At 67.2% G+C, this 57671-nt stretch carries 48 protein-coding genes (2 of these 48 running past the window's edge); 31 read left to right on the forward strand and 17 right to left on the reverse strand.

All coding sequences use genetic code 11. From position 1 onward, the window contains the following. The 11 genes from AC57B5_RS27040 to AC57B5_RS27090 all read left to right on the forward strand — a co-directional run. Positions 1–326: the 3' portion of a phosphoribosyltransferase gene (locus tag AC57B5_RS27040; RefSeq protein ID WP_012206807.1), read on the forward strand. Its footprint begins 199 nt before the window's first position; 326 of the gene's 525 nt are visible here — the last part of the coding sequence; its start codon lies beyond the left edge, outside the window; it ends in the stop codon at positions 324–326. A 182-nt stretch (positions 327–508) separates the two neighbouring features. Beyond that, positions 509–1741, forward strand: coding sequence for a YncE family protein (locus AC57B5_RS27045; protein ID WP_496400663.1), 1233 nt, complete (start codon positions 509–511; stop codon positions 1739–1741). After that, the gene (locus AC57B5_RS27050) at positions 1741–2559 is read left to right on the forward strand and encodes a polysaccharide deacetylase family protein (protein ID WP_496400664.1); all 819 of its coding nucleotides are present in this window, start codon (positions 1741–1743) and stop codon (positions 2557–2559) included. Before AC57B5_RS27045 ends, AC57B5_RS27050 begins: the two co-directional genes overlap by 1 nt. Before the next feature lie 39 nt (positions 2560–2598). Further along, positions 2599–3579 carry a sterol desaturase family protein gene (locus tag AC57B5_RS27055; protein WP_012206804.1) on the forward strand — a complete coding sequence of 327 codons (981 nt, stop codon included), beginning with the start codon at positions 2599–2601 and terminating at the stop codon, positions 3577–3579. 15 nt (positions 3580–3594) lie between these two features. Further along, positions 3595–4494: an EI24 domain-containing protein gene (locus AC57B5_RS27060; protein WP_197943994.1), complete on the forward strand. Its 900-nt coding sequence runs from the start codon at positions 3595–3597 to the stop codon at positions 4492–4494. Continuing rightward, complete coding sequence (locus AC57B5_RS27065) at positions 4491–5309, forward strand: competence/damage-inducible protein A (protein ID WP_496400665.1); 819 nt, start codon at positions 4491–4493, stop codon at positions 5307–5309. The genes AC57B5_RS27060 and AC57B5_RS27065 overlap by 4 nt, the downstream gene beginning before the upstream one ends. A gap of 236 nt (positions 5310–5545) precedes the next feature. Continuing rightward, positions 5546–6961 (forward strand): type I glutamate--ammonia ligase, encoded by a 1416-nt coding sequence (gene glnA, locus AC57B5_RS27070; protein WP_012206801.1) that lies wholly within the window; start codon positions 5546–5548, stop codon positions 6959–6961. Positions 6962–7140: 179 nt separating this feature from the next. Then, positions 7141–7644, forward strand: a complete 504-nt coding sequence (locus AC57B5_RS27075; protein ID WP_013801180.1) for a hypothetical protein — start codon at positions 7141–7143, stop codon at positions 7642–7644. A 30-nt stretch (positions 7645–7674) separates the two neighbouring features. Continuing rightward, positions 7675–8751, forward strand: coding sequence for a nitrogen regulation protein NR(II) (gene glnL / locus AC57B5_RS27080; protein WP_012206799.1), 1077 nt, complete (start codon positions 7675–7677; stop codon positions 8749–8751). 45 nt (positions 8752–8796) lie between these two features. Further along, positions 8797–10368 carry a nitrogen regulation protein NR(I) gene (gene ntrC, locus AC57B5_RS27085; protein ID WP_313234749.1) on the forward strand — a complete coding sequence of 524 codons (1572 nt, stop codon included), beginning with the start codon at positions 8797–8799 and terminating at the stop codon, positions 10366–10368. A gap of 144 nt (positions 10369–10512) precedes the next feature. Continuing rightward, entirely contained in the window at positions 10513–11325 is an 813-nt protein-coding gene (locus AC57B5_RS27090) for a hypothetical protein (RefSeq protein ID WP_224986152.1), read from the forward strand. Positions 11326–11340: 15 nt separating this feature from the next. Here AC57B5_RS27090 and xth read toward each other — a convergent pair whose 3' ends face one another. Continuing rightward, positions 11341–12117: an exodeoxyribonuclease III gene (gene xth, locus AC57B5_RS27095; protein ID WP_496400666.1), complete on the reverse strand. Its 777-nt coding sequence runs from the start codon at positions 12115–12117 to the stop codon at positions 11341–11343. 132 nt (positions 12118–12249) lie between these two features. On the opposite strand from xth, the gene AC57B5_RS27100 reads away from it, so the two are divergent. The 3 genes from AC57B5_RS27100 (at position 12250) to AC57B5_RS27110 (ending at position 17811) form a co-directional block, all read left to right on the forward strand. Then, the gene (locus AC57B5_RS27100; RefSeq protein ID WP_496400667.1) at positions 12250–15099 is read left to right on the forward strand and encodes a site-2 protease family protein; all 2850 of its coding nucleotides are present in this window, start codon (positions 12250–12252) and stop codon (positions 15097–15099) included. Positions 15100–15356: 257 nt separating this feature from the next. Then, the gene (locus tag AC57B5_RS27105) at positions 15357–16439 is read left to right on the forward strand and encodes a fimbrial protein (RefSeq protein WP_496400668.1); all 1083 of its coding nucleotides are present in this window, start codon (positions 15357–15359) and stop codon (positions 16437–16439) included. A 100-nt stretch (positions 16440–16539) separates the two neighbouring features. Continuing rightward, positions 16540–17811, forward strand: coding sequence for an amidohydrolase family protein (locus tag AC57B5_RS27110; protein WP_012206794.1), 1272 nt, complete (start codon positions 16540–16542; stop codon positions 17809–17811). A 35-nt stretch (positions 17812–17846) separates the two neighbouring features. On the opposite strand, the gene AC57B5_RS27115 is transcribed toward AC57B5_RS27110, so the two are convergent. Continuing rightward, positions 17847–18566 carry a Crp/Fnr family transcriptional regulator gene (locus tag AC57B5_RS27115; RefSeq protein ID WP_496400880.1) on the reverse strand — a complete coding sequence of 240 codons (720 nt, stop codon included), beginning with the start codon at positions 18564–18566 and terminating at the stop codon, positions 17847–17849. Positions 18567–18617: 51 nt separating this feature from the next. Beyond that, positions 18618–19529, reverse strand: a complete 912-nt coding sequence (locus tag AC57B5_RS27120) for a LysR family transcriptional regulator (RefSeq protein ID WP_496400669.1) — start codon at positions 19527–19529, stop codon at positions 18618–18620. Positions 19530–19680: 151 nt separating this feature from the next. On the opposite strand from AC57B5_RS27120, the gene AC57B5_RS27125 reads away from it, so the two are divergent. Next, positions 19681–20673 carry a Bug family tripartite tricarboxylate transporter substrate binding protein gene (locus AC57B5_RS27125; protein WP_496400670.1) on the forward strand — a complete coding sequence of 331 codons (993 nt, stop codon included), beginning with the start codon at positions 19681–19683 and terminating at the stop codon, positions 20671–20673. Beyond that, positions 20670–21968, forward strand: coding sequence for a hypothetical protein (locus tag AC57B5_RS27130; RefSeq protein ID WP_496400671.1), 1299 nt, complete (start codon positions 20670–20672; stop codon positions 21966–21968). The genes AC57B5_RS27125 and AC57B5_RS27130 overlap by 4 nt, the downstream gene beginning before the upstream one ends. A 22-nt stretch (positions 21969–21990) precedes the next feature. Here the strand turns inward: AC57B5_RS27130 and AC57B5_RS27135 are convergent, their stop codons facing one another. From AC57B5_RS27135 to AC57B5_RS27150, 4 genes are read right to left on the reverse strand one after another with little or no spacing between them, the layout of a single operon-like run. Further along, positions 21991–22920 carry a dihydrodipicolinate synthase family protein gene (locus tag AC57B5_RS27135; protein WP_496400672.1) on the reverse strand — a complete coding sequence of 310 codons (930 nt, stop codon included), beginning with the start codon at positions 22918–22920 and terminating at the stop codon, positions 21991–21993. An 11-nt stretch (positions 22921–22931) separates the two neighbouring features. Beyond that, positions 22932–24104: an L-rhamnonate dehydratase gene (locus tag AC57B5_RS27140; protein ID WP_034396240.1), complete on the reverse strand. Its 1173-nt coding sequence runs from the start codon at positions 24102–24104 to the stop codon at positions 22932–22934. Positions 24105–24132: 28 nt separating this feature from the next. Further along, entirely contained in the window at positions 24133–25161 is a 1029-nt protein-coding gene (locus AC57B5_RS27145) for a 4-hydroxythreonine-4-phosphate dehydrogenase PdxA (RefSeq protein ID WP_496400673.1), read from the reverse strand. 7 nt (positions 25162–25168) lie between these two features. After that, entirely contained in the window at positions 25169–26134 is a 966-nt protein-coding gene (locus tag AC57B5_RS27150; protein ID WP_496400674.1) for a Bug family tripartite tricarboxylate transporter substrate binding protein, read from the reverse strand. 115 nt (positions 26135–26249) lie between these two features. Here AC57B5_RS27150 and AC57B5_RS27155 point away from each other — a divergent pair, with 115 nt between their 5' ends. Then, positions 26250–27206 (forward strand): LysR family transcriptional regulator, encoded by a 957-nt coding sequence (locus tag AC57B5_RS27155; protein ID WP_496400675.1) that lies wholly within the window; start codon positions 26250–26252, stop codon positions 27204–27206. Here the strand turns inward: AC57B5_RS27155 and AC57B5_RS27160 are convergent. Further along, positions 27203–28132, reverse strand: a complete 930-nt coding sequence (locus AC57B5_RS27160; protein ID WP_013801416.1) for a LysR family transcriptional regulator — start codon at positions 28130–28132, stop codon at positions 27203–27205. The genes AC57B5_RS27155 and AC57B5_RS27160 overlap by 4 nt on opposite strands. A gap of 127 nt (positions 28133–28259) precedes the next feature. Between AC57B5_RS27160 and AC57B5_RS27165 the strand changes: the two genes are divergently transcribed. The 3 genes from AC57B5_RS27165 to AC57B5_RS27175 all read left to right on the forward strand — a co-directional run bounded on the left by AC57B5_RS27165 (position 28260) and on the right by AC57B5_RS27175 (position 34324). Further along, complete coding sequence (locus tag AC57B5_RS27165; RefSeq protein WP_496400676.1) at positions 28260–29042, forward strand: putative hydro-lyase; 783 nt, start codon at positions 28260–28262, stop codon at positions 29040–29042. A gap of 233 nt (positions 29043–29275) precedes the next feature. Then, positions 29276–32908 carry a hydantoinase B/oxoprolinase family protein gene (locus tag AC57B5_RS27170; RefSeq protein WP_496400677.1) on the forward strand — a complete coding sequence of 1211 codons (3633 nt, stop codon included), beginning with the start codon at positions 29276–29278 and terminating at the stop codon, positions 32906–32908. A 126-nt stretch (positions 32909–33034) separates the two neighbouring features. Further along, positions 33035–34324 (forward strand): MFS transporter, encoded by a 1290-nt coding sequence (locus tag AC57B5_RS27175; RefSeq protein WP_496400678.1) that lies wholly within the window; start codon positions 33035–33037, stop codon positions 34322–34324. Positions 34325–34352: 28 nt separating this feature from the next. Here the strand turns inward: AC57B5_RS27175 and AC57B5_RS27180 are convergent, their stop codons facing one another. Next, on the reverse strand, positions 34353–34862 hold the full coding sequence (locus AC57B5_RS27180; RefSeq protein WP_016447516.1) for a DUF1993 domain-containing protein: 510 nt from the start codon (positions 34860–34862) through the stop codon (positions 34353–34355). Positions 34863–34978: 116 nt separating this feature from the next. Between AC57B5_RS27180 and hxpB the strand changes: the two genes are divergently transcribed. The 7 genes from hxpB to AC57B5_RS27215 all read left to right on the forward strand — a co-directional run bounded on the left by hxpB (position 34979) and on the right by AC57B5_RS27215 (position 44690). Further along, positions 34979–35674 carry a hexitol phosphatase HxpB gene (gene hxpB, locus AC57B5_RS27185; RefSeq protein ID WP_496400679.1) on the forward strand — a complete coding sequence of 232 codons (696 nt, stop codon included), beginning with the start codon at positions 34979–34981 and terminating at the stop codon, positions 35672–35674. A 162-nt stretch (positions 35675–35836) separates the two neighbouring features. Then, on the forward strand, positions 35837–36457 hold the full coding sequence (locus AC57B5_RS27190; RefSeq protein WP_099750734.1) for an RNA polymerase sigma factor: 621 nt from the start codon (positions 35837–35839) through the stop codon (positions 36455–36457). After that, entirely contained in the window at positions 36454–37488 is a 1035-nt protein-coding gene (locus tag AC57B5_RS27195; protein WP_123690840.1) for a FecR family protein, read from the forward strand. Before AC57B5_RS27190 ends, AC57B5_RS27195 begins: the two co-directional genes overlap by 4 nt. Before the next feature lie 271 nt (positions 37489–37759). Further along, positions 37760–40366 (forward strand): TonB-dependent siderophore receptor, encoded by a 2607-nt coding sequence (locus tag AC57B5_RS27200; protein WP_496400680.1) that lies wholly within the window; start codon positions 37760–37762, stop codon positions 40364–40366. A gap of 179 nt (positions 40367–40545) precedes the next feature. After that, positions 40546–41049 (forward strand): sigma-70 family RNA polymerase sigma factor, encoded by a 504-nt coding sequence (locus tag AC57B5_RS27205; protein WP_043819287.1) that lies wholly within the window; start codon positions 40546–40548, stop codon positions 41047–41049. A 10-nt stretch (positions 41050–41059) separates the two neighbouring features. After that, positions 41060–42067: a FecR domain-containing protein gene (locus AC57B5_RS27210; RefSeq protein ID WP_496400681.1), complete on the forward strand. Its 1008-nt coding sequence runs from the start codon at positions 41060–41062 to the stop codon at positions 42065–42067. Positions 42068–42200: 133 nt separating this feature from the next. Then, on the forward strand, positions 42201–44690 hold the full coding sequence (locus AC57B5_RS27215) for a TonB-dependent siderophore receptor (RefSeq protein WP_496400682.1): 2490 nt from the start codon (positions 42201–42203) through the stop codon (positions 44688–44690). 6 nt (positions 44691–44696) lie between these two features. Here the strand turns inward: AC57B5_RS27215 and AC57B5_RS27220 are convergent, their stop codons facing one another. From AC57B5_RS27220 to AC57B5_RS27230, 3 genes are all read right to left on the reverse strand, one after another. After that, positions 44697–45779: a metallophosphoesterase gene (locus tag AC57B5_RS27220; RefSeq protein WP_013801428.1), complete on the reverse strand. Its 1083-nt coding sequence runs from the start codon at positions 45777–45779 to the stop codon at positions 44697–44699. Positions 45780–45874: 95 nt separating this feature from the next. After that, positions 45875–46375 (reverse strand): dihydrofolate reductase, encoded by a 501-nt coding sequence (locus AC57B5_RS27225; protein ID WP_492802176.1) that lies wholly within the window; start codon positions 46373–46375, stop codon positions 45875–45877. 21 nt (positions 46376–46396) lie between these two features. Continuing rightward, complete coding sequence (locus AC57B5_RS27230) at positions 46397–47221, reverse strand: thymidylate synthase (RefSeq protein WP_012206769.1); 825 nt, start codon at positions 47219–47221, stop codon at positions 46397–46399. 175 nt (positions 47222–47396) lie between these two features. Between AC57B5_RS27230 and AC57B5_RS27235 the strand changes: the two genes are divergently transcribed. Next, the gene (locus tag AC57B5_RS27235; RefSeq protein ID WP_013801430.1) at positions 47397–47981 is read left to right on the forward strand and encodes an Ivy family c-type lysozyme inhibitor; all 585 of its coding nucleotides are present in this window, start codon (positions 47397–47399) and stop codon (positions 47979–47981) included. A gap of 104 nt (positions 47982–48085) precedes the next feature. On the opposite strand, the gene AC57B5_RS27240 is transcribed toward AC57B5_RS27235, so the two are convergent. Both AC57B5_RS27240 and AC57B5_RS27245 read right to left on the reverse strand, forming a co-directional pair. Then, a complete protein-coding gene (locus tag AC57B5_RS27240) occupies positions 48086–49510 on the reverse strand; it encodes an FAD-binding oxidoreductase (protein WP_496400683.1) in 1425 nt (474 codons plus the stop codon). A 43-nt stretch (positions 49511–49553) separates the two neighbouring features. Beyond that, positions 49554–49943 (reverse strand): DUF2069 domain-containing protein, encoded by a 390-nt coding sequence (locus tag AC57B5_RS27245; protein WP_496400684.1) that lies wholly within the window; start codon positions 49941–49943, stop codon positions 49554–49556. Positions 49944–50050: 107 nt separating this feature from the next. On the opposite strand from AC57B5_RS27245, the gene AC57B5_RS27250 reads away from it, so the two are divergent. Beyond that, positions 50051–51397: a YihY family inner membrane protein gene (locus AC57B5_RS27250; protein ID WP_013801433.1), complete on the forward strand. Its 1347-nt coding sequence runs from the start codon at positions 50051–50053 to the stop codon at positions 51395–51397. 14 nt (positions 51398–51411) lie between these two features. Here the strand turns inward: AC57B5_RS27250 and AC57B5_RS27255 are convergent, their stop codons facing one another. Next, positions 51412–51765: an Mpo1-like protein gene (locus AC57B5_RS27255; RefSeq protein ID WP_043819042.1), complete on the reverse strand. Its 354-nt coding sequence runs from the start codon at positions 51763–51765 to the stop codon at positions 51412–51414. A gap of 218 nt (positions 51766–51983) precedes the next feature. Between AC57B5_RS27255 and AC57B5_RS27260 the strand changes: the two genes are divergently transcribed. Then, positions 51984–52811, forward strand: a complete 828-nt coding sequence (locus AC57B5_RS27260) for an alpha/beta fold hydrolase (protein WP_034398846.1) — start codon at positions 51984–51986, stop codon at positions 52809–52811. A 13-nt stretch (positions 52812–52824) separates the two neighbouring features. On the opposite strand, the gene AC57B5_RS27265 is transcribed toward AC57B5_RS27260, so the two are convergent. Continuing rightward, a complete protein-coding gene (locus tag AC57B5_RS27265; protein ID WP_496400685.1) occupies positions 52825–55257 on the reverse strand; it encodes an acetamidase/formamidase family protein in 2433 nt (810 codons plus the stop codon). 160 nt (positions 55258–55417) lie between these two features. Between AC57B5_RS27265 and AC57B5_RS27270 the strand changes: the two genes are divergently transcribed. Then, positions 55418–56893, forward strand: coding sequence for an acetamidase/formamidase family protein (locus AC57B5_RS27270; RefSeq protein ID WP_063325305.1), 1476 nt, complete (start codon positions 55418–55420; stop codon positions 56891–56893). A gap of 36 nt (positions 56894–56929) precedes the next feature. Here the strand turns inward: AC57B5_RS27270 and AC57B5_RS27275 are convergent, their stop codons facing one another. Next, positions 56930–57671: the 3' portion of an alpha/beta fold hydrolase gene (locus AC57B5_RS27275; protein ID WP_496400686.1), read on the reverse strand. The gene runs 68 nt beyond the window's last position; the window shows 742 of its 810 coding nt (coding positions 69–810); its start codon lies off the right edge, out of view; it ends in the stop codon at positions 56930–56932.

Below are 57671 nucleotides of genomic sequence, written 5' to 3' on the forward strand. Positions count from 1 at the left end.
ACCGCGCCGAAGCCGGCACGGTGCAGGGCCATCTGGACATCGCGCGCTTCATCACCACGCCCAAGGGCGAGATCGCCGGCCGCGTGCTGCTGGTCGATGACCTGGCCGATTCGGGCCACACGCTGAATGCCGTGATCGCCATGCTCAAGACCAACTACCCGCCGATCACCGAGCTGCGCAGCGCCGTGATCTGGACCAAGGGCCTGTCGGCTTTCACGCCCGACTACTCGGTGGACTATCTGCCGACCAACCCCTGGATCCACCAGCCCTTCGAGCACTACGACACCCTGCGTCCCGAAAAGCTCATGGAGAAGTGGAAGATCTGATCGCCACTGCGCCTTGGGGCGCATGCCAGCGAAGGGAGCCTGTAGGCTCCCTTTTTCGTTGTGGCGGGTATTTCCATGCGCCGTTGTCATGCCTTGATGCAAGTCATGGATTGGCGCGCTTGCCGCGATATCTCGGGCCAACGTCGCGCAAATGTCGGTTTTTTGCACAGCAGCAAAAGCCGATGCCCCAGAGCGTCCGAGGGGCTGATTGGCGCAGCTACACTGCGCAGATTCTCAGAAGGTGGTGCTTTGTGAAACGTCTTTCCGTCGGGCGCTTGAGCGCGGCTGTGGCTTTGGTTGTGGGCGGCGGTGCGCTGGCCTGGCTGGCCGTGGCATCGCTGCCCGGATCCAAATCGGCCCGCGCGGCCTCGGCCACGTCTGCTGCCGTGCAGGCGCAAGCCGCATCGGCCCAGGCGGCCGCCGTTCCTGCCGCGCCTTCCGTTCCCTCGGCTACGGCAGCTCCTGCGGCCCCGGTCGCGCGTGTCACGTCGCCACCGCAGACTCAGGGCCCCACGCCCATCTTTGTGCTCAACTCGCTTGATGCCAACATCAGCATCGTGGACCCGGTCACCTGGCAGGAGACGGCACGCATTCCCACGGGCAAGGAGCCGCATCACCTGTACCTCACGCCGGACGAGAAATCGTTGGTCGTGGCCAATGCGCTGGGCGACACCCTGACCCTGGTCGATCCGCGCACGGGCGAGGTGCAGCGCGTGATCCGCGACATCATCGACCCCTATCACCTGCGCTTCAGCCCGGACATGAAGTGGTTCGTCACGGCGGCCAACCGCCTCAACCACATCGACATCTACCGCTGGGATGGCCAGAACCCGCAGCTGGTCAAGCGCGTGCCCACGGGCAAGACGCCCAGCCATCTCTGGATCGATGCCAAGAGCACGACCATCTATTCCACCATGCAGGACAGCGATGCCCTGGTGGCCATCGACATTGCCACCCAGACCATCAAGGCCCGCGTGCCCACCGGCCCCATGCCGGCCGATCTCTATGGCAGCCCGGACGGCACCAAGCTGTTCATCGGCCTGACCGGCAGCGATGGCGTGGAAGTGTTCGACATCACCGGCCCCGAGCCGCGCAGCGTGGCCCGCATCAAGACAGCCGCTGGCGCCCACGCCATGCGCGCGGCCGGCGACGGCCGCCACCTGTATGTGAGCAACCGCGTGGCCAACACCATCAGCAAGATCGACATGCAGACCAACCAGGTCGTGGCCAACTACCCGGCACCGGGCGGTCCCGACTGCATGGACGTCTCCGCCGACGGCCGCTACCTGCTGGTCAGCTCGCGCTGGGCGCGCAAGCTGTCGGTGATCGACACCGTGGAAAAGAAGGTGGTCCAGCAGGTCAAGGTCGGCAAGTCGCCGCACGGCGTGTGGACGCTCGCCCACGCGCAACGCTGATGGACCGCCGTCTCTTTGCGCAATCGCTGGCCGGTGCGGCGGCTTTCGGCCTGCTGCGCCCCGCCTTGCCGGCAGGGCAGGGCACAGGCTGTGCCAAGACCGTGTATCTGACCTTCGACACGGGCCACATGGGCATTGCCGACCTGGTGGCCGATGTGCTCAAGCGCCATGCGGTGCCAGTGACGTTTTTCGCGGCCAACGAGCCCACCCAGCAAGGCGATGGCAGCCTGGGCGAGACCTGGGCGCCCTGGTGGCGCGCACGCGCTGCCGAAGGCCATGAATTCGCCTCGCACACCTACGACCACATGTACTGGCGCGGTGATCTGCGCGCCTCGAAGAACGGGCCGGTCACGGGTTTTCGCGTGCGCCCCTCGGCAGGGCCGCGCGCCAACGAGAACTTCACGGTCGATGCGGCAGGCTATTGCGACGAGATCCGCCGATCCGCACAGCGGCTGCAGCAGATCACGGGGCGCAAGCCCCTGCCACTGTTCCGTGCGCCCGGCGGCAAGACCTCGCCCGCGCTGCTGGATGCCGCGCGGCAGGGCGGCTACATGCATGTGGGCTGGGCCAGCGCGGGTTTCCTGGGCGATGAGCTGCCCAGTGACCGCTACCCGAATGCGCAGCTGCTGGCCCAGGCGCTCAAGAACATCCGCAGCGGAGACATCCTGCTGGCCCATCTGGGCATCTGGTCACGCAAGGACCCCTGGGCACCTGCCGTGCTGGAACCTTTGGTCACGGGCCTGCTCAAGCAGGGGTTCTGCTTCCGCACGCTGCGGGAGCATCCCGACTATCGGGATTGGGTAGCAAAATTCGCATAGTGTCCGCGCGCGCAGCGCGGCGGGCGATGGGAGCGTGGTGTGGACTGGTGGATTCAGTGGTTCGGTAATGCGCAGCAGCGCCTGTTCGAGGGCGTTGTCCAGCCCCTGCTGTTCGGCCTGGGGCAGGCCAGCCTGCTGGAGGACGCCTATGGCGCCACGGGCTGGCTGCTGGTGGGCCTGCTGCAGATCTTCATCATGGTGGCCGTGATCGCGCCGCTGCAGTACTGGCGGCCGGTCGAGCCCGTCACCGACCGGCGCGCCATCCACGTGGACATCATCTACACCGTGGTCCACCGGCTGGGCCTGTTCCGGCTGGCCCTGTTCTTCACGCTGGACCCGCTGTGGGACGAGCTCATGGGCCGCCTGCATGTCTGGGGGCTGCCGAGCTTTCACCTCGACGGCGTGTGGCCCGGCGTCACCGACCTGGCCTGGGTCAGCCTGATCATCTACCTGCTGGCCTTCGACTTCCTGGACTACTGGATACACCGCGGCCAGCACAGCATCGGCTGGTGGTGGAAGCTGCATGCGCTGCACCACTCGCAGCGCCAGATGACGGTGTGGAGCGACAACCGCAACCACCTGCTCGACGATGTGATCCGCGACACCATCATCGTGCTCGTGGCCCAGCTCATCGGCGTGGCTCCAGGCCAGTTCGTGGCCATCGTGGCCTTCACCCAGCTCAGCGAGAGCTTCCAGCATGCCAACCTGCGCGTCTGGTTCGGCACCATAGGCGAGCGGCTGTGGATCAGCCCGCGCTTTCACCGCCGCCACCACGCCATCGGCATAGGCCACGAGCCCATGGCGCCAGTGCGCAACAAGAAGGCGCATGGCAACAACTTCGGCGTGCTGCTGCCCTGGTGGGACATGCTGTTCGGCACCGCCAACTTCGAGCTGCGCTTCGATCCCACCGGCGTGCGCGACCAGGTCCAGCCCAATGCCCAGGGCCAGCTGCGCGACTACGGCCAGGGCTTTTGGGCCCAGCAATGGCGTGGGTTCCTAAGGTTGATGGGTCGCGCTTGAGGCTGGGCTCGGGGTATGCTTGCCGGCATGGGCTTGCTACTCGATTCCTTCTGGCGTGCGACGGCGTATTGCCTGCATAAGCGGGTGATTGCATGGTCGCTTTTTCCCTTGTTGTTCATGGCCATCACGGCCTGGCTGCTGGGCTATTTCTTCTGGGCCGATGCCGTCGTCTGGACGGAAGGGGTCCTGCAGGGCGTGGGCTGGCTGCACACCGTCTGGTCCTGGATGGGCGTGCAATCGCTGCCCGAGCTGGTGGCGCCGGTGCTGGTCGTGCTCTCGGTCACGCCGGTGCTGGTCGTGGTCTCGCTGCTGCTGGTGGCGCTGTTCATGACGCCGGCCCTGGTCGAGCTGGTGGCCCAGCGGCGTTTTCCCGCGCTGGAGCGCAGGCAGGGCGCCACCCTGGTCGGCAGCCTGGTGTGGTCCGCAGGCTCTTCGCTGATTGCCTTGATCGCGCTGCTGGTGTCGGTGCCGCTGTGGTTCGTGCCGCCCCTGGTGGTGGTGATCCCGCCGCTGATCTGGGGCTGGCTGACCTACCGCGTCATGGCCTTTGACGCGCTCTCTGCCCACGCCAGCAAGCCCGAGCGCCGCAGCCTGTTCCTGCGCCACCGCCTGGCGCTGATGCTCATGGGCGTGGTCTGCGGCTATCTGGGCGCGGCGCCGGCCATTGTCTGGGCCTCCGGCGTGGTCTTTATCGCGGCCTTCTGGATACTGATTCCGGTGGCCATCTGGATCTATGCGCTGATCTTCGCTTTCTCCTCGCTGTGGTTTGCCCACTTCTGCCTGGCCGCGCTGCAGCGCATGCGCGAGGAGGAACCGGCGCTGCCCGACACCCCCATCGTGCCCTACGCTCCCGACGCGCCGCTCGGAGCCGGCGCGGACTCTCCCCCCTCCACCCCGCAAGAAAAGACCTCATGACCCTTCAAGTAGGCGCACTCATCATCGGAGACGAAATCCTGTCGGGCAAGCGTGCCGACAAGCACCTTCCCAAGCTGATCGAGCTGCTGGGCGCGCGTGGCCTGTCCCTGGCCCATGCCGAGTACGTGGGCGACGACAGGGCGCGCATCACCGACGCCCTGCGCCGCGCCTTCGCATCGCAGGCCGTGGTCTTCAGCTTTGGCGGCATAGGCGCCACCCCCGACGACCACACGCGCCAATGCGCGGCCGAGGCCCTGGGCGTGCCGCTGGCACTGCACCCGGAAGCCGTGGCCCTGATCCGCGAGCGCATGCGCGATGTGGCCACCGAAGAAGGCAAGCCCTACGAACCCCAGCGCGCCGACAACCTGCACCGGCTGCAGATGGGCAACTTCCCCGAAGGCGCGCGCATCATCCCCAACGTCTACAACAAGATCCCGGGCTTTTCCTGCTCGGGCGCAATGGGCACCGTGCACTTCGTGCCCGGTTTCCCTATCATGGCCTGGCCCATGGTCGAGTGGGTGCTGGAGCAGCGCTACGCCAAGCATTTCCACAGCACGGTGCAGCGGGAGCATTCGGTCATCGTCTACGGCGGCATGGAGGCCACGCTGACGCCGCTGATGGTGGCCATAGAGCGCGACCACCCGGGCGTCAAGGTGTTCAGCCTGCCCAGCGTGGATGATTCCAAGCACGGCCGGCACATAGAACTTGGTGTCAAGGGCGAAGCTGGTGCCGTCACAAAGGCCTGGCCCACGCTGCTGGAAGGTTTGCACTCATTTGGTGCAAGTCTTGGCCCTGAATTGGTGCGCAATATCTGATTTACGGGCCGGCCCCTGAATCTGCACCGATTTGGTGAAGATGCCGGGCGGTGGATCGAATGCCGACAGAGGCCTCAATGTCATCCACAAGCCCTTCCCAAGGCGGCAGAATCACGGGGCTGGCGCGCCAAGCAGGTGCCAGTCTGCAGGCATGCACTCAATGGATGCAGCCTGGCACGCAAACTGCTTAAGAGTATTTATCTTTTTTGATCAGCCAGATTGGCAGGAGAGATCTGATGGCAAAGACCGTTGCAGACGTGTTGAACATGGTGAAGGAGAACGAGGTCAAATTCGTGGACCTTCGTTTTACGGACACCCGTGGCAAGGAGCAGCACGTCACGGTGCCGGTGTCGCACTTCGACGAAGACAAGTTCACCTCGGGCCACGCCTTCGACGGCTCGTCGGTGGCAGGCTGGAAGGGCATTGAAGCATCTGACATGCAGCTGATGCCCGATCCCGCTACCGCGAACATCGACCCCTTCTTTGAAGAGACCACGCTGTTCCTGCAGTGCGATGTGATCGAACCCGGTGATGGCAAGGCCTACGACCGCGATCCCCGCTCCGTGGCCAAGCGCGCCGAAGCCTATCTGAAGGCATCGGGCCTGGGCGACACCGCCTACTTCGGACCCGAACCCGAATTCTTCATCTTCGACGGCGTGCGCTGGAACACCGAACCCGGCAGCACCTTCTACGAAATCGAAGAGTACGAAGCACCCTGGAATTCGGGCGCCAAGTTCGAATCCGGCAACCGCGGCCACCGTCCGCGCAACAAGGGCGGCTACTTCCCCGTGCCCCCCGTGGACAGCACCCAGGATCTGCGCGCCGAAATGGTGCTGCTGCTCGAGCAACTGGGCATTCCCGTCGAAGTGTTCCACCATGAAGTGGCTGGCGCCGGCCAGAACGAGATCGGCACCCGCTTCAGCACCCTGGTGGAGCGCGCCGACTGGACACAGGTCATGAAGTACGTGATCTGGAACGTGGCCAACACCTACGGCAAGACCGCCACCTTCATGCCCAAGCCCTATCCGGGCGACAACGGCTCGGGCATGCACGTGCACCAGTCCGTCTGGAAGGATGGCAAGAACCTGTTCGCAGGTGACGGCTACGCCGGCCTGTCCGACTTCGCGCTGTACTACATCGGCGGCATCATCAAGCACGCCCGTGCCCTGAACGCCATCACCAACCCCGGCACCAACAGCTACAAGCGTCTGGTGCCCGGCTTCGAGGCTCCGGTCAAGCTGGCCTACTCGGCCAAGAACCGTTCGGCATCGATCCGCATCCCCTACGTGGCCAACCCCAAGGGCCGCCGCGTCGAGGCACGCTTCCCCGATCCGCTGATGAACCCCTACCTGGGCTTCTCGGCCCTGCTGATGGCAGGTCTGGACGGCGTGGAAAACAAGATCCATCCCGGCGAAGCCGCGACCAAGGATCTGTACCACCTGCCCCCGGAAGAGGACAAGCTGGTGCCCACGGTCTGCCACAGCCTGGACCAGGCCCTGGAAGCGCTGGACGCGGACCGCTCGTTCCTGACCAAGGGCGGCGTGTTCTCGGACAGCATGCTCGATGCCTACATCGAGCTGAAGATGGGCGAAGTGACCCGTTACCGTCAGGCCGTGCATCCGGTCGAGTACGACATGTACTTCTCGCTGTAAGGCGAGTCGGCAAAAAGGCGGCGCAAGCCGCCTTTTTTGCTTTCGGCCAGGACCTGGGTATGCTGGGCGCGGAACCAAAAGGGGTTGGCCCGCTCAAGAATGATGTCCAGCCCGGAAGATGGAGCGATACTTGCCCGGATAAGCCGGGCCCTTCCGATCTGGCTACCCGAGGGAATGGAATGAAGAAACTGTTTGTGTCACTGCTGCTGCCCCTGCTGTCGGTGGGAGCCTGGTCCCAGGACGTGATCTACCGCTGCGGCAACGAGTACACCAACAACGTCAGCCAGGCCAAGGCCAAGGACTGCAAGCCGGTGGATGGCGGGCATGTGACGGTGATCCATGGCGGCAGCAAGCCGGCGGCCTCGGGCGGCAGCCAGGCACCGCGCACCTCCGCCGCTCCGGCCGCAGGATCGCCCGCTCCGGCCAAGGTCAACAGCAGCGCCCAGAAGGCCCGCGACTCCGACGCGCGGACCATTCTGGAAAGCGAGCTGGCCCGCGCCCAGGAGAAGCTGACACAGCTGCGTCAGGAGTACAACGATGGCAATCCCCAGCGCACCGCATTGGAGTTGCGCAATCCCCAGGGCTATCTGGAACGTGTCGAGCAGCTCAAGAGCAGCATCTCGCGGCAGGAAGGCGATGTCGCCGGCATCCGCCGTGAGCTGGATCGACTTCCCAAGAACTGACGGGCCCGCGCGGCCCACCGGAGCCCGGCCATGATCCAGGACGACCGGCCGGCGCCCCCGGCCTCCTATCAGGCGCTTGACCTGCTGTGCACGCTGATGACCGTGCTCGACGAGCAGGGTGCCGTGCTTTTCGCCAACGCCGCCCTTGAAAACGCACTGGGCCTGTCGCGCCGCATGCTCGAAGGCAGCGAGCTGGCGGCCTGCTTCACCGAGCCGGCCTTGCTGGACAAGGCCTTGCGTGGCGCCCAGGACAACGACTTCGCGGCCCTGCGCTTCGAGGCCAGCCTGCACCGCGTGGGCGGCGATGCGCTGCCCGTGCACGTCACGGTCTCGCTGGCCGAGCGGCCCGGCCATGTGCTGGTCGAGTTCTGGCCGCTGGAGCAGCAGGCCCGCCAGGACCGCGAGGAGCGGCTGCGCGAGCAGGCCCAGGCGCACAAGGAGCTGATCCGCAACCTGGCCCACGAGATCAAGAACCCGCTGGGCGGCATCCGTGGCGCAGCCCAGCTGCTGCAGATGGATCTGGACGCCCCCGAGCTGCGCGAGTACACCGAAGTCATCATCCACGAGGCCGACCGGCTGCAGGCGCTGGTGGACCGGCTGCTGGCGCCGCACCGCCATCCGCATGAGGTTGGTGACGTCAACATCCACGAAGTCTGCGAGCGCGTGCGCTCGCTGGTGCTGGTCGAGCATCCTGCCGGGCTGACCATCACGCGCGACTACGACATCTCCATCCCGGAGTTCCGGGGCGACAGCGCCCAGCTGATCCAGGCTGTGCTCAACATCGTCCAGAACGCGGCGCAGGCGCTGCAGGAGCGCATCGCCGCCGGTGATGCCGAGATCATTTTGCGAACGCGCGTGGCCCGGCAGGTAACTTTTGGTCGCCAGCGCTATCGGTTGGCATTGGAATTGCATGTGATCGACAACGGGCCAGGCGTTCCCGATGCCATCAAGGAGCGGATCTTCTATCCGCTGGTATCGGGAAGGGATGGCGGTTCGGGACTGGGGCTGACGCTGGCGCAGACCTTCGTGCAGCGCCACCAGGGGCTGATCGAATGTGAAAGCCAGCCGGGCCGCACGGATTTCCGCATCCTCATTCCCCTGCCTTGAGGCCCACGGAAGTCAACACTGCAACAAGGGAAGGAAGCACCACCAATGAAACCGATCTGGATCGTGGATGATGACCCTTCCATCCGCTTCGTGCTGGAAAAGGCACTGGGCCGGGAAGGCTGGGCAACGCGCAGCTTCATCCAGGCGCGCGATGTGCTCACGGCACTGTCCGATGTCGATGCCGGAGACCCGGCGCGCCAGCCACCCCAGGTGCTGGTGAGCGATATCCGCATGCCCGGCGGCTCGGGGCTGGAGCTGCTCGAGCAGATCCGCGCCCAGCAGCCGGGCCTGCCCGTCATCATCATGACCGCGTACTCCGACCTGGACAGTGCCGTCTCGGCCTTCCAGCGCGGAGCCTTCGAATACCTGCCCAAACCCTTCGACCTGCCCAAGGCCGTGGAACTCATCCGGCGCGCGGTCGAGGAAAGCCTGCGCGAGGATGTGGCGGAGGCCCAGGCCCCGCTGCAGGCCGAGATGCTGGGCCAGGCGCCTGCCATGCAGGACGTGTTCCGCGCCATCGGCCGGCTCAGCCAGAGCCAGGTCACGGTGCTGATCACGGGCGAGTCGGGCTCGGGCAAGGAGCTGGTGGCGCGCGCGCTGCACAAGCACTCGCCCGTGGCAGGTGGCCCCTTCGTGGCCATCAACACCGCCGCCATCCCCAAGGACCTGCTGGAGTCCGAACTGTTCGGTCACGAGCGCGGCGCCTTCACGGGCGCCCAGACGCAACGGCGCGGACGCTTCGAGCAGGCCGAGGGCGGCACGCTCTTTCTCGATGAAATCGGCGACATGCCCTTCGACCTGCAGACGCGCCTGCTGCGTGTGCTGTCGGACGGGCACTTCTACCGCGTGGGCGGCCACCAGGCCGTCAAGGCCCATGTGCGCGTCATCGCCGCCACCCACCAGGACCTGGAGCAGCGCGTGCGCAACGGCGGCTTCCGCGAGGATCTGTTCCACCGCCTCAACGTCATCCGCCTGCGCCTGCCCGCGCTGCGCGAGCGCAATGAAGACGTGCCCATGCTGGCTCGCCACTTCCTGCAGCAAAGCGCACGGCAACTGGGCGTGGAGCCCAAGCGCATGGGGGTCGATGCCATGCAGCGGCTGCAGACCTTCGCCTTCCCCGGCAACGTGCGACAGCTGGAGAACATCTGCCATTGGCTGACCGTCATGGCCCCTGCCCAGGTCATCTCGGTCAAGGACCTGCCCCCCGAGGTGCTGGGCGAAGCCGCCCCGCCCGTGGGCGGGGGCAACGGCGGCGTGCCTGCACCGGCCACGCCGCCGCATGCGCCGGCACCGCTGGCGGACGAGGGCCTTGGCCGACTGGCCGTGCCCGTGTCCGCGCTGGCCCCGCCGCATGACACCGCCCTGGCCGCTTCCGACCTGGACTGGGTCCATCTGCTGGGGCAACAGGCGCGCCAGCTGCTGGAGCACACCCACGCCCAGGGGCATGGTGAAGTCTGGGACCAGCTGTCCCGACGCTTCGAGGCGCAGCTGATCCGCTCGGCCCTGGCCGTCACCCACGGCCGCCGGGTCGAGGCCGCCCAGCGCCTGGGCATCGGCCGCAACACCATCACCCGCAAGCTGCAGGAGCTGGGCATGGACGAGGACGCCTTCGAGTAAGGCAAGCCGGCGAGGCGGCCGGGCCCTTGCCTTGGCAAGGGTCCGGCTCCTACAGGCCGGCGCCCGGGGTGCTGACGGGCCGGGCCGCCCGGGCTTGGGACAATGGAGTCCTCTTCGCTGGAACGGCCTACGTCCCGACCTATCGTGCCCACAGTCCTCTCCAACCTCTGGCAAAAAGCCAAGCCCGCTCGTCCGGGCCTGATGTACCCATCGACACCGCGCACGCTTGGCGAGCCGGTCGATGCGTACTGGCATGACCGCTACTTCCTGGAGCCTTACTTCGTTGCGGGGCGTGGTTACGACCAATACCGTCCCGCCTACGCACTGGGCTGGAAAGCGTCACTTGAACCCGAGCACGCGCAGCAGGATTTCGACGATGTCGAATTCGAGCTCGAAGAGCGCTGGGAGCAGGTTCGGGGCAGCAGCCTGCTGCGCTGGAGCCAGGTGCGCGAGGCCGTCGAGGCCTCATGGCTGCAGGCGCGCCAGCGCACGCCCACACAGCCAGTGGCCACCACGCTGGAATTGCAGAGCACGGCCCTGCTCAATGCCGTGCTGGCCCTGGGCCGCCAGGCCCATGCACGCCTGGGTGAATGCATGAATCCCATGCCCCAGGGGCTGATCGGACAGGTGCTGGCGCGGCACTTCAATGCCAGCCAGATCCTGGTCGAGGACCTGGAACGTGCCATCGGCTCCAGCGGCGGCGTGGTCCTGCCCGTGCGCGACAGCCGTGCCGCACTGCGTCGCAACGCCTTCTGGGACGGGCTGCTGGGCAGGGAAGAGGGCGCGGACTACGTGCTGGACCAGGCCGAGTCCTGCCAGCAGCAATGGCTGAGCGCCTATGAGGCTGCCGAGCAGGTACGTCTGCCCAGGGCGCTCAGCGAGATTCTTCACCGCCAGTCCCTGATGCTGCGCGGCCATATCGAGGCCATCCACTGGCTGCGCCGGTACATGCTGTAGCCGGCTGGCTGGAATTCAGCCCAAGGTCACAACCACGGGCGCATGGTCGCTGGGCTGCGGGTTCTTGCGCGGCGCACGGTCCACGCTGCAGGCGGTGACGCTGGGGCGCAATGCCTCGCTGACCAGGATATGGTCGATGCGCAGGCCCCGGTTCTTCTGGAAACCCAACATCCGGTAGTCCCACCACGAATAGCTTTTCTCGGGCTGGTCGAACATGCGGAAGGCATCGGTCAGGCCCAGCTGCAGCAGCGCCTGGAAATGCGTGCGCTCTTCCATCGTGTGGTGGATCGTGTCCTTCAGGCCGATGGGATCGTAGGAGTCGCGGTCCTCGGGCGCCACGTTGAAGTCGCCCACGAGCACCAGGCGCGGGTGGGTCGCCATTTCGCTTTTCACCCAGTCCTGCAGCGCCTGCAGCCAGCGCATCTTGTAGGCGAACTTGTCGGTGCCCGGCGCCTGCCCATTGACGAAGTAGCCATTGATCAGGCGCACCGGGCCGCCTTCGGCATCGAGGGTGGCGGCAATGATGCGGGCCTGCTCGTCATCCAGGCCCGGAATATTGCGCACCACGTCGCGCACCGGCGTGCGCGTCAGCCAGGCCACGCCGTTGTAGGTCTTCTGCCCATGGCTGACTGCGTGGTAGCCGGCCTCCTGCAGCGCCTGCAGCGGAAACTTGTCGTCGGTGAGCTTGAGTTCCTGCAGCGCCAGCGCATCGACAGGGTTGGCCTGCAGCCAGGCCAGCACCTGCGGCAGGCGCACGGACAGGGAATTGACGTTCCAAGTGGCGATTTTCATTTGAAGAATGGTCCTTTGATTTGATTGTCGCATCACGGGTGGCAAGGCTACGATCCCGATGCTGATCTGCCTGGAGGAGCTTTTGGGAGGGCACATCAGAACCGTCACACTCCATCGACAAGACTATTCAAGATGATGAACTGGCTCTCACAAGCCGCGCCCTGGCTGGCGCTGCTGGGCGCGATTCCCTTGCTGTATGCGCTCTCGCTGCTGCTGGCCACTTTGAACTGCATGCGCCTGCGCCTGCGTGCTGCGCCCATGGCCGTGGTGGAGCGCCAGGCGCTGGAGCCCGAATCACGGGCGGTGCTGGATGCCATGCAGCCGGAGTTGCAAGCCTTGGGCTTCACCTGGTGTGCCAGCCTGCAGGGCACGCATCCGCAGGCCATGGATCCCGACCTGCCTCTGGAGGTGGACTTGTTCGTCCATGCCGACGGACGGGCCTGGGCGATGGTCCAGGCCGAACAGGCGGGAAGCGCCAGGCATGGCCGCACCGTGGGCTCCGTGACCTGGCTCACATTCTTTGCCGACGGGCGCAATTGGATGGGCTTCAATGGCCTACCTCAGACAAGCCTGCCTGCGCCGCCCGGCTGGACCTACCTGGACGATGCCCAGCCTGATACCGCATCGGCCTGGGCCGCCTACGCCGAGCGCCTGTCCGGCGACCGGGCTCCCGTGGTCCAGGGCCTTGACCAGGCGGTACAGCGCCTGGATGAGTGGGGCCGGAGCCAGGTCCCTGCACTGGTGGCCCAGGGCCGTGCGCTGCCTGCCGGGCCAGGGTTCTGGCGGCTCAGCTGGCGCGAGTCGCTGCGGCTGGCCTGGCGCGCCTTGCGCCAGGTGCGCAAGGAAGACAGGCCGGTGCCCGCCAGCCCATCTGCCGGCGCATGCCTTCATGGGCCGCAGGTCCGGCAAGTGTCCGAGGCGCTGCGCTTTCGCTACCAGAAAGCCGTGCAGCGCGGGCTGGGCATGGCGCACAACCGCCACCGCAGTTTCTGGATCACGGCGGCGCTGTTCCTGGCAGCAGGCGCCGTGCTGTTTTCATGGGACATGGCGTGGATGCTTCTGGTGGTGATCGCCGTGCATGAAGGAGGGCATTGGCTGGCCATGCGCTGGGCGGGCTACCAGCGTCAATCCGTCTTCTTCATTCCTGGCCTGGGCGGCATGGCCACCGGAGAAAAGGCGGACGCCACGCCGCTGCAAAAAGTGGGCGTCTATCTGGCCGGTCCCATGCCTGGGCTGTTGCTGGCTGTGGGAGCGCTGGCTGCCGTAGGCTGGGGCCTGGTCCCGCAGCCACCCGCCTGGACCATGCAATTGCTGCTGCTGACCCTGGTCGTCAACGCCTTCAACCTGTTGCCCCTCACGCCGTTGGATGGCGGCCGCGTGGTGGAGAGCCTGCTGTTCGCCCGCCTGCCCGCAATGCGGCTGGTGTTTGCACTGGCGGGCATGGCCGCGCTGGGTGGGCTGGCCTGGTTCAGCCGGGACCCCCTGATCTCCATCCTCACCGGCGTGCTGCTGATGGGGCTGCCTTGGCAATGGCGGGTGATGCAACTGGAGCGGGCCGTGCATCGCACCCTGCACACGCTTCCTCAACAGGAGGCATGCCAGGCCCCGGTCAGTGAGGCCGATGCCGTACACCGCGCATTCGGCGTGCTGCAGCAACCCGCTTTTGCGCGCTGGCCCTTTGTCCGGCGCGCGGCCGTTGCAGGCGCGCTGCTGCCTGCCTTGCAATCGCGTGCGCCCGGTTGGGCCGAAGGCGCAGCGGGCCTGGCAATCTACCTGGCCTGCCTGCTGCTGCCGGTGGCCATGGTCATGGGCATTCATCAAGCTGCGCCGCAGGGGCGGCAGGTTCTTGCTGCGCTGTGGGATGTGGAGCTGTCTGCCCGCCGTGATTACGTACCGGAGCAGCACCTGGCCGAGATCGAGGCCCGCCTGGCCCAGGCCGATCAACTGCCCCCGTCTGCCCAAGAGCAACGGGTGGAGATCTACCTGGAGGCCGCCCGGGAACTGCAACTCATGGACGACCATCCTCCGGCCGAGGCGCGCGCCAAAGCGCTTTACCAATCGGCCTGGGCGATGACGCAGTCCCGGGCACAGAGTGATCTGCAGCGTGCCCATGCATTGAAAGGCATGGCCGACACGGCGGATACCGCCGAGCAGGCAACGAATTTGCGCCAGCAACTGGTGGCCGACCTGCAGGACGTGCAAGGCCCTGCACGCCGGGTGCTGGCCAGCGTGCAGGAAGTTCTTGCGTTCTGGGGACCGCCTGATCAGACCGTGGCGCAAAGGCTTGATCGGATGGTGCAGGCCGTGGAGATCCGCCGCGCCGACGCCGATGCGCCGGACGATTTCCTGCTGCTGCACGCGCGCATCAAGCTCGCCCGGTTGCTGGATGCCAGCGGCCACCCCGAAGCGGCGCAAGCCCAGTTGCAGGCCAATGTGATCGCGCTCCAGGCTGCGCTTCAGGCAGCGCCGCAAGCTGCGCATGCCGTGACTGCGGATTCGGCTCAGCGCCGTGAATGGAAAATCTTCTCATTGATGCAGGCCGAAACCCTGCATGCCCGGTTCATGGCCGAGCACGGCCAGACTGGCGCTGCCGTGGCACTGGCCCGCCAAAGCGTGGAGCGCACCCCGCCGAAGAAGGCCGGCCACTACGCCGCCCAGGACAGCTGGATCGCCTGGCTCTGGATTGCCATAGGCATGGGTGATGCCGCTGAAGTGCGCCAGGCCCTGGCGCAACAGCTGCCTGCACCCCGTGCATATGCCGAAATCGGAATCGCCCAGGCCCGGCTGGCCGCCGCGCAACTGCTGAACGACGATGCTCTGCGCCTGCAGGCACTGGCCGCGTTGCAACCGCTGTCCCAGGCGCGCCACGTTGCGCTTTGCAGGAGCCCGCGCGTGGCGCGCGACCTTCATAGCGACTGGCAAAACCTGGAGCGCAGGCTCCAGCACGAGTCTGCGCAGGCCGCAGGACTGTGCCCCCGATAGGTATCGTCGGGGAGGGCGCGCGCATGCCGGCAGCGCAGGGCCAGCTATCCGCAGGCCCTGATGAAACCCCACCGAAAGAGAGAGCGCCGGGCCCTGCCCGCAGCATACGCAAATGCTTGATCTACTCGTCATTCACGCCACGCTGCCCGATGGCCGCCAGGACATGTCCATCGCCTGCCTCGCCACGACCTTCATGGCACCGGGCAGACCTTGAATCAGATTGATCTGATTTCATCTCGGATGAAAGATGTCTACGATTGAAAATTTTCCAAGGAAATGCGGCCTTGGAATTTTTTCATTATCCGGGGGTATTCAAAATGCATATATTCATAGGCGTTTTTTGCAGAATAAACAAGGCTGTCATGATATTTATTTTGGCAATGATGGCCACCTCCGCATGGTCCGCATGCGCAATTGAAAATACAACTGATGGGTCAGGCTATTACAAGTATGTGTTCAGTAATTTCAATCCTCCAGAATTCAATTCCAATGTGGCCAAGAATACGGTGATTTACTCAAAAACCGCTGTAGCGGTAATAAGTAATGGGCTTGGCGCTAGATTGATGAATTGTGTTCCATCGGTCACGGGCTATATTTTAGGTAAATCTACACCAGTCAATAATATATATCCGACGACAGTCGAGGGTATTGGCATGAGGGTTTCGACTAGATATGGTGCTGCGCCTGTAAGTGGTTTGGGGTATTCCAATCACAACGGATCTTTTGCATATCCACTTATCGATGTCACAGTTGAGTTGATCAAGACCGCAGATGGCGATATCACTGCAGGTGGCGTGCTGGACAGCGATTTCCTGTACGAACGCGCGAATGATGCATTTGGCCAGCTTCTCGCTCAATACAACTTTTCCTCGCCCGTCGTCCTCCGGCCCAAGGTGCCCACTTGTACCCCACAGGCGTCGGAGCCCGTGCGCATGGCCCAGACTGTCACTCAAAAACTCACCTCAATCGGCTCAACCGGTGCTCCCCGCTCCTTCCTCATCTCGTTGTTGTGCAAGGGCGGCATCCCAGGTTCGTTGACCAACGCCTATGTCACGCTGACGGATGTGGCAAATCCTGGAAATATCGGCAATGCTCTGACCCTGTCGAAAACCTCGGTGGCAAAAGGTGTGGGTGTGCAGATCCGCAAGGATGACCAGATACTGGGCTTTGGCCCGGACTCCAATGCCGCCGGCAACAGGAATCAATGGTTTGCAGGGTCTGTTGCCTACGGGCAGGAGCGGTTGGATATCCCGCTGACGGCGCGCTATGTCAAGACCGAAGAGAACGTGACCATAGGCAGTGCCAATGCGGCGGCGACCTTCACCATCAGCTACCAGTAGTTCCCCCTGATCCCTTGCGCTTTCGGTCTGACCGCTGGCAGGCCATTCAGCGTGGTCAAGCAAGTCTGCGGGTGCGCGGCCATGCCCGCAGAATACGCAGATGCTTGATCTACTCGTCATTCACGCCACGCTGCCCGACGGCCGCCAGGACATGTCCATCGCCGTGCAGGGCGGGCGCATCGTCGAGGTCGCAGCGGGCCTTTCAGCGCCTGCCCACCAGGTGGTCGATGCACAGCACCAGCTGGTGTCGCCGCCCTTCGTCGATCCGCATTTCCACATGGATGCCACGCTGAGCCACGGTCTGCCGCGCGTCAACCGCAGCGGCACGCTGCTGGAGGGCATTGCACTTTGGGGTGAGCTCAAGCCGCTGCTCACGGCCGAGGCGCTGATCTCGCGCGCGCTGGAGTATTGCGACTGGGCGGCGGCCAAGGGGCTGCAGGCCATCCGCAGCCACGTGGATACCAGCGATGCCCGCCTGCTGGCCGTCGATGCGTTGCTGGAGGTCAAGCGCCAGGTGGCTCCCTATATCGACCTGCAGCTGGTGGCGTTTCCGCAGGACGGCGTGCTGCGCTCGCCCGGCGGCGTCGCCAACCTGCGGCGGGCGCTGGACAAGGGCGTGGACGTGGTGGGCGGCATTCCCCACTTCGAGCGCACCATGGCCGAGGGTGCCGACAGCGTCAGGCTGCTGTGCGAGCTGGCGGCCGAGCGCGGCCTGCTGGTGGACATGCACTGCGACGAGTCCGACGACCCGCTGTCGCGTCACATCGAAACCCTGGCCTTCGAGGCGCAGCGCCTGGGACTGCAGGGCCGCGTGACGGGCTCGCACTGCACCTCCATGCACAGCATGGACAACTACTACGTGAGCAAGCTGCTGCCGCTGATCGCCGAAAGCGGCGTGGCCGTGATTGCCAATCCGCTGATCAACATCACGCTGCAGGGCCGCCAGGACAGCTATCCCAAGCGCCGCGGCATGACGCGCGTGCCCGAGCTGCTGGCCGCAGGCGTCAACGTGGCCTTCGGCCATGACTGCGTGATGGACCCGTGGTATGGCATGGGCTCGGGCGACATGCTGGAGGTCGCCCACATGGGCCTGCATGTGGCGCAGATGACCAGCCAGGACGGCATGCGCGACTGCTTCGACGCCGTGACCACGCGCGCGGCGCGTGTGATGCACCTGGACGGCTACGGCATCGAGGCAGGCTGCGATGCCAGCTTCGTGCTGCTGCAGGCGCGCGATGCGGCCGAGGCGATACGGCTGCGCGCCACGCGCCTGAAGGTGTTCCGCAAGGGCCGGTTGCTGGCCGAGGCGCCTGCTGCAACGGCTGCGCTGCATCTGCCGGGCCGCCCGGCAAGAATCGACTGGCGTCGCTGAACCGGCGCTGAACTGCCGCTGCGCTGGCGCCGGCCTCAGGCGCCGGCCAGGCTGGCCTCGCGCACGATGGTCTGCAGGGCCACCAGGTCCCTGACCACCAGGCCCTGGGCTTCCACGCGAATGCAGTTGTCGCGCTCCATGCGCTTGAGTTCCTGGTTCACGCGCTGGCGCGAGGCGCCCAGCAACTGGGCCAGCTCCTCCTGCACCAGTTGCAGGCCTATGCGCAGCTCGCGCGGGTCGTCCAGCACCTGTGTGCCGTAGCTGCGCGACAGGTGCAGCAACTGCTTGACCAGGCGTGCGCGCAGGGGCAGGGTGTTGAGGTCTTCCACCAGCCCGTAGGTCTGGCGTATGCGGTGGGCCTGCAGGCGCAGCAGGGCGTCGTAGAACTCCACATGCGTGGCCAGGATGGCGTGAAAGCTCTCCTTGTCCACGCACAGCAGCGTGGTGTCGCCATGGGCATAGGCATCGCGCGTGCGGGGCTCGTCAAGAAAGGTGGACATGGCACCGAACCAGGCACCCGGCTCCACATAGGCCAGCGTGGTCTGCCGACCCGACAGGCTGGTCGAGCTCATGCGCACGGCGCCCTGCGCACAGGCATACCACCTGTGCGGCACATCGCCGCGTGCATAGATCAGTGCCCCGTCCTTGAGCCGCCGGACCGTGGTCTGGCGCAGGATGTCATGGCGCAGCGAGGGCGAAAGGCTGCAGAACCACTGGCCGGAATTGATGGCCTCGCGCTCGGCGGGGGTGAGCATGGGCTCGTGGGTACTCGTTTGCAAACCGCTTGTCTCCAATCGGCCGCAATTTTAGGGTGTGCGGGCCTGCGGATAGGCGTGCAATTGCTCGCGCAGCAACTGCACGAAGCAGTCAGCCCTTTCGGTGGGCGCGTATTGGGGCGGCAGGGCCAGCACCACCTCCACCGCGCAGGCTGGAAGCAGTGGCAGCACACGCAGGTCGCGCGCGAACACCGAGGCCACGTAGGGGTTGACCACGCCCAGCCCCAGCCCCTGTGCAGCCAGGCTGCAGATGGTGGAGGAGTAGGTGGTCTCCATGGTGGAGCCGGCCTCTATGCCCTGCTCCTGCATGGTGCTGCGCAGTTGCAGGTAGATGTCGTCATCGGCGTTGAGCGTCAGCAGCAGCTGGCCCTGCAGGTCGCGCACATGCAGCCGCGTGCGCGTGGCCAGCGCATGGTCCGGGTGCATGACGCAGACGGCGCGGCTGCGGTGCAGCACGGTGGCATCCAGCTCGGGCGTGCTCAGCGCCATGGTGCTGACCACCAGGTCGAAGTGGCCATGCAGCAGGCCCTCGCGCAAGGGCGTGGAGCCCAGGGTCTGCAGGCTGATGTGGGTGCCCGGGTAGCGCTGCGCGAAGCTGCGCACCACGGCCGGGATCACGCTCAGGCCCAGGGCCGGCGTGCAGCCTATGCGCAGCGTGCCGGTGCCGGACTGGCGCAGTGCGGCCAGGTCGCGCTCTATGCGCTCGCGCCCCAGGAAATGCTGCTGCACGGTGGCGAACAGTTCCACGGCCTCGGCCGTGGGGCGCAGGCGGCCCTTGTGCATGTCGAACAGCTTGAGCCCTGCGGCCGCCTGCATCTGGGCCAGCAGCCGGCTGACCGAAGGCTGCGTGGTGTGCAGCAGCCGCGCGGCGGCCGTGGTGGTGCCGGTCTGCATGACGGCACGGAAGGCCTCGATCTCTCGGGAGCTCAGGGGTCTGGACATGGCGATTCGGTCCTGCTCGGGGTGGCTGGCAATGTATATCTTTTTTGTATAGAGGCCACGGAAAAATGCATTTTTCCAAAGATGACAGGCTTTCTACACTGCCTCCATTGCATCGATTGCCCAGGCGCGGCAGCGCCGTCGAAAGGATTCCATGAACAAGACAACAGCACGCCGCACGGCCGCCGCAGTAATCGCCGCCGCCGTGGCGGGCATGGTGCCGGCAGCCGCCCAGGCACAGGACGGCTTTCCCCAGCCCGGCCGGCAGATGCGCATCATCGTGCCTTTCACTGCAGGCGGCAGCTCCGACGTGCAGGCACGCATGCTGGCCGACCGCCTGAGCCGGCTCTGGGGCCAGCCGGTGGTGGTGGAAAACAAGCCCGGCGCGGGCGGTCATCTGGGAGGCCGATATGTGGCCGATCAGCCGGCCGACGGCTACACGCTGATGGTGGGCTCCATCGGCCTGCATGCCGCCTATGGCGTGTACAGCAAGCTGGCCTATGACCCCGCAAAGGATCTGCGCGTGGTGACCGTGCTGGCCGAGATGCCGCATGTGGTGGTGGCCACGCCCAGCCTTGCCGCCAGCAACCTGGCCGAGCTGACGGCGCTGGCCAAAAAGGCGCCTGGCACGGTCAACTTCGGCTCGGCCGGCGTGGGCTCGTCCGTGCACATGATGGGCGAGCTGTACAAGCTGCAGGCGGGCGCGCCCATCGTGCACGTGCCTTATCGCGGCAGCTCGGCCGCGCTCAACGACCTGTTGGGCGGCCAGATCCAGCTCATGTTCGAGAACCCGCCCACGGTGCTGTCGCACATACGCGGCGGCAAGCTCAAGGCGTTGGCCGTCACGGGCAGCCAGCGCCTGGCGGCCCTGCCGGACGTGCCCACGGCGGCCGAGTCCGGGCTCAAGGACTATGTGGCCACCTCCTGGACCACGGTGGCCGTCTCCTCCAAGGTGCCCGAGGCCATCGTCAAAAAGCTCAATGACGACATCCGAAAGGTCGTGGCCACGCCCGAGTTCCGCAAGGGCCTGCAAGAGCAGGGCATGAGCGCCGTCGCCAACAGCCTGCCTGAGGCGCAATCCTTCGTTGCCCGCGAAAAGCAGCGCTGGGACCGCGTGATCGCCGAAGGCCACATCTCCGCCCAATGAAACGCTCCATGACTTCGAACACCCCCGCATCCTTCGTCCCCTGCCGCCGCCTGGGCGATGGCCGCCAGCACCACTTTTTCGGCTACTACAACAAGTCCAGCTGGGACCGCAGCAATCGCCTGGTGCTGGCGCAGCAAACGCCGTGGATGGACCAGTACCTCACGCCCCAGGCGCGGGCGTCCATCGGCTACTTCGATACCGAAAACGGCGACCGCTTCCACGCCGTGGGCGAGACCGGCGCCTGGAACTGGCAGATGGGCAGCCAGCTGCAGTGGCTTGACGGGCTGGCGGGCCGCCAACTGATCCACAACGACAGGACGGCAGAATCCGGGGGGCGCTATCCGGGGTTCGGCTCCGTGGTCATCGATGTGGACAGCGGCGAGCGGCGCACCCTGCCCATGCCCGTCTATGTGGTGGCGCCCAGCAGCGCCTGGGCGCTGTGCGTGGACTACCGTCGTCTGTACGTCACGCACGAAACCATTGGCTATAGCGAAGAGGGTGGTCCCTTCGCGTTGCCCTTGGCGCCCGAGGACGACGGCATCTGGCGCATGGAGGTCGCGACGGGCGAGGCCAGGCTGCTGGCCAGCTATGCGCGGCTCAAGGACTTCCACCACCGCGCATCGATGGACAAGGCCATCCACTGGGTCAGCCATATCGAGGTCAACCCCTCGTCATCGCGCATCCTGTTCCTGCACCGCTGGACCGAACGCGTCAAGGACGAAACCTGCTTTCTGCACCGCCTGATCACCATGGCGCCCGACGGCTCCGACATGCGCCTGCTCGAATGCTCGGACCATCCGCTGCCCCAGCTGGCCGACGACTTCGACCCGATGGCCGTGGGCACGTTCGACTACGAAAAGTCCGAATACCAGATCTCGCATCCGCTATGGCAGGACGACAGCCACATCATTGTGTGGGGCCCGCATGCCGGGGAGATCCACTATCACCTCTATGACGATGTGGAGGGCGGTGACGTGCAAGTGGTGGGCGCAGGCGTGCTGGTAGAGAACGGCCACATGAGCTTCTCGCCCGTGGACACGCGCTGGCTGCTCAGCGATACCTACCCCGACGACCGAACGCACGAGCGCTTCCTGTTCCTGTACGACATGCACACGGGCGAGCGCCACGACCTGGGCAGCTTCTACGCCTCGCCCGATCTCAGCAAGGAAAACCGCTGCGACCTGCACCCGCGCTGGAGCCGTGACGGGCGCCGGGTCTGCATCGACTCCGTGCACGAGCACCAGCGGCAGATGTATGTGCTGGATGTGTCGGGGATCGTGGAGGCCCCGAGATAGCTATTTGCGGGGCCTTGGAACCTCAGCGCCCCCAGCGCAGCACCAGCGGATCCAGCCGCCGCGCAATGTCCAGCAACTGGCGGCGCACCTCGGGGTGCATGGGCGGCCAGGGCGCGCGCGGCGCGTCGCAGGCGATCACGCCGCCGGCCTTCATCAGCGCCTTGGCGGCCAGGAAGCCGGCCTGGCGGTTTTCGTGGTTGATCAGCGGCAGCCAGCGCTGGTAGAGGGCGAATGCGGTGTCGGGGTCGCCGTTTCTGTGCGCTTCGATGATGGGGCGTATGCCGTCGGCAAAGCCGCCGCCCGTCATGGAGCCCGTGGCGCCGGCCTGCAGGTCGGCCAGCAGGGTGATGGCTTCCTCGCCGTCCCAGGGGCCTTCGATGGCGTCGCCACCCAGCGCGATGAGCTCGCGCAGCTTGCCGGCGGCGCCTGCGGTTTCCATCTTGAAGTAGCAGACCTGCTCGATCTCGCGGGCCATGCGCGCGAGGAAGGCGGGGGACAGCGGCGTGCCTGCGGCCGGCGCGTCCTGGACCATGATGGGAATGGCGATGGCATCGGACACGGCCTGGAAGAAGCCCTGGATCTGGGGCTCGCCGAAGCGGAAGGTGGCGCCATGGTAGGGCGGCATGACCATCACCATGGCCGCGCCCATGTCCTGCGCACGGCGGCTGCGGTCGGCGCAGATGCGTGAGGAGGTGTGCGTGGTGGTGACGATCACGGGCACGCGGCCCGCCACATGCTCCAGCGCCGTGCGCGTGAGGACCTCGCGCTCGTCATCGGCCAGCAGGAACTGCTCGGAGAAGTTGGCCAGGATGCACAGGCCGTCCACGCCCGAGTCGATCATGAAGTCCAGGCAGCGCTTCTGGCTGGCCAGGTCCAGCGTGCCGTCCTCGTGAAAGGTGGTGGGTACCACGGGGAAGATGCCGCTGTAGCGCGGCCGAGAAATTCCGGGCATGGCGTGCTCCCTCATTCGACGATGCGGAACTGGTCCAGGTACTCGGTCTTGAGCGTGAGGCCCAGGCCCGGCACATCGTCCCTGAGCTGCAGGAAGCCGTTCTCGGCCACGGGCTCGCCGTCGAAGATGTACCAGAACAGCTCGTTGCCCACCTCCACGTCGAAGATGGGGAAATACTCGGCCATGGGCGAGGCCAGCGTGCTCATGGTCAGGTGGTAGTTGTGCATCTGGCCCGCATGCGGGATCACGGGCACGCTGAACGCCTCGCACAGCGCATTGATCTTGTGCGCCGCCGTGATGCCGCCCACGCGGTTGGTGTCGTACTGCACGACGCTGACGGCCTTTTTGTCCAGCAGCTGCTTGAAGCCGTAGAGGCTGAACTCGTGCTCGCCGCCTGAGATCGGAATGCTGGTGAGCCGGCTGAGTTCGGCATAGCCGTCGATGTCGTCGGCGATCACGGGCTCCTCCAGCCAGCGCGGCTCGAACTTCTCCAGCTTGGGGAGCATGCGCCTGGCGTACTCCAGGTTCCAGCCCATGTAGCACTCCAGCATCAGGTCGCAGTCGTAGCCTATGACCTCGCGCACGGCCTCGACCGAGCGCAGGTTCTCGCGCACGCCTTCCTGCAGATGGGCCGGGCCGTAGCCGAAGCGCATCTTGAAGGCCTTGAAGCCCTGGTCCAGGAATTTCTGCGCCTCTTCCTGCATGGCCTTGAGGTCGGTGCGGTAGAGCTTGCTGTAGTAGCAGGGAATCCTTTCCTTGGTGCGCCCGCCCAGCAGCTTGAACACAGGCTTGTTCACGCTCTTGCCCAGGATGTCCCAGATGGCCAGGTCCACGGCGGAGATGGCGGCCATGGTCACGCCCTTGCGGCCCCAGGCGTGCGTGGCGCGGTACATGCGCTGCCACAGGTATTCGTAGTCCCACGGGTCGTGGCCGATGACCAGGGGCGCCAGGTACTCGTCGATGATGGCCTTGGCGATGCGCGGCGCCAGCGCCACGTTGCCCAGGCCGACGATGCCGTCATCGGTCTCGATCTCCACCACCGTCCAGGAATGGAAGCGGAAGGTGGACATGGTCTCCTGCGGCGCATAGAGCAGGTCCATGGCGTTGGAGCAGAAGTTGCCCTGGGGCGGCACGGTCTTGCCTTGCCATTCGTAGACGCGGGCGCGGACGGATTTGATTTTCATGATGGTGATGGCGAGGGAGTGAAGTCAGTCAGCACAGGCGCGCGGCGCCCATGCGGCAGGCGATCAGAAAGGCCTGCCAGGTGGCCTCCACGCTGGCCCGGCCCTGGCCCGCGATGTCATAGGCCGTGCCGTGGGCCGGCGTGGTGATGGGGATCGGCAGGCCGCCCTGCACGGTCACGCCGCGCGAGAAGCCCAGCAGCTTGATGGCGATCTGGCCCTGGTCGTGGTACATGGTCACGATGGCCTGGTACTCGCCCGCCTGGGCCTTCAGGAAGATGGTGTCGGCCGGGAAGGGGCCGTGGAACGGATCGGGCGTGGGCCAGTCGCGGGCCTGCAGCGCGCGCACGGCCGGCGCGATGATGTCGATCTCCTCGCGCCCGCAGGTGCCGCCATCGCCGTTGTGCGGGTTGAAGCCCGCCACCGCCACCTTGGGGGCCGCCATGCCGCTGGCCAGCAGCGCGCGGTAGATCAGCTCGGCCGCCTGCGCGATGCGCTCCTGGCTCAGATAGCCGGCCACGTCCCTGAGCGGCACATGCGACGAAATGCGCGAGGTCCACAGATCGCCCAGCGTATTGAATTCGCAGAAATAGCCGGTCACGCCCAGGTGCTCGGCAAAGTGGTGCAGCTCGTCCTCATGGCGCAGGCCGCCCAGCTTCATGGCCTGCTTGTTGAGCGGCGCAAAGCAGATGGCGTCGATCTGGCCGGCCTGGGCCGCGTCCATGCACCGGTCAAGCACCTGCAGCACCGAGCGCCCGCCTGCGGCTTCGGCACGGCCCCGGTGCACGGCATCGGGGGCTACCGTGTCCAGGGCCAGGAAGGCGGGCAGGGCGGTATCGGTGCGGCCCCGTGCATGGGCCATGCTGGCGATGGGCGCGGTGGCCACCTGCAGGCCCGCGATGCGCTGGCCCTGCTGCCACAGCCAGGGGTCGCCGGCCAGCACGATGTTGGCCTTTTGCATGGCCTCGGGCCGCGCCAGCAGGCGTGCGATCAGTTCGGCGCCTATGCCGGCGGGATCGCCCAGGGTCAGGGCGACGACGGGAAGTTCGGATGCGGGCATGTGCGGCTCAGTCGATCTTGATGTGGTTCTTGCGGATGATTTCGCCAAAGCGCTGGTACTCGGCGTTGTGCAAGGCGATGAACTCCGCCTGGCTCATGGGCTGCAGCTCGGCGCCCACGGCCTCCAGGCGCGTGCGCGTCTCGGGCATGGCCAGCACCTTGTTGACCTCGTCGTGCACCCGGGCCTGCACGGCGCGGGGTGTGGCCGCTGGCATGTAGATGCCGTACCAGGCGCCTATCTCCACGCCGGGCAGGCCGGCCTCGGCCAGCGTGGGCACCTGGGGCAGCTGGGCGTTGCGCCGGTGCGATGTCACGCCCAGGGCGCGCAGCTTGCCGGCCTTGATCTGGCCGATCACCGAAGGCATGGTGTCGAAGCTCATCTGCACCTGGCCGCTGACCAGGTCCACCAGGGCGGCGGCGCTGCCCTTGTAGGGCACGTGGGTCAGTTCGATGCCGGCCGCGTCCTTGAACATCTCGGCCGCGATGTGCTGGGTGCTGCCCGTGCCGCTGCTGGCGAAGTTGATCCTGCCGGGCTCCTTGCGGGCCAGGGCAACCAGTTCCTGCACCGAGTTGGCGGGCAGGTTGTTGCCCACCACCAGCACATTGGGCACTGCGCCCACATAGGCCACGGGCACCAGGTCGCGGTTGCTGTCGTAGCCCAGCTTGAGCAGGTGCGGGGCAATGGCATGGGCCGTGACGACGCCCATCACCATGGTGTGCCCGTCCGTGGACTTGGCCGTCATGTCAACGGCCAGGGTGTTGGAGACGCCGGGGCGGTTTTCCACGATCACCGGCTGGCGCAGCAGCGGCGCCAGCCGGTCGGCCACGGCGCGGGCCATGGCATCCGTGCCGCCGCCCGGGGCCGAGCCCACAAGCATGCGCACGGGCCGCGTGGGCCAGTCCGGCGGGGTTTGGGCCAGGGCGATGGCGGGCAGCAGGGCAGCTGCGGCCAGCAGCAGGGGGCGGCGTTGCATGTCTTGTCTCCGGTGCTTTTGTTGTGAACCCATGCTAGGCAGATGATTGATTGCCGTAAACTGAAAGTTGCTGATGAATCAATAACCTTGGGTAATCAATTCACGGGATATTGCTATGGGCTCCATCGACCGCAGGGACAGCACGCCGCAACTGCTCAACCGCCTGCGCATGCGGCAGGTGGCGCTGATGCTGGCCATCGACCAGAAGGGCACGCTGCGCGGCGCCGCAGCCGAGCTGGGACTGAGCCAGCCGGCCGCCACCAAGATGCTGCATGAGCTGGAAAGCGCGCTGGGCCTGACCCTGTTCGACCGCGTTGGGCGCGGCCTGCAGCTGAACGCGGCGGGCGAGCGCGTGACGGGCTACTTCCGCCACCTGCGCGGCGGCATGGAGGCACTGAACCGCGAGCTGCAGGAACTGCGCGAAGGCAGCGCGGGGCGGCTGGCCGTGGGCAGCATCATGGCGGCCTCGCCGGGGCGGCTGACACAGGCGCTGCTGGCGCTCAAGCGCCAGTGGCCGCTGCTGGTCATCGAGGTGGCCGTGGACACCAGCGACCGGCTGCTGGCGCAGTTGCAGGACGGCGTGCTGGAGGTGGTGGTGGGCCGGCAGACCGGGCAGGCCGATGCCGCCCATCTGTTCCGCACCATAGATGACGAGGCCCTGTCCATCATCGTGGGCTGCAACCATCCGCTGGCGCGTGCCCGCAGCGTGGGCTTTGCCCAACTGCAGGCCCATGGCTGGGTGCTGCAGCCGCCCGGCAGTCCCATGCGCGCACTGATCGACCAGGAGTTCCAGGCCCATGGCCTGCCGCTGCCGCGCGGCCTGATCGAGACGGGCTCCATCCTCACCACCATGAACCTGGTGCGCAACTCCGACCTGATCGCCGTGATTCCGCAGGCCGTGGCCCGGGACAGCGCCGCGCACGGCATGGTCCGCATCCTTCCCTATCGCATGCGCCGCAACCTGCAGGCCTACGGCAGCCTGGTGCGCCGCGACCGGCCGCTGAGCCAGGCGGCCGCCAGCTTTCTGGCGCTGTTGCACGGGCAGGAGCCGCCGCCGGCATCCGCGCCCTAGCCGATGTACCGCGCCAGATGCGGGCTGACCCGCTTGCAGTAGCTCTTGCAGACGCGGCGCAGCACCTGGGCAGTGTCGGTGACGCCGGGCGGCGGGCTCTTGGGGTACCAGGTGGTGATGCGAAAGGAAGGCGGCGTGGGCAGCTCCAGCTCCACCAGCTCCCCGCTTTCGAGCTGCGGCGCCACCAGCATGCCGTGCATGATGGCGACGCCCAGGCCCTCGCGCACCAGCGAGACCAGGGCCGCCAGCGAGGGCGATCCCGAGATGCGCAGGTCGCTGGAGACCATGCCGCTTTGCACGGCCAGCTGCTGTGCCATGGCCACGGCCTGCTCGTAGGGGCCGGTGCCGCGCATCTGGGTCAGCAATTGCTTGCCCAGCGCCTTGTGCAGACCATCCTTCCTGGGCACCAGGCCCCGCCTGGCAATCCAGTGCACGGGCACTTCCAGCAGGTTCTCGACCACGGCGAACTGGGGGTCCACGCCGCTGCCGGTGCGCACGATCAGGTCCAGGTCGCGCCGCATCATCTGCTCCGACAGGTGGGTGCTCAGATCGACGGTCAGGTCCAGCTCGATGTGCGGCAGGCTGGCGCCCATCGCCTTGACGAATTCGGGCAGGAAGGTGTGTACCGCCGTCTCCAGCACGCCGACCCGCAGGCGGCAGCCGATGGCGTCGTCGGACCTGGCGGCACGCTCCAGGGTGCGTGTGGCTTCGATGACGGCTTCCGCATGCCGCAGCAAGCGGGCGCCGGCATCGGTGATCTGCAGCGTCTTGCGGTCCCAGTGGAACAGGGTCACGCCCAGGTCCGACTCCAGCCCGCGGATGCGCATGGAGACGGCGCCGGGGCTGGCGTGCACCAGTTCGGCCACGCGGCGCACGCTGCCGATGCGTGCCAGCAGCACAAAGGTTTCCAGAAAGCGGATGTTCATGGCGAGGCTGCGCGGGCTGCAGTGGCTGTTCAGTTTTCCTGGGGGAGGCTGCGCACAATTCCTGAGTGGACCGGTGGCCTGCTGCTTTTTACATTGGGGGGCATCTCCATTCAATAGAGGCTCCCCCATGACGCATTGGACCCATCCGACCGAATTCCGCCAGGAGGTGCGCGCCGGACGCTTTCGCGGGCAGACGGCCGGGCAGTGCCCCGGCTACACCCAGGGCAACCTGGCGATACTGCCGCGCGAGTGCAGCGAGGAGTTCCTGCGCTTTGCCCGGCTGAATCTCAAGTCCTGCCCGCTGATCGGCGTGACCGAGCCCGGCAGCAGCCGCGTGCCCGAGCTCGGCGATATCGATCTGAAGACCGATCTGCCCTCGTACTGGGTGTTTCGCGATGGTCACAGGGCCGAGCAGGTGAATGACCTCACGGACCTGTGGCGCGACGACCTGGTGGGCTTCGTCATCGGCTGCTCCTATTCCTTCGAGGACGCGCTGCGCGATGCGGGCGTGCCCGTGCGCCATATCGACGAGGGCCGGGGCGCGCCCATGTTCATCACCGACATTGCCAACGGCCAGGCGGGCCGGTTCGGAGGCCGGATGGTGGTCAGCATGCGGCCCATGACGGCCGCCCAGGCCATCCGCGCGATCCAGGTGACTTCGCGCTTTCCCAGCGTCCATGGGGCGCCCGTGCACCTGGGCGACCCCGCGCAGATCGGCATTGCCGATATCGAGCGGCCGGACTTCGGCGAGCCCATGGCGCTCAAACCCGGGGAGATCCCCGTGTTCTGGGCCTGCGGCGTGACGCCCCAGCAGGCCATACGCTCGGCGGCCCTGCCATTCGCCATCACGCACGAGCCGGGCCACATGCTGGTGACGGAGTTGCGCAACAGCCATCTGGCCGCGTTCTGACGGCCTGCCTGCCTGGCACGGGGCCCGCTTCGGCGGGCCTTTTTCTTTGCGTTGCTGGCCCGCAATGGGTCGCTCCTGTTCAGTTTTCGTGAACAGAGGGGGCGAAAACTTCTCGATGGACGCGGTCCAGGGTCACTTTTAGATTGGACGCCAGTGGTGGGCACCGGCGGAGGGCCGTGCTCCAGGCCACGGTTTTCCTGACTTCAACTTCGAGACAAACGGGTTCCGACACCATGCAAGAACGCTCCACTTCCCATGACAGGCGCTGGCAATTCTGGATAGACCGCGGCGGCACATTCACCGACATCGTGGGCAAGCGGCCCGATGGCAGCCTGGCCACGCACAAGCTGCTGTCGGAAAACCCCGAGCAGTACCGTGACGCGGCCGTGGCCGGCATCCGCCACCTGCTGGGCCTCAAGCCCGGCGAGCCGGTCACGCCGGACCTTGTGGAGTGCGTGAAGATGGGCACCACGGTGGCCACCAATGCGCTGCTGGAGCGCAAGGGCGAGCCCACGCTGCTGGTGACCACGCGGGGCTTTCGTGATGCGCTGCGCATTGCCTACCAGAACCGCCCGCGCCTGTTCGACCGGCATATCCAGCTGCCCGAGCTGCTGTACAGCGAGGTGGTGGAGGCGCTTGAGCGCGTGGATGCCCGTGGGGAAGTGCAGCAGGAACTGGACGTGCTGCACCTGCACACCGCGCTGCTGCAGGCCCATGCCCGGGGCCTGCGCAGCGTGGCCATCGTCTTCATGCATGGCTACCGCTACATGCGGCACGAGCAGATTGCGGCGCGCATTGCGCGGCAGGCGGGATTCACGCAGATCAGCACCTCGCACGAGACCAGCCCGCTGATGAAGTTCGTGAGCCGGGGCGACACCACGGTGGTCGATGCCTACCTCTCGCCCATCTTGCGCCGCTATGTACAGCAGGTCGCTGGCGAGATGCCGGGCGTGCGGCTGTTTTTCATGCAGTCCTCCGGCGGGCTGGCCGATGCGGGCAGCTTCCAGGGCAAGGATGCCATCCTGAGCGGGCCGGCCGGCGGCATCGTGGGCATGGCCCGCACGGCAGGGCTGGCCGGGCACGACAAGGTCATCGGCTTCGACATGGGAGGCACCTCCACCGATGTCAGCCACTACGCTGGCGCCTTCGAGCGCGAGTTCGAGACCCAGGTGGCCGGTGTGCGCATGCGCGCGCCGATGATGAGCATCCACACGGTGGCCGCCGGTGGCGGCTCGGTACTGGCCTATGACGGCTCGCGCTTTCGCGTGGGACCGGAGAGCGCGGGTGCCAACCCCGGCCCCGTGAGCTACCGCCGTGGCGGGCCCCTGGCCGTGACCGATGCGAACGTGATGGTGGGCAAGGTCCAGCCCCGCTACTTCCCCAGCGTGTTCGGCCCGGCCGCCAACGAGCGGCTCGATGGCGAGGCCGTGCGGGCACGCTTCGATGAGCTGGCGGTGCAGACGGGGCGCAGGCCCGAGGAAGTGGCCGAAGGCTTCATCCGCATCGCCGTGCAGCAGATGGCCAACGCCATCAAGAAGATCAGCGTGGCGCGCGGCTATGACGTGACGCGCTACACGCTGCAGTGCTTTGGCGGCGCGGGCGGCCAGCATGCCTGCCTGGTGGCCGATGCCCTGGGCATGACCCGTGTGTTCGTGCATCCGCTGGCCGGCGTGCTCAGCGCCTACGGCATGGGCCTGGCGGACCAGACGGTCATCCGTGAGCAGGCGATGGAGGTGGCGCTGTCTGCGGCGGCCTTGCCGCTGATCGCGGAGTCGCTGGATTCGCTGGGCGACGCGGCCAAGGCCGAGCTTGAGCGCCAGCAGGTCGGTGCCAGCCCCGTGCAGGTACGCTACAACGTGCATGTGCGCTATGAGGGCACGGATTCCGCCCTGGCCGTGCCCTTCGGCGGGCTGGACGACATCCAGGCGGCCTTCGAGTCGGCCTATCGCCAGCGGTTCGCCTTCCTGATGGCGGGCAAGGGCCTGGTGGTGGAAGCCGTTTCCGTCGAAGCCGTGATTGCGGGCGATGCGCCCAGCGAGCCGGTGCTGCAGGAGCATCCGCCGCGCGAGCATCCGCGCCGCGAAACCGTGCGCATGTACTCCGACGGTGCCTGGCATGACGCGGCCCTGGTGGTGCGCGAGGACCTGCGGCCCGGCGACGCCATCCCCGGCCCGGCCATCATCGCCGAGCGCAATGCCACCACGGTGGTCGAGCCCGGCTGGCTGGCGCGGCTCACGGCGCTGGACCATCTGGTGCTGGACCGCGTGGTCGCGCGCAAGGCCGAGTACGCGGCCGGCACCTCGGTGGACCCGGTGCTGCTGGAGGTCTTCAACAACCTGTTCATGAACATCGCCGAGCAGATGGGCCTGCAGCTGCAGAACACGGCCTACTCGGTGAACATCAAGGAACGGCTGGACTTCAGCTGCGCGCTGTTCGACGCCGAGGGCCACCTCATCGCCAATGCGCCGCACATGCCCGTGCACCTGGGCTCCATGGGCGAGAGCATCCAGACGGTGATCCGCAAGAATGCCGGACGCATGGCCCAGGGCGATGTCTATGTGCTCAACGACCCCTACCAGGGCGGCACCCACCTGCCCGATATCACGGTCATCACGCCCGTGTACGTGGCCGACGAGGCCTCCCCCACCTTCTACGTGGGCAGCCGGGGCCACCATGCCGACGTGGGCGGCATCACGCCCGGTTCCATGCCGCCGTTTTCCACGCGCATCGAGGAAGAGGGCGTGCAGATCGACAACTTCAAGCTGGTCGATCGCGGCGTGCTGCGCGGCCAGGAGATGGTCGAGCTGCTGCAAAGCGGCGAGTACCCGAGCCGCAACCCGCACCAGAACCTGGCCGACCTGAAGGCCCAGATCGCGGCCAATGAAAAAGGCGTGCAGGAGCTGCGCAAGATGGTGGCCCAGTTCGGCCTGCCCGTGGTGCAGGCCTACATGGGCCATGTGCAGGACAACGCCGAGGAGTCGGTGCGCCGCGTCATCACGCGGCTCAGGAACGGGCAGTTCACGCTGCCGCTGGACAACGGCGCGCAGATCCGCGTGGCCGTCACCGTGGATACGGCGGGCCGCAGCGCGGTCATCGACTTCTCGGGCACCAGCGCCCAGCAGACCAACAACTTCAATGCGCCGCGCGCCGTGTGCATGGCGGCCGTGCTGTACGTGTTCCGCACGCTGGTGGACGACGACATCCCGCTCAACGCGGGCTGCCTCAAGCCCTTGAAGGTCATCATTCCCCAGGGCTGCATGCTCAACCCCAATGCACCGGCCTCGGTGGTGGCGGGCAATGTGGAGACCTCCACCTGCATCACCAATGCGCTGTTCGGCGCGCTGGGCGTGATGGCGGGCAGCCAGCCTACCATGAACAACTTCACCTTCGGCAATGCGCGCCACCAGTACTACGAAACCATTGCCGGCGGCAGCGGCGCGGGCGCGGTGCTGGACGCCGAGGGCCGGGTGGAGCGCGGGTTCAACGGCACCAGCGTCGTCCAGACGCACATGACCAATTCGCGCCTGACAGATCCGGAGGTGCTGGAGTTCCGCTTCCCCGTCATGCTGGACAGCTATGCCATCCGCGAAGGCTCGGGCGGCAGTGGGCGCTGGCATGGGGGCAGCGGCGGTGTGCGGCGCGTGCGCTTCCTGGAAGCCATGACGGCCAGCATCCTGTCCAACGGGCGCCTGAACCCGGCCTTCGGCATGGCGGGCGGCCAGCCGGGGCAGCCGGGCATCAACCGTGTGCTGCGCGCCGATGGCCAGGTCGAGGCGCTGGAGCACATCGGCGCCGTGCAGATGCAGCCCGGCGATGTGTTCGAGGTCTGCACGCCGGGGGGCGGCGGCTACGGAACGGCGGCCTGACACGCCGCCTGCAGGGGTCTGTCCGGGTGGTGGATGAGGGCCGCCCGGCCAGGCCTGGTTCATCACCGATGCAATGCCATTGAGGGCAAGACGCTTCTCCATACCGAAGCGCAAGGAGACTGAAAAATGACAAGCCTTGAAAATGCCAAGCCCCTGGCTGGCGAGCAGTCGCAGGGCAGCTGGCTGGGCCAGCTCGAACCCCGGGAAAAACGCGCACTGACGGCCTCGTTCGGCGGTTACGCGGTCGATTCCTTCGACTACTACACGCTGCCCCTGGTCACGCCCATCCTGCTGTCGCTGTGGGGCATGAGCAAGACCGAGGTCGGCCTGATCGGCACCTCGACCCTGGTGGCCTCGGCCATCGGCGGCTGGATGGCCGGCATCCTGGCGGACCGCTACGGGCGTGTGCGCGTGCTGCAGTGGACCATCCTCGTGTTCGCCCTTTTCACCTTCGCCTGCGGCCTGGCGCAGACGCCGGGCCAGTTGCTGCTGGCCCGCACGCTGCAGGGGCTGGGCTTTGGCGGCGAATGGGCTGTGGGCTCGGTGCTGATCGCCGAGACCATACGGCCGGCTTTCCGTGGCAAGGCGGTGGGGCTGGTGCAAAGCAGCTGGGCCATAGGCTGGGGTGCGGCCGTGCTGGTGTCCATGGCGCTGTTCTCGTTTCTGCCGCCCGAGATGTCATGGCGGGCCATGTTCCTGCTGGGCCTGCTGCCGGCCCTGCTGATCCTGTTCATCCGCCGTTCCGTCAAGGACCCCGAGGTCTACCTGAAGACCCGCGCCGCCGTGGGCCGGGGCGAGCGCAGCGGGCACTTCCTGGACATCTTCAAGGGCGGCATGCTCAAGACCACGGTGCTGGCCAGCCTGATGTTCACCGGCATGCAGGGCGGCTACTACGCCATTGCCGTGTGGCTGCCCACCTTCCTGAAGAACGAGCGCCACCTGACGGTGCTGGGCTCGGGCGGCTACCAGTTCATGTTCATCTTTGGCGCCTTTGCCGGCTACCTGTGCGGTGCCTACGCTTCCGACCGGCTGGGCCGGCGCCTGGCCTTCACGCTGTTCGCCATCGGCGCCGGCAGCCTGGCCTATGCCTATACGCTGCTGCCCATCACCGATGCCTGGATGCTGGTGCTGGGCTTTCCGCTGGGTTTTTTCATGTCGGGCATATTCAGCGGCGCCGGAGCCTTCCTGGCCGAGCTGTTCCCCAACGAACTGCGCGGCTCCGGCCAGGGCTTTTGCTACAACTTCGGCCGCGGCATCGGGGCCACCTTCCCCGCGCTGGTGGGCGTGTTCAGCGACCGGATGGGCCTGTCGCTGGGCACGGCCATCGGCATCTGCGCCACGGCCGGCTACGTGATGGTGGTGATGTTCGCCATGTGCCTGCCGGAGACGCGAGGCCGGGATCTGGCGGCGCAGTGAAGCGCAGGCCAGACCGGCCACGGCACGCTCAGTAGCTGCCCATGTAGTCGCGCTTGCCGACTTCGACACCGTTGTGGCGCAGCAGGGCATAGGCGGTGGTCACATGGAAGAAGAACTGCGGCAGGCCGTAGTGCAGCAGGTAGGCGCTGGCGGTCAGCTTCTTTTCCTTGGGCGTGCCGGGGCGCAGCACGATCTCGCGGGACTCGCTTTGCGCGAACTGCTCGGGCGCGAATGAGCCCACATGGTCCAGCGCCTTGGTGATCAGCGCCTGCAGGTCGGCAAAGCTGGTCTGCGTGTCGGGCCACGAAGGCACCTCGGCGCCGGCCAGGCGCGAGGCGATGCCCTTGGCGAAGTCCGCAGCAATCTGCACCTGGCGCACCAGCGGGAACATGTCGGGGAACAGGCGGGCCTGCAGCAGGGCGTCGGGATCGATGTTCTTCTGCGCGGCGTGTTCCTCGGCCTTTTTGAGCACGTCGGACAGGGCCTTCAGCATCTGCTGCAGGACGGGAATGGAGGCGGTGTACAGGGGGCTGGTCATTGCGGGCTCGCTAAGGATTGTGAAGGGCTGGCAATCGCATGCACCTGCATCCATCGCCAGCCGGCACAGGCTAACAGCAACTGCTTTCACTTGCCGCCTGCGCTAGCATGCGCGCCATGCAAATCCCTGAAGCCGCTCCCTCGTTCGCAGGCCTTGGCCAGGCCGGATTCGGCGCCGCCATCTTCGACATGGACGGCCTGCTCATAGACTCCGAGCCCTTCTGGAAGCGTGCCGAACGCGAGTCCTTTGCCGAGGTCGGCATCGACATCACGGCCGAGATGTCCCGCGTGACGGCGCCCATGACCACGGCGCAGGTTGCCGCGCACTGGTATGCCCACCGGCCCTGGCAGGGGCCCAGCCAGCGCGAGCTGGAGAGCCGCGTGGTCGCGCGCGTGGCGGCCCTGGTCAGCGCGCATGGACAGGCCCTGCCCGGCGTGCGCGAAACACTGAGCGCCTGCCGCGCACTGGGCTGGCGCGTGGCGCTGGCCTCGAACTCTCCTTTGTCTTTGTGCCACCACACCCTGGATGCGCTGGGCCTGCGGCCGGCGTTCGACGCCATCGTCTCGGCCGAGCAGGTGGTGCGCGGCAAGCCCGCGCCCGACATCTACCACTTCGCGGCGCAGCGCCTGGGCGTGCCGGCCGGGCGCTGCCTGGTGTTCGAGGACTCCGTCACGGGAACACATGCGGCGCGGCAGGCCGGCATGACCGTCATCGCCGTGCCGTCCGAGGACCAGTGTTTCGAAGGGGCGCAGCCTGCGCCGCACTGGGTGGTGCCCACGCTGGTGGCGCTGCATGGGGCAGCGGGCCGGTAAGGCATTGGCGGGGCCCGCATCGCATGGCGCGTGCCGGCCGCAAAGGTGTTGATGAGAACCATTCTCAGTACAATCGCCGCCCGTGCCGTTCTTCTTCGTCCTGTCCGTTTCCCATGCTGGCCTGCCTGCCCGCGTCCAGACCGCCGTGCCGGGAGTCTGCCCGTGAGCGCGCGCGTGCCAGGCGCGGACGATGATGCCGCTCCCTCTCTGCTGGCGCGCGTGTATGCGCGCTGGCACCAGCCTCTGCGCCGCCTGCTGGGCCGGCAGATGCGCAACCGCGAGGATGCCGAGGATGCGGTGCAGGAGGTCTTCGTGCGCTATGCGGCCTCGGGCAAGGCCCTGCCGCCCGAGGAGCAGGAACCGTATCTGCGCGTGATCGCCCGCCATGTCTCGCACGATGCCTGGCGCCGCTCGGCGGGCGCGCCGGGGCGCGAATCGGTCTCGCTGGATGAACACATGGAACTGGCGCAGCAACTGCCGGCCGGCGAGGGGTCGGACCCCCTGCAGGCGGCGCACCACCGCGAACGCCTGGGCCGGCTGGAGCAGGCCATGGCCGAACTGCCCGAGCGCCGCCGCGAGGCCTTCGTGCTGCACAGCATCGACGGGCTCACGCAGACCGAGGTGGCGCAGCGCATGGGCATCTCGCGCCGCATGGTGCACAACCATGTGACGCTGGCCATGGCCTATTGCGAACTGCGCGTGCAGTACGGCAGCGCCGAAGACATGCGCCTGATGCAGGGCCTGCTGGCGCAGGCCGCGACGGACGGGGAGGACAGGATATGACGCTGACCCCCGAACGCCTGCAACTGCACGCCCGCGCCGCCGACTACTTCGCCCGCCGCCGCGAAGCCGACTGGACCGGCGCCGATGAGCGCGAACTCGACGCCTGGCTGGCCGCCGACCCGCAGCACCGCAGCATCTTCGAGAGCCTGGGGCGCACGGTGCTCGACCTGCAGCAGTTGCGCAGGCCGGCGCTGGCCTGCGACGCGGCTGCTGCGCCGCAAGCCAGGGCGAGCGGGCCGCGTGCGCAGACACAGGCCCACTTGCCCGCGCCGGCACGTCAGCGCACACGCCGCGGCCTGATGCCTGCGTTGCTGTCGGTGGCTCTGGTCACGACGCTGGCCGTGGGCGGGGGCTGGTATGCCTGGGACAACCACGCAAGCCATGTGATCGAGATGGCCACCGGCCCCGGCGAGGTGCGCGAGGCCGAACTGCCCGATGGCACGCGGGTCACGCTGAATTTTTCCTCCAGGCTGCAGGTGCGCTACTACCCGCGCCGCCGCGAGACGGTGCTGGACCAGGGCGAGGCCTTCTTCCAGGTCGCCGCCGACCGCTCGCGGCCCTTCACCGTGGACAGCGGCGCCAGCCAGGTCCGCGTGGTGGGCACGGCCTTCAATGTTCGCGCCGGGCCGCCCGCGCTGGTGGTGAAGGTGCTGGAGGGCAAGGTGGAACTGCGGCCCGACCGCCATGCGGCGGACGGCAGGCGCCTGCTGCTGGGCGCGGGTGCCGGCATGTCCGTCGATGCCCGTGACGGCACGCAGCATCCGCTGGCGGCCGGCGCGGACACGGTGGGCGACTGGCGCAGCGGCCAGATGGTGTTCCAGCAGGCAACGCTGGCCGAGGTCGCCGCCGATCTGTCGCGCTACCTGGGCCAGCCCGTACGGGTGGATGGCGATGCGCGGCTGGCCGCGCTGTCCGTGTCCGGCGTGGCGCTGACGGGCAAGCCCGAGGTGTTTCTGCGCTCGTTGCCGCACTTGTTGCCGGTGCGTGTGCAGGCCGAAGCGCAGGGCGGCTGGCGAATCTCGGCGCATTGAGTGTCTTGGCTGTTTGTAAATTAATGTAAACAATCCGCTTTCTCGGTTCGGCCACGTTCCCACTTTGGCGCGGTAGCGGGTTTTACCTTCATGGAGGCCGGGTTTTCTCGCGCCTCCATGGTTGCCAGCCAGGCCGCTGCCCAGTGCACAGCTCAGCCAACAACCGCGACGGCCGCGCACGCGCGTGGCGGGTGGACGCTCAACTGTCTGCCTGCCACCCACCGCGCACACCGCGACAGCGGGCAATGGACACAGTGCAGCAGGAGCAGGGATGCAAGCAGGAAAAGAACACGGCAGCGCCGCCATGGGCGCGGGCATTTGGGGAGGAGAGTTTCAGCGCAGGGGCAGGCCATGGCGGCGGGCAAGGATGCCGTCGCTGGTGGCCGCAGCCCTGGTCGCGCTGGCGCAGCCGGCGGTGCAGGCGCAGCAGCCATCGTCCGTGCAGGCGGGGCAGGCAGGGGAACTGGCCTTCAGCATCGCGCCCCAGCCGCTGGCCGGCGCGCTGCGCCAGTTCACGCAGCAGGCCCAGCACCAGGTGCTGTTCGATCCGCAGATCGTTGCGGGCCGCACTTCACCGGCCTTGCAGGGCCGCTTCACGCCGCGCCAGGCGCTGGACCGGCTGCTGGCCGGCACGGGCGTGACCGTGATCGACGCCGTGCCGGGCGCCTACACGCTGAAGGCACCCGCCAGGGAGCCGTCGCCGGCAGCCGATGCTGCGCTGGGCACGGTGCTGGTCACGGCCCAGGCGCACGCTGGCGATACCACGGAGGGTTCGGGCTCCTATGCGGCCTCGCGCGTGTCGCTGGGCAAGGGGCAGAGCGTGCGCGAGACGCCGCAGTCCATCTCCGTGATCACGCGCCAGCGCATCGAGGACCAGGGCCTGGTCTCCGTGGGCGACGTGATGCAGCAGACCACGGGCGTGACGGTGGACTACGCGGGCTCGGGTGGCCTGGGCGGCACGGCCAACAGCTTCTACGCGCGGGGCTTCCAGATCAGCAATGTCCAGATCGACGGAGCGGCGGTGGATGCCTTCAGCCAGGGCACCTTCGACCCCAACATGGCCATGTACGACAGCGTGCAGGTGATCCGCGGCGCGGACGGCCTGTACAGCGGCAATGGCGAGCCCGGCGGCTCCATCAACCTGGTGAGAAAGCGCCCCACGGCCCAGCCCCAGGTGCTGGCCTCGGCCTCGGTGGGCAGCTGGAACCAGCGCCGGGCCGAACTTGATGTGGCGGGCCCCCTGGCTGCCGATGGCCGGGTGCGCGGCCGCGCCGTGCTGGCGCACAGCGACCGCGAGTTCTTCTATGACTACGCCGATGCGCGCAACACCTTGCTCTACGGCATTGTGGAAGCCGATCTCACGCCTGCGACCAAGCTGACCCTGGGCGGCAGCTACGACAAGTCGGCCAGCCTGCCTTGGCGCGGTGGCCTGCCGCGCGCGGCCAATGGCGACGATCTGCACCTGCCGCGCCATACGGCACTCATGGCGGGCTGGGGCCATTACGACAGGACCAACAAGGAGCTGTTTGCCCAGCTGGAACAGAAGCTGGAGGGCGACTGGCGCGTCCGCGCCCATGCCAACTATGTCAAGGTGGACAGCGACAGCCGGTTGGCCGACGTCACCGGCGCGGTCGATCCGACGACGGGGCTGGGAGCCACGCTCAACGGCTTCTCCAACGACTTCTATTCCACCAAGAAGGCGCTGGATGCCAACGTCAGCGGAACGTTCTCCCTGCTGGGGCGCAGGCACCGGCTGCTGCTGGGCGCGGACTGGGCCAAGATCCGTGACACGCAGGACACCTTTCTGTCCGAGGTGGACATGCCGGGGGGCATCAACGTGTTCGGCTTCGACCCGGGCGCCATTCCCTTGCCCAGCTTCGTCTGGAAGACGCGCAGCTTCGCGGGCTATGGCGCCACGCAGAAGGGCCTGTACGGCCGGCTCAACCTGAGCCTGACGGACCGCCTGACCGCCATCGTCGGCGCGCGCCGCGCCAGCTATGCAACGCAGACACCCTGGCTGCGCTTCGACCAGGCCGGCAATCTCACCAGCCGCATCGTGTCGTCCAATAGCGAGAGCGGTATCTTCACGCCCTATGGCGGCCTGGTCTACGACATCGACGACCGCTGGACGGCCTACGGCAGCGTCGCCGAGATCCACAAGTCCCAGGCCGACAAGCTGGGTGGGCCCTTGCCAGGCACGCCGCTGGACCCCATCAAGGGCCGCAATTTCGAGCTGGGCGCCAAGGGCGAGTTCAACGAGGGCCGGCTGATGGCCTCCATGGCCCTGTACCGCATAGAGCGCAATGGCGAGGCCGTGGCCGATCCCTCCTACCCCAACACCGACATCGGCGACGCGGGCCTGAACTGCTGCTGGCTGAGCAAGGGCAAGGTGGTCAGCCAGGGCGTGGAAGGCGAGATCTCGGGCGAGCTGGCGCGCGGCTGGCAGCTGTTTGCCGGCTACACCTTCAACCGCAACCACAACAAGACGCCGGGCATCGAAGGCATCTACCACTCCGTCACGCCCAAGCATCTGTTCAAGCTGTGGAGCACCTACCGCCTGCCGGGCGAGCTGTCGCAATGGACGATTGGCGGCGGCGCCAATATCCAGAGCGCGCATTTCGTGAGCGGCACGGCCAAGGCCTTCAATCCTGACTCGGGCAAGTTCGATGGCGCGGCCGTGCCCTTCAAGTTCAGCCAGGGCGGCTATGCCGTGTGGAATGCCAGCGTGCAGTACCGCATCAACCGAAACTGGCAGGCCGTGCTCAACCTGAACAACCTGTTCGACAAGGTCTACTACCGCACGGTGGGCACCAGCGGTGGCAACAACTGGTATGGCGAGCCACGCAATGTGATGCTGACGCTGCGCGGTAGCTTTTGAAGATCCCCTAAGGCGCTGCGCGCCTTCCCCCTGAAGAGGGACGACACCCTCGGTGTCTCTGGTTCTGGAGCGCGCCGGTTTGCGAAGGGGAGGGCATCAAGGCCTAATCCTTATAGAATGAGAATCTTTCTCATTCATGTGGCGCACGCCTGCACGTGCTGCCGCACCAGGAGCCTGTCTTGCCCGCCGCCCCCGCCGCTTTGCACCAAGAGGTCGATACGCTGTACCGCGTCCACCATGGCTGGCTCCAGGGCTGGCTGCGGCGGCGATTGGGCAATTCCACGGAGGCGGCCGATCTGGCGCAGGACACTTTCATGCGCCTGCTCACGCGCAGCGAGCCCATTGCCGCACGCGAGCCGCGTGCCTTTCTGACCACGGTGGCGCAGGGCGTGGTGGCCAATTTCATGCGGCGCAGGCAAATCGAAGAGGCGTACCTGGCCACGCTGGCGCATTTGCCCGAGCCGCAGGTGCCGGGCCCCGAGACGCGCGCCATCCTGCTGGAGACGCTGGTCGAGCTGGACCGCCGCCTGGACACGCTGGCACCCCCCGTGCGCCGTGCCTTCCTGCTGTCGCAGCTCGACGGCATGAAGCAGGCCGACATCGCGGCCGAGCTGCAGCTGTCGCTGGCCACGGTGCAGCGCCATATCGCCAAGGCCGCGCACTGCTGCTTCTTCGGCGGCTGAGCGCCAGCCCATGACCGAATTCCGCCACGCATCCACCGGCCTGCCCGTTTTTGAAGGCCCGCCCGTTTCAGAAGCCGTGAGCCTGCAGGCCGTGCAATGGCTGGTGGCCCTGCAGGCCTGCGATGCCGGCGAGGACACGCAGGCCTCGTGGCGGCGCTGGCGTGCCGATCATCCCGACCATGAGCGCGCCTGGCGGCACATCGAGGCCTGCGGCCTGCACCTGCGCGATCTGCCCGCACCGCTGGCGCATGGGGCGCTGCAGCCGCGCCACAGCCGTGCGCGCGGCCGGCGCCAGGCCATGAAGCTGCTGGCCTTGGCCGCGTTCACGGGCAGCAGCGCCTGGTGGATACAAGGCGGCGATTGGCGCGAATGGTCGGCCGACCACCGCACGGCCACCGGCGAGCGCCAGGCACTGACCCTGGCCGATGGCACGCGCATCCACCTCAACACGGCCAGCGCCATCGACGTGCGCTTTGACGCCAGCCAGCGCCTGCTGCGGCTGCTGGGCGGCGAGGTGCTGGTCACCACGGCCAGCGACCCGCAGGTCCGCCCCTTTCTGGTTGAAACCGCGCAAGGGCGGCTGCGTGCGCTGGGCACGCGCTTTGCAGTGCGCCAGCGCGATGGCGCCAGCCATGTGGCCGTCTTTGAGGGCGCGGTCGAGGTGCGGCCGGCCAACGCCCCGCAGGCCGTGCGCATTCTGGCCGCGGGCGAGCAGGCCGGCTTTGACCGCCTTGCCGTGGACGTGCCCCAGCCCGCCGACGAACTGGCCGCCGCCTGGAGCACAGGCCTGCTGGCCGCGCGGGACATGCCGCTGACCGACTTCATTGCCGAGCTGGCGCGCCACCGCAGGGGCCGCCTGGCCTGCGATCCCGCGCTCGCCTCGCTGCGCGTCTCGGGCATGTATCCGCTGGACGATACCGACCGCGTGCTCGACATGCTGGTGCGCACCCAGCCCATCGAGCTCACCGGCTTTGGCCGCTACTGGCTGACCGTGCGTGCCCGGCAGAACCGGACATGAGCCAAGACAGGCTGGATGGTTGTTGTTGCGAATTGTTGCAATTTGATCGATGCCTGGACCCGTTGGCATGAGGTGTTTTCTTTTCTCGCGTGGCAAGTCCTGAAGAAGCCACTTTTCAGGGAAGAGATATTTCATGGTCCAACGACTTGCTCACACTGCGGCACCGGCCTTCCGGCGCCATTCGCTGGCACTGGCTGCCAGCACCACGCTGGCGCTGTGCGCCGTCAGCGCAGCCCTTGCGCCGCAAACCGCGCAGGCCCAGGCCCGGGCTCCCTCCGAAGTGCGCAGCTACGCCATACCGGCAGGCCCGCTGGAAGGCGCGCTGGCCCGCTTCGCCCAGGAAAGCCGCGTCATGCTGTCGTACACGGCGGCCGACATCGCGGGCAGGCGCAGCGCGGGCCTGAGTGGAAACCATGCAGCGCCTGCGGCCCTGGATGCGCTGCTGGCCGGCTCGGGGCTGGCCGCCCATGCGCAGCCCAATGGCGGCTATGCGCTGCGCCCCTTGCCCGAGGTGCGCACATCGCGCGGCCAGGCCGCCGCTGGGGCAGAGGCGGGCCTGCCGGCCGTCATGGTGACCGACACGCGCATCCGTGACGGCGTCACCGAAGGCTCGGACTCCTACACCAGCGGCACGGTCACGCTGGGCAAGACCGCGCAGGCGCTCAAGGACATTCCGCAATCGGTCAGCGTGCTCACGCGCCAGCGCATGGACGACCAGGGCATGACCAACCTGCCCGACGCCATCCACAACGCCACCGGCATGGTGGCCGTGCAGGGCGTGGGCGCAGGCCTGGCCATCAATTCGCGCGGATTTGCGGTGGACTCGCTGCAGTACGACGGCCTGCCGTTCACGCGCAATACCTACAGCCTGGGCAACTGGGAGCAGGAGTCGCTGGTGTTCTATGACCGCGTGGAGATCCTGCGCGGCGCGGCCGGCCTGCTGCAGGGTGCGGGCAGCCCCGGCGGCGCGATCAACCTGGTGCGCAAGCGCCCGGGCCGCGAGCGCTCCGTGGTCTTCACGGGCAAGCTCGGCTCCCATGACCACTACGGCCTGCAGATGGATGCCAGCACGCCGCTCAATGCGGAAGGCACGCTGCGCGGCCGCGTGGTGCTGGACGGGGACTACAGCCACGGGTTCACCGAATACACGCGCGACCGCACGCGCAACATCTACGCGGCGCTGGACTACGACATCAGCGCCAGCACCACGGTGGGCCTGGCCGTGGGACAGCGCCACAGCCGCTCGCGCCCCATGATCGTGGGCCTGCCGCGCTTTGCCGACGGCAGCGACATCGGCCTGCCGCGCTCCACCTACACAGGCGCCATGTGGAACCGCGCAGGCAATGACCAGAACATGCTGTTCGCCGACCTGGAACACCGCTTCAATGCGGACTGGCGCTTCAAGATGGTGGGCATGGCCATGAACGAGAAGAACACCAACGTGCACCAGCGCGCCGTGGGCCCCATCAAGCCCGATGGCAGTGGCATGAGCTACGGCGATTTCGGCGTGGACTTCAACAACCAGCAGCGTGGCCTGGACATGTCGCTGTCGGGCCGTTTCAAGGCGCTGGGTATGGAGCAGGAAGTGCTGCTGGGTGCCAACTACGCTGGCTACACCACCAGCGACCGCTTCGTGCGCGCCTGGACCGCGGGCGGCAACATCTTCGATATAGACCACAACCGCCCCTGGCAGGACATGGAAAGCATCGCCGCGCGTGGCGCGGATGTGCGCAGCAACTACGACATCACGCAAAAGGGCCTGTACGGCACCTGGCGTGTCAGGCCCACGCAGGCGCTCACGCTGATCGCCGGGGGGCGCCTGGGCTGGTATGACTTCGCCTACCGCGCGCAATCGGGCGATTCTTCCACCAGCAAGACCACGGGGCGTTTCATCCCCTACGCGGGTGCCGTCTATGCGCTCAACGACAACTGGTCGCTGTACAGCAGCTACTCCACCGTCTTCGAGCCGCAGACCGCGCGCACCGTGCAGGGTGACCTCATCAAGCCGGTGCAGGGCCGCAACTACGAGGCCGGCATCAAGGGCGAGATGGCCGACGGCCGCCTGAACATGGCATTGGCCGTGTTCCGCTACGAGCACAAAAACCGCGCCGTCAATGATTACGACAGCGGCTTTGCATGTGATGACTGGTACTGCTCGCGCTCCTCGGGCAAGGTGCGCAGCCAGGGCCTGGAGGCCGAGATCTCCGGCAAGGTCGCCACAGGCCTGGAAGTGGCGGCCGGCTACACCTACAACACCACGCGCTACCTGTCCGACCCGGACTACCAGGGCCAGATCTTCAACACCTGGACGCCCCGGCACATGCTGCGCCTGTGGGGCAGCTACCGCCTGCCGGGCGAGCTGGGCCGCTGGACGGTGGGCGCGGGCGTGAATGCGCAGACCGACACCCTCAGCTCCGACCGAGCCTTCCGCTTGGCAGGCTTTGCGCTGTGGAATGCACGCGTGGCCTACCAGGTCTCGCCCGAGCTGAGCGTGGCGCTCAACGTCAGCAACCTGCTGGACAAGCGCTACTACGTGCCTTCTTACAACACGGTGTCGGGCAACAACTACTACGGTGCGCCCAGGTCGCTGTTGCTGACGCTGCGCTACGCGCCGCGGATCTAGCGCGTGTCATGCGGCAGCGGCCGCCGCAACGCCAAACTCCTCGCTGTCCGCCTGGGCACCGTCGTCGAACACCAGGCGGCGCTCGGGCCAGCGCATGGCGGCGAGCTTGAAGCGCTGCTGCGGGTCCTCGCCGGCCAGGCGGGCGTTCCAGCGGCCGCCGACCGAGTAGTCCACGCAGAACACATTGCCGCGCCGGCCGTGCCAGGACAGCGGACCGGTCTGGCCGAACAGGTTCTCGGCCTGGGCGCCGTGGAAGGACGGGCCGCCCCGGTTCAGGCGCCGCCAGTAGTGGCCCACGACCACGGCCTGGGCATCCTCATATTCGTTCCACCAGGCCACGCGCTCGACGAAGCGCCACTTGCCGCCCGCGTAGAAGGGATTGCGGCATTCGCGCTCCACGCCCGAGGTCAGCACCTTGAGCGGATTGACCATGGCCTTGGCCAGTTCGCTCTCGCTGTGCGCGGGCAGGAAGGGCGGCAGCCAGTTGCGGTCTTCCAGGTCATGCGGCCATTGCTGGCGTTCGGCACGCATGCGCTCGGCCACCTTGTTGACCTGGGCCTGCTGGGCGGCCAGGGCCTCGTAGTGGTCGTAGGCGCTGCGTGCGCTGCCCAGCGGCAGCTCGCGCGCCATGGCGATCTGCTGCGGGCGCCAGGCCGCATGGACCACGCGCAGGTCCTCGCGCTCCATGGCAATGGGCAGGCGTTCCAGCAGGGCCAGTGTGTCAGGGATATCGCACAGCGGCATGCGCGCGAACGGCGCGTACTTGGGCGTATCGGAGGCCACGCGGCTGTCGAAGAACCAGCCGGAGCCGTCCTTGGCATCCTCGCGCAGCAGATTGATTTCATGGTTGCCGAGCACGGCCAGCGCATGGCCCGACTCCAGCATGGGCACGACGCGGGCGAGCACTCCCGGGCTGTCGGGCCCCCGGTCGCAGAAGTCGCCGACGAAGACCAGGCGCCGACCCTGGGGATGGCGGCCCAGCGCGTCGTAGCCCAGGTGCCCCAGCAGCTGGTCCAGCGCCTCGGACTCTCCATGGATGTCGCCGACGATGTCGAGCGGACCGGGGGGCAAGGGCTGGACGAGGCTCATGGCGAAGAGGCGCGAAAGACGGCGAAGGCGTGGAAAAACGACATTATTTGCACAGACCCGCCGCGCCCGCCAGCCCCGTGTGCGACAGGGGTATGTCAGCGTCGTTGCAGGCGCACAAAGCTGTAGGGCAGCCCGTTGGCGGCCACATGGCGGCTGCGTGACGCTTCCTGCCACTCGGGGCCGAGCGTGGGGGCGAAGGCATCGCCTTCGTAGTCGCGCTCTATCTCGGTCACCTCGATGCTGTCGGCCAGCGGCAGGGCCTGGGCGTAGATCTGGGCACCGCCCATGACCCAGACGTCGGCCGATGCCTGGCGGCCCAGAGCCATGGCCTGCTCCAGGCTGGTGGCATGCAGCACGCCGGGGGCGGCCGGCTCGGGCGCCCAGTCCGCCTGTCGCGTGACGACGATGTTGGTGCGCCCGGGCAGCGGCCTGAAGCGGGCCGGCAGCGAGTCCCAGGTCTTGCGGCCCATGACCACGGCAGAGCCCTGGGTCAATTGCTTGAAGTGCGCCAGGTCCTCGGGCAGGTGCCAGGGCATGGCATTGTCCTTGCCGATAACGCCGTTGGCGGCGCGTGCGTAGATGAGATGGATGGCCATCGGGCGGGTCTTTCTGCAGCCTCAGACGGCCACGGGGGCCTTGATGGGCTCGTGGTGCTGGTAGCCGACGACCTCGAAATCCTCGTACTCGTAGCCGAAGATGGAGTCGGGCCGGCGCTTGATCTGCAGCGTCGGGTAGGCGAAGGGCTGGCGCGCCAGCTGGGTCTCGACCTGGGCGAAATGGTTGTTGTAGATATGGCAGTCGCCGCCGGTCCAGACGAAGTCGCCCACCTGCAGGTCGCATTGCTGGGCCAGCATGTGGGTCAGCAGCGCATAGCTGGCGATGTTGAAGGGAACACCCAGGAAGATGTCCGCGCTGCGCTGGTACAGCTGGCAACTGAGCTTGCCGTCGGCCACATAGAACTGGAAGAAGGCGTGGCAGGGCATGAGCGCCATCTGCGGCAGGTCGGCCACGTTCCAGGCGCTGACGATGATGCGGCGGCTGTCCGGGTTGCTCTTGAGCTGCTTGACCACTTCGGCGATCTGGTCGATGTGGCCGCCGTCCGGCGTGGGCCAGTTGCGCCATTGCACTCCGTAGACCGGGCCCAGGTCGCCGTCCTCGCGTGCCCATTCGTTCCAGATGGTGCAGCCACGCTCCTGCAGCCAGCGCACGTTGCTGTCGCCGCGCAGGAACCACAGCAGTTCCAGGATGATGGATTTGAGGTGCACCTTCTTGGTGGTGACCAGCGGAAAGCCTTCGGACAGATCGAAGCGCATCTGGTGCCCGAACACGCTGCGCGTACCCGTTCCGGTACGGTCGGTCTTGGACACGCCATGTTCGTAGACATGGCGCATGAAATCTTCGTACTGTGAGCGGGCAGGGCGGGGCGCGGCAGTCATGTTCATGGCGGGGATTATCCCTTGATGAATACGGCGCCTTGTCCGACGGTATCCATGCCCCTCGAAACAAGGTTTGCAACCCCCGGTGCGAAAATGACTGCCGACGGGCGCCGGTGTCTTGCCTGGGCTTTCATACCGGCGCCATGGTTTTTTCGCATCCGCTTTGACAAGGAGCTTGCGCATGTCTTCCATGCTCTCCCCCTGGCAGGCCGGAATCGCACTGGGTGCCGCCATGCTGGCGCTGACAGCCTGTGATCCGCGCTCTCCCACCGTTCCCACTCCCAAGGCCGTGCAGTCCGTGGCACTCGATGTGGCCGCGCCCGCGCCCGCATTGACGCTGAACTTTCCGGAGCGCACGCGCCTGCCGTCCACGGCCAAGGCTGGCGAGCCCGGCCTGGACAGCCTGGCCGAGTACGTGGGCAAGTATCCCTACGACGGCACCAACTACCTGGAGCAAGGCGTGCTGGCCGAGCGGCTCAAGGCGCTGCTGGGCACCAGCTACCCGACCCTGCTGAGCAATATGCGCACCGTGGGCCCGCTGACCAAGGAAGGCGATGTGTGGAGCATCGTCGGCCTGCGCCCCCACCAGGGCGGCGAGGAGATGGGCGCCATCGTGATCGATCCCGCGCGCAACGCACTGCGCGTGTGGCTGCTGACCGATGGCAAGCAGACCGACTTCTCCGACGCGGCCGGTGCCGACATCGCCTGGCCCAGCCAGGTGCAGAAGTCCTTTGCCGTGGTCGAGAGCAACAAGCCCGCTTCCTGATCTGCGCCTGGCCGAGTTTGGCCGCACCTGACCACGTTTGGATGCAAGAAGGGGCAGCGCCGCCCCGCGGCCCCGCCCCTTCTTGATAAGCCGGCGCTGCCGGATCAGGCGCGCGCCAGGATGCAGCCGGGATTCATCAGGCCTTGAGGATCCAATGCCTGCTTGATGGCGCGCATCATGCCCAGGGCCACGGGCGACTGGTACTTTTCCAGCTTGTCCACCTTGAGCGCACCCACGCCGTGCTCGGCAGAGAACGAGCCGCCGAATTCGGCCACGGCCTCGTAGACCAGGTGGTTGACCAGGTGCTCGCGCTCATTGAGGAAGGCCTTGGCGTCGCCGCCCACGGGCGCCTGCACGTTGTAGTGCAGGTTGCCGTCGCCCAGGTGACCGAAGTTGACCAGGCGCACACCCGGGATCTCGCGCTGCAGCACGGCATCGGTGTGCTCGACGAAGGCGGGAATGCGCGATGCCGCAATGGAGATGTCGTGCTTGATGTTCAGGCCTTCCTCGGCCTGGGCCAGGGGAATGCTCTCGCGGATGTGCCACAGCTCATGGGCCTGCGACAGGCTTTCGGCCACCACGGCGTCGAGCACGCAGCCGTCCTCGAAGGCCAGCTCCAGCAGCGCCTCGAAACGCTCGCGGGCATGCTGCTCGGACTCGCTGTCCGAGTTCTCGACCAGCACGTAATAGGGCGGCGCGCCGTCCAGGCCCGCAAAGGGCACGCGCAGCTGGGGCATGTGCTTGATCACCAGGGACAGCGCGAACTGGCCCATGACCTCGAAGCCCGTCAGCCCCGCGCCCAGGTGCCTGTGCGCCATGCCCAGCAGGCGCACGGCCGCTTCCATGGACGGCACGGCGGCAAAGGCCGTGAGCTGGGCCGCAGGCTGGGGGAACAGCTTCATGGTGGCGGCGGTGATGATGCCCAGCGTGCCTTCGCTGCCGATGAACAGGTCGCGCAGGTCGTAGCCGGTGTTGTCCTTGCGCAGGCCCTTGAGGCCGTCCCAGACCTCGCCCTGCGGCGTGACCACCTCCAGGCCCAGGCACAGCTCGCGCGTGTTGCCGTAGCGCACCACCTGGGTGCCGCCCGCGTTCGTGCCCAGGTTGCCGCCAATGGTGCAGCTGCCTTCGGCGGCCAGCGACAGCGGGAACAGCAGGCCCTCTTTTTCGGCAAGCTCCTGCAGGCTTTGCAGGATGCAGCCGGCCTCGACGGTGAAGCTCAGGTTGTCGCGGTCGATGTTGCGCACGGCATTCATGCGCGTGAGGCTGAGCACGACCTGCGTGCCGCTGTCGTCCGGCGTGGAGCCCACCGACAGGCCGGTGTTTCCGCCCTGGGGAATGATGCTGGTGCCTGCGGCCGCGCATTCGCGCACCACGGCGGCCACCTCGGCCGTGCTGGCCGGGCGCACCACGGCCAGGGACTTGCCGCGCACGCGGCGGCGCCAGTCCTGTTCATAGGCCACGAGGTCGCCCTCGGTGAGGACATGGGCTTCGCCGACGATCTGGCGCAGGCGTTCAAGCAGTGCAGTCATGTTGCAACTTCTTTCAAAGACGTGAAGGCATGAAAACGGGGACTCAGCCGCCGGCCGCCTGGGCCGCGCTGCGCTGGCGCCAGCGCACATGCAGGGCGCAGGCGGTGAACAGCATCAGGCACAGGAAAACTTCGAGCAGCGCCAGCCAGCGGCCGGGCGCCGGGTCGCTCCAGGCGCGCACCACGCCCTCGGTGAAATAGATCCACACCAGCAGGCTGACCCAGCGGTAGGTATACATGCGGTGCTTGAGCAGGCCGATCAGCGGAATCGCCAGCGGAAGGGCCTTGAGCACCAGCCAGGAGCCCCCTGGCCGCATGGGCGCCAGCCACAGTTCCCAGGCCAGGCTCAGCACGATCAGACCCATGAGGCTGGAGACCGCCAGCCAGCGGGTGGCGGCGACATCGGCGCCGGGGCGAGAAATGGAATCAGTCATCGGGGTGGCATCATATCGGCCATGGTCTTGTCCTTTGAACATGTGATTGCTTGGATGGTCACGCGCGTTCCCGTTTCAGGCACGCGCGTTGCAGCGGAGATATGGCGATGAGCGGCGGCCCCGGGCAGGAGCCTGCCGGTGGCCTGGAGGACGGTGCCGTTGCACTGCCCGCGCCCGAACAGGAGCGCAGCCTTTCGCTGATGGAGCGGCCCGAGCCGGTGGTGCCCCCATCCTGGCGCGAGCGCCTGCGCTGCTTTCCCTGGCGCAATACCGCGCACACGCTGCGCGAACGCTTTCGAGAGGACCGGCTGGGCGTCACCGCCAGCAGCCTGACCTTCACCACGGTGCTGGCCCTGGTGCCGTTCTTCACGGTGGCGCTGGCGCTGTTCACGGCGTTTCCCATCTTCTCGCGCGTGCAGATCGTGCTGGAGCGCTGGCTGATCGACAGCCTGATCCCCGAGACCATTGCGCGCCAGGTGCTGGGCTATCTGACGCAGTTCGCCTCCAAGGCCAGCCAGCTGGGCATGGCCGGTTTTTCCATTCTGGTGATCACGGCGGTCGCGCTGATCCTCACCATAGACCGCACGCTCAACAACATCTGGCGCGTGCGCCAGCTGCGGCCGCTGGGCCAGCGCGTGCTGATCTACTGGGCCGCGATCACGCTGGGCCCGCTGGTGCTGGGCCTGAGCCTGGTGCTGTCGTCCTATGTGATGTCGGCCTCGCGCGGGCTGGTCAATGCGCTGCCCGAAGGCTTGCGCTTCATTTTCGATTCCATCGAGTACCTGGCGCTGGCCGCTGGCATGGCGGGCCTGTACCACTACGTGCCCAATACGGCGGTGCGCTGGCGCCATGCCTGGGTGGGCGGCCTGTTCGTGGCCACCTGCATGGAGCTGGCCAAGAAGGCGCTGGGCCTGTACCTGGCCTCGGTACCTACCTATTCGGTCATCTACGGCACCTTTGCCACCTTGCCGATCCTGCTGATCTGGATCTACATGGCCTGGATCATCGTGCTGCTGGGCGCCGTGGTCACCGCGTATCTGCCCATCGTCATGGCCGGCGTGCAGCGCATGCCTGGACAGCAGGGCTGGCAGTTCGAGATGGCCGTGGAAATCCTGCAGTACCTGGAGCAGGAGCGCGAGTCGCCCGCCAAGGGCCTGTATGCCAGCGATCTGGCACGCCGCCTGCATGTGGACTGGCAGCAGATCGATCCGGTGCTGCAGGCGCTGTCCGTGCTCGACTGGGTGGGAACGGTGCAGGCACCAGGCGTCGCGGCGGGCAGCGAGGGCACCGAGCCCCGCTACATGCTGCTGGTGGACCCGCAACACACGCCCTTGGCCCCCCTGGTCGAACGCCTGCTGCTGGCGCCTTCTGCGGCCGTGCAGCCGCTGTGGGAGCGCACGGGCCTGGCGGGCATGACGCTGGCCAGCCTGCTGGAGAGCCGGCCCCGGCCGTAGTGCCCGGCGCGGCGCTAGAGCGCAATGCGTCCGGTGAGGATGTCGCGCCACATCACCCAGTCGCCGCGAAAGCTGTACAGCGGGCGCTTGAAGCTGGCGGGCCGGTTTTTCTCGAAGCCGAAGTGCCCTATCCAGGCAAAGCCGTAGCCGAACAGCAGGCCGCCGAGCAGGAACCAGAAACTGCCGGTCAGGAACAGCGCGAACAGGCACAGCAGCGCCAGCGTGGAGCCGACGAAGTGCAGGCGCCGGCAGGTACGGTTGCTGTGTTCCTGAAGGTAGAACGGATAGAACTCGGCAAAGCTCTTGAACTGGCGCGGGTCCACGGCAGCCTGTGCGGCGCCGGGCAGGGGAGCGGAAGCGTGTGACATGGCAGGCCTTCGCGTGCATGGGGTGGCTTCAACTTATACGCCGCTGCCTGGCCTTTCACCATCGGAGGAACCCGCGCGCCCGGGTTCGCAAAAGCTGCCCCGAGAGAGACAAAAGCTGCCGCATTCCGCCCCGCGCGTCGCCACGGTGTCGCCCTCTGGCGGCATGCAGGCGCATGATGTCTGCCGGGCCGGCGCCGACCGGCATGGAGTTTTTTTCGATGCCTTCCTCGTGCATGACCGACATCCCCGCATCCTTGAACGAAATCCGCATTCCCACGCCGCAGGGCAGCATCTACGTCAGGCGCTGGCAGGCGCCGGCGGCCGGCGAAGGCGAGCAAGGCCCGGCGCGCGCGCCCATCGTGCTGCTGCACGACTCGCTGGGCTCGGTGGCGCTGTGGCGCGATTTCCCGCAGCAATTGGCCGAGGCCACGCGCCGCGATGTGCTGGCCTATGACCGGCTGGGCTTTGGCCAGTCCGATCCCTATCCGGGCACGCTGGGGCCGGGCTTTGTGGCCCGGGAGGCAGAGACCGTGTTCCCGGCGGTGCACCAGGGGCTGGGCCTTGGGGATTTCATCGTGCTGGGCCACAGCGTGGGCGGCGGCATGGCCGCCATGGTGGCGGCCCGATATGGCGCGCAGTGCAAGGCGGTGATCACGGAGTCCGCCCAGGCCTTTGTGGAAGATCGCACCTTGCAGGGCATTCGCGCGGCCCAACAGGATTTCGCCCGGCCCGGCCAGCTGGCGCGCCTGGAGAAATACCACGGCGACAAGGCCGCCTGGGTGCTGTCTGCCTGGGTCGATACCTGGCTGTCCCCGCCTTTTGCCGACTACCGGCTGGACGAGGCGCTGGAGCGCGTGCGCTGCCCGGTGCTGGCCATCCATGGAGAGCTGGACGAGTTCGGCTCCCTGGTCCACCCCGAGCGCATCCGCGACCGCGCCAGCGGCCCGGTGGAGGTGGAGATCGTGGCCGGTGGCGGCCACGTCCCCCACCGCGAGCAGCCCGAGCGCATCGCCCAGCGCATCGCCCGCTTCCTGGCACGGGTCTGATCCCGAGTGGGCTTCATGGGCCCGCCTGGGCGGACGCCGAGAGTTCCGGCGGAAACAGAGCCTTCTTGATCACGGCGTGCACGCCCCAGTTGCCGTCCACCACCTGCGTCACGGCGAAGTCCACGGCCACGGAGATCAGCGATACGGCCTCGTCCTCGTCCAGCCCGTGGGCCAGCATCAGATAGCGCCTTGCCTTGTGGAAGGCGTCACGCATGGCGCCTTCCAGCGATGACTTGCGATAGACCTGGGACTGCGCCTGGCTGCCCAGTTCGGCCAGGTGGTCGGTGAAGCTGAAGCCCTGTATCACCCATTCGGAGCCGGTCTCCAGGAAAGGGTGGTCCAGCTCTGCAAGGAAGCGGTTGTCCAGCGCGGCGCGCTTGTGCACCCGCAGCTCGAAGCTGCCGGTCAGCGAACATTCGATGGCCGTGCCGCACAGTTCCGAGTCGCCTTGGGATGCATGCGGGTCTCCCACCGAAAACAGCGCGCCTGGCACCGATACGGGCAGGAAGAGCGTCGCGCCCTTGCCGGCGCGCCAGTTGTCCAGGTTGCCGCCGAAGTAGCTCGGCGGTATGGAGTCGATCAGACCGGCCTCTCGCGGTGCCACGGCCAGCATGCCGAAATGCGGACGCAGCGGCACGCGTGCCTTGTCCAGCACACCAAAGCGCCGGGTGATGCTGGCGGGGTCCACGGGCACGCCCGGGTAGTCGATGGTCGGATGGACCACGCCGAAGGGGTCGGTCTGCGGCGTCCAGCGGTAGTTGTAGACAGCGCGGGCCGTGGGCTCCTCGGGCAGTGCGTGGTCGATTTCGTAGATGGTGACCACTTCGCGCTGGCGGGGCTCCGTGATCTGGTCGCGGTAGTGAAAGCCCCACCAGGCGGCGGCGTTGCTGCCGAAGACACGGCCGTGGTGGGCGGGGCTGCAGCTGGGGCGTGGCTGCACGTCGAGGATGCGTATCTCCAGCAGGTCGCCGGGTTCGGCCTCATGCACATAGATGGGGCCGGTGCAGATGTGCACGCCGAAGCCCTCGCCCGCGCCGCGGCCGTAGATCGAGGCATCCATCGGGCCCGCGCCGCGCCGGTCCACGGCCTTCTGGGCCGCGGTCCAGTGGAACACGCTTTCGGCGCCCGGATCGCCTTCGATCATGCGTTCCCAGTCGTCCGAGGCATGCTGGGTCAGCGTCTCCATGGTCACCACGTCACCCGAGCGCACCGAAAGCACGGGCTTGAGTGAACGGCTCAGGTAGCCCCAGTGCACGGTCTTGTCGGAGACCGGAAGGTAGTAGTGCTGGGGCGACGCACCGCCATTGTCTGCGTGCGCCGAGCGCTTGGGCACAAGGGCCAGCGCCTGGGCGTAGCGTGCATGGTCGCGCAGCAGGGCCTGGAACGGGCTGTGTGCCAGGCGCGCTGCGGCCGGTTCTGCAGCCTGCGCAGCGCTCTCGGCGGGCGAGGGGCGTCCGCGTTGGCCGGGCGGCGCATCCTGCACGCGCGCCGGACTGGCGCGATAGGCCTTGGGGGACAGACCATAGCGGGCCGTGAAGGCGCGGCTGAAGTTGGCGGCATCGCCAAAGCCCCAGCGAAAGCACAGCTCGGCGATGGAGAAATGCTGCAGCGAGCGGTTGCTCAGGTCCATGCGGCAGCGCTCCAGCCGGCGTTCGCGCAGGTAGGTGCTGAAGCTGGTGGCAGCCCCCTTGAACAGCTTTTGCAGATAGCGCGTGGACAGCCCCTCGGCGTCGGCGATGGCATCGATGGACAGCTCGGCATCGCCCAGCCGGGTTTCGATGGCGCGGCAGATGCGGCGCAGATGGCCAAGCTGCACGGCGCTTGGCGGCTCGGTCGCCTCGGCCTGCTCCTGATCGGGATTGCCGGCGCGCGGTGTCAGGCAGGTGACCAGCATGTCGGTGAGCGTGGCCTCCACCGACAGCAGATCGTCCTGTGCCAGTGCGTCGATCTGCTCTGCCAGTGAGGCCGCCATTGCCATGCACATGGCCCCCACACCGCCTGTCCCGCCGATGTGCCGGGCCTCGGGCGGGCACGAGCGCAGCAGGCGCAACAGAAAGCTCGAGGACTCCAGCCGCGCAAGCAGCAGGCGGCCGTCGCCGGGCAACTGCAGCTGCCAGTCCCGGTCTGACTCCAGCAGCAAGGCTGAGCCGGCCTTGAGCGGGAACGCAGCGTCCTCGATCACCGCATTGGCGCTGCCTTGCAGCAAGGCGCACAGCAGCAGGCCCGGGCTGCGCAGCCGCTTGGCCACGGCCCGCAGCGTCAGGGGCGAGGTGGCCAGCGTGATGAATACCGATCCCAGTGGCGAGCTCCGCAGCGCCAGGTGGGTGGCCGGTGGCGTGGGCGCTTCGCCATGGATGTCTGCCCTGGACAGCGCCTCATTGAGCGCAGCCTGCCGCAAGGCATCGGGAAATGCGTGGGTGGAAAAGCGTCTTGGATCGTCGTGCATCAGGGGCGAACTATGAACTGCCGCGTACTGCCTGTCCAAGCCCGGCGCACCGGATGGCAGCCGCGACAAGTTTTTGTGCGCGCAGGAACAACCGGCCTGGACATGCTCGCCTGGACACTGGCGCTGCCGGCACCGATCCACAACAGCAGGAGTATTTTCGATGACCATCCCCCACCAAGAACATATCTGCGGCCCGGGCTGCCAGCACGGTGCTTCGCCAGCCGATGAGAAGCTGATCCGCGAGGAATTCCAGGTTGCACGCCGCTCCTTCCTGCGCGACGCCATGGTGGTCGGTGGCGGCGCGGTCTCGGCCGGCGCCATCAGCGGTGCGATGGCACCGTCCCGGGCCTTTGCCCAGGGCGCGCCTGGCGCTCGGGCCGGCCAGGGCATGGCCAGCCACTACTACATTCCCGCCTCTGCCAACACCGTGCTCTGGGGCTACTTCAGCAGGTCGGCCAAGCCGGTGGTCGAAGTCGAATCGGGTGACTACGTGACCATGGAGACGCTCACCCACCATGCCAATGACGATGCCGAACGCATGGTCCGGGGCGACCCTGGCGCCGAGAGCGTGTTCCACTGGGACAGCCAGCGCAAGAACGTCGATCGCCGGGGCGCCGGTCCCATGGATGCCAAGAACGGCGCAGGTGGCGGCCAGGGCGTGCACATCTGCACGGGGCCGGTACGCATCAAGGGTGCCCAGCCCGGCGATGTGCTGGAAGTGCGCATCATTGATGTGGTGCCACGCCCCTCGGGCAACCCGCAGTTCAAGGGCCGGACCTTCGGCAGCAATGCGGCGGCGAACTGGGGCTTTCACTATGGCGACACGCTCACCGAGCCCCGAAAGCGCGAGGTGGTCACCATCTACGAGGTGGATGCGACCGGCGAGCGCAACTGGGCCCGCGCCGTCTACAACTACCGCTGGACGCCACAGACCGACCCCTTCGGCGTGGTCCACCCGACCATCGACTATCCGGGCGTGCCCGTGGACCACCGCACGATCAGCAAGAACGAAAACGTGCTGCGCAATATCCGCGTTCCCGTGCGCCCGCACTTCGGCACCATCGGCGTGGCGCCGGCCGAGGTGGAGATGGCCAGCTCCATTCCGCCCAACCACACGGGCGGCAACATCGACAACTGGCGCATCGGCAAGGGGGCGACCATGTATTTCCCCGTGGCCGTGCCGGGGGCCAACTTCACCGTGGGCGATCCGCATGCCTCGCAGGGGGACTCCGAGCTGTGCGGCACGGCCATCGAGTGCTCGCTGACCGGCACCTTCCAGCTGGTCCTGCACAAGAAGGCGGATCTGCCTGGAACGCCGCTGGCCGAACTGGCGTATCCGCTGCTCGAAACCCAGGACGAATGGCTGCTGCACGGCTTCAGCTACGCCAACTACCTGGCGGAGCTGGGGCCAGATGCGCAAAACCAGATCTTCAAGAAGTCTTCCGTGGACCTGGCGCTGCGCGACGCCTATCACAAGATGCGCCACTTCCTCATGACCACCCAGGGATTGGGAGAGGACGAGGCCATCTCGCTGATGTCGATTGCCGTGGACTTCGGCATCACCCAGGTGGTGGATGGCAACTGGGGCGTGCACGCGCTCGTGAAAAAGAGCATCTTCCCCGCGCGCGGCGCGTGAGTGCGTCCGGGCCCTGCGGGCAGGACCCGGCCGGGCTCAGCGCGCCAGGAAATCCCGGATGGCGAACAGCGTCTGGTCGGGCGCCTCGGTCATCTGGTTGTGGCCGCTGGGCAGGTGCATGATGCTGACCTGGCGCTGCGCGCCCCGGGCCGCCTCGATCAGGCCCTTGGCGGCCTTGGGCGGCGTCATCTGGTCCTGCTCGCCCAGGGCGAACAGGACCGGGCATTGCAGCGCCGCCATGGCCGCCTCGCCGCCCGCGTAGCTGTCGCAGGCCTTGAAGCCGGTGTGCAGCAGGTTGGTGCGGTCATTGCTGGCCAGCACGCGCCGGCCCAGCGCCATGCCGGCGCCGAACACCCAACTGCCTGCGCCGCTGGGTGGCGCCAGCGTGGCGCGCGAGAACACATTGACCATGCGGATGGCCTGCTCTGGCGTGCTCAGTGCGGAGTCCAGCAGGGCGGGCGAGACCTTCATCGGGTAGGCCGTGCCCACCAGCACCAGGTGGCTGACGCGCGCGCCCAGCCGCGCGGCCGCTTCCATGGCGATCAGGCTGCCCCAGCTGTGGCCGACCAGCGCGGCCTTTCCGATGCCTGCCGCATCCATGAGCTGGCCGATGAAATCCGCCGCTGCCTCCACGCTGGCGGGCGCGTCACCCGCGCTGCGGCAGTGGCCGGGCAGGTCTATTGCCAGCACGTTCCAGCCGTGGTTGGCCAGGTAGCGGCTTTGCAGGGCCCAGACGCTGTGGTCGCACAGCACGCCGTGGATGAGGATGGCCGTGGGC

The sequence above is a fragment of the Delftia sp. BGA-UO-ETr-SB1 genome (genome assembly GCF_059567865.1).

Bases quoted from the DNA above. Each gene is read 5' to 3' on its own strand.
- AC57B5_RS27270 (WP_063325305.1), top strand. From the start codon at position 55,418: ATGACCATCCCCCACCAAGAACATATCTGCGGCCCGGGCTGCCAGCAC.
- AC57B5_RS27160 (WP_013801416.1), bottom strand. From the start codon at position 28,132: ATGAACATCCGCTTTCTGGAAACCTTTGTGCTGCTGGCACGCATCGGC.
- AC57B5_RS27170 (WP_496400677.1), top strand. From the start codon at position 29,276: ATGCAAGAACGCTCCACTTCCCATGACAGGCGCTGGCAATTCTGGATA.
- AC57B5_RS27210 (WP_496400681.1), top strand. From the start codon at position 41,060: ATGACCGAATTCCGCCACGCATCCACCGGCCTGCCCGTTTTTGAAGGC.
- AC57B5_RS27110 (WP_012206794.1), top strand. From the start codon at position 16,540: ATGCTTGATCTACTCGTCATTCACGCCACGCTGCCCGACGGCCGCCAG.
- AC57B5_RS27180 (WP_016447516.1), bottom strand. From the start codon at position 34,862: ATGACCAGCCCCCTGTACACCGCCTCCATTCCCGTCCTGCAGCAGATG.
- AC57B5_RS27265 (WP_496400685.1), bottom strand. From the start codon at position 55,257: ATGCACGACGATCCAAGACGCTTTTCCACCCACGCATTTCCCGATGCC.
- AC57B5_RS27175 (WP_496400678.1), top strand. From the start codon at position 33,035: ATGACAAGCCTTGAAAATGCCAAGCCCCTGGCTGGCGAGCAGTCGCAG.
- glnA (WP_012206801.1), top strand. From the start codon at position 5,546: ATGGCAAAGACCGTTGCAGACGTGTTGAACATGGTGAAGGAGAACGAG.
- AC57B5_RS27145 (WP_496400673.1), bottom strand. From the start codon at position 25,161: ATGCCCGCATCCGAACTTCCCGTCGTCGCCCTGACCCTGGGCGATCCC.
- AC57B5_RS27240 (WP_496400683.1), bottom strand. From the start codon at position 49,510: ATGACTGCACTGCTTGAACGCCTGCGCCAGATCGTCGGCGAAGCCCAT.
- glnL (WP_012206799.1), top strand. From the start codon at position 7,675: ATGATCCAGGACGACCGGCCGGCGCCCCCGGCCTCCTATCAGGCGCTT.
- AC57B5_RS27200 (WP_496400680.1), top strand. From the start codon at position 37,760: ATGCAAGCAGGAAAAGAACACGGCAGCGCCGCCATGGGCGCGGGCATT.
- AC57B5_RS27150 (WP_496400674.1), bottom strand. From the start codon at position 26,134: ATGCAACGCCGCCCCCTGCTGCTGGCCGCAGCTGCCCTGCTGCCCGCC.
- AC57B5_RS27245 (WP_496400684.1), bottom strand. From the start codon at position 49,943: ATGACTGATTCCATTTCTCGCCCCGGCGCCGATGTCGCCGCCACCCGC.
- ntrC (WP_313234749.1), top strand. From the start codon at position 8,797: ATGAAACCGATCTGGATCGTGGATGATGACCCTTCCATCCGCTTCGTG.
- AC57B5_RS27125 (WP_496400670.1), top strand. From the start codon at position 19,681: ATGAACAAGACAACAGCACGCCGCACGGCCGCCGCAGTAATCGCCGCC.
- AC57B5_RS27120 (WP_496400669.1), bottom strand. From the start codon at position 19,529: ATGTCCAGACCCCTGAGCTCCCGAGAGATCGAGGCCTTCCGTGCCGTC.
- AC57B5_RS27225 (WP_492802176.1), bottom strand. From the start codon at position 46,375: ATGGCCATCCATCTCATCTACGCACGCGCCGCCAACGGCGTTATCGGC.
- AC57B5_RS27230 (WP_012206769.1), bottom strand. From the start codon at position 47,221: ATGAACATGACTGCCGCGCCCCGCCCTGCCCGCTCACAGTACGAAGAT.
- AC57B5_RS27045 (WP_496400663.1), top strand. From the start codon at position 509: ATGCCCCAGAGCGTCCGAGGGGCTGATTGGCGCAGCTACACTGCGCAG.
- AC57B5_RS27100 (WP_496400667.1), top strand. From the start codon at position 12,250: ATGATGAACTGGCTCTCACAAGCCGCGCCCTGGCTGGCGCTGCTGGGC.
- AC57B5_RS27050 (WP_496400664.1), top strand. From the start codon at position 1,741: ATGGACCGCCGTCTCTTTGCGCAATCGCTGGCCGGTGCGGCGGCTTTC.
- AC57B5_RS27195 (WP_123690840.1), top strand. From the start codon at position 36,454: ATGACGCTGACCCCCGAACGCCTGCAACTGCACGCCCGCGCCGCCGAC.
- AC57B5_RS27115 (WP_496400880.1), bottom strand. From the start codon at position 18,566: ATGCTCACCCCCGCCGAGCGCGAGGCCATCAATTCCGGCCAGTGGTTC.
- AC57B5_RS27155 (WP_496400675.1), top strand. From the start codon at position 26,250: ATGGGCTCCATCGACCGCAGGGACAGCACGCCGCAACTGCTCAACCGC.
- xth (WP_496400666.1), bottom strand. From the start codon at position 12,117: ATGAAAATCGCCACTTGGAACGTCAATTCCCTGTCCGTGCGCCTGCCG.
- AC57B5_RS27075 (WP_013801180.1), top strand. From the start codon at position 7,141: ATGAAGAAACTGTTTGTGTCACTGCTGCTGCCCCTGCTGTCGGTGGGA.
- AC57B5_RS27250 (WP_013801433.1), top strand. From the start codon at position 50,051: ATGAGCGGCGGCCCCGGGCAGGAGCCTGCCGGTGGCCTGGAGGACGGT.
- AC57B5_RS27140 (WP_034396240.1), bottom strand. From the start codon at position 24,104: ATGAAAATCAAATCCGTCCGCGCCCGCGTCTACGAATGGCAAGGCAAG.
- AC57B5_RS27235 (WP_013801430.1), top strand. From the start codon at position 47,397: ATGTCTTCCATGCTCTCCCCCTGGCAGGCCGGAATCGCACTGGGTGCC.
- AC57B5_RS27220 (WP_013801428.1), bottom strand. From the start codon at position 45,779: ATGAGCCTCGTCCAGCCCTTGCCCCCCGGTCCGCTCGACATCGTCGGC.
- AC57B5_RS27130 (WP_496400671.1), top strand. From the start codon at position 20,670: ATGAAACGCTCCATGACTTCGAACACCCCCGCATCCTTCGTCCCCTGC.
- AC57B5_RS27060 (WP_197943994.1), top strand. From the start codon at position 3,595: ATGCTTGCCGGCATGGGCTTGCTACTCGATTCCTTCTGGCGTGCGACG.
- hxpB (WP_496400679.1), top strand. From the start codon at position 34,979: ATGCAAATCCCTGAAGCCGCTCCCTCGTTCGCAGGCCTTGGCCAGGCC.
- AC57B5_RS27255 (WP_043819042.1), bottom strand. From the start codon at position 51,765: ATGTCACACGCTTCCGCTCCCCTGCCCGGCGCCGCACAGGCTGCCGTG.
- AC57B5_RS27065 (WP_496400665.1), top strand. From the start codon at position 4,491: ATGACCCTTCAAGTAGGCGCACTCATCATCGGAGACGAAATCCTGTCG.
- AC57B5_RS27215 (WP_496400682.1), top strand. From the start codon at position 42,201: ATGGTCCAACGACTTGCTCACACTGCGGCACCGGCCTTCCGGCGCCAT.
- AC57B5_RS27135 (WP_496400672.1), bottom strand. From the start codon at position 22,920: ATGCCCGGAATTTCTCGGCCGCGCTACAGCGGCATCTTCCCCGTGGTA.
- AC57B5_RS27165 (WP_496400676.1), top strand. From the start codon at position 28,260: ATGACGCATTGGACCCATCCGACCGAATTCCGCCAGGAGGTGCGCGCC.
- AC57B5_RS27260 (WP_034398846.1), top strand. From the start codon at position 51,984: ATGCCTTCCTCGTGCATGACCGACATCCCCGCATCCTTGAACGAAATC.